This is a genomic window from Allokutzneria oryzae (assembly GCF_042429765.1).
Lineage (GTDB): Bacteria > Actinomycetota > Actinomycetes > Mycobacteriales > Pseudonocardiaceae > Allokutzneria > Allokutzneria oryzae.
In genome coordinates this window covers 295,148-352,818 of record NZ_JBHLZU010000027.1, presented here as the reverse complement: position 1 = coordinate 352,818, position 57,671 = coordinate 295,148, and the positions used below count along the sequence as shown (strand labels likewise).

Genomic DNA, 57,671 nt, shown 5'->3' with positions numbered 1-57,671 from the left:
CGCCTGGGCCGCCGATCCGGCCTGGGCGGCGAAGATCGCCGGGATCATCCGGTAGGTGGAGCCGTTGCCGACCCCGCTGGTGACGAACAACAGCAGGAAGGCGGCGAGGAACACCGCGAAGCTGCCGGTGCGCAGCCCGCCGACGACCAGGAGGGTCGCGGCGCCCATGGCGAGGAACGTCCACTGGGTCACCCGCGCGCCGCCCAGCCGGTCCGCGAGCCAGCCGCCGAGCGGCCGGGCGAGCGAACCGACCGCCGCGCCGAGCCACGCGTAGTGACTGCCGTCGACCTCGGGGAACTGGGTCTGGATCAGCAACGGCAGCGCGCCGGAGAAGCCGATGAACGAACCGAAGGTGCCGATGTAGAGGAACGACACCACCCACGTCTGCGGCCGGGTCGCCGCGAGCGCCTGGGACCGGAAGTCGGCCTTGGCCCCCTCCAGGTTGTCCATGAACAGCAGGGCGCACACGGCGGCGAGCACGATCAGCGGCAGGTAGAACACCCCCGCGTAGACCAGGTGGACGCCCGTGCCCATGGAGATGACCACCGGCACCACCAGCTGCGCGAGCGCGACTCCGAGGTTGCCGCCCGCCGCGTTCAGGCCGAGCGCGAGACCCTTGCGCGACTCCGGGTAGAAGTAGGAGATGTTGGCCATCGAGGACGCGAAGTTGCCGCCGCCGATCCCGGCCAGCGCCGCCGCGAGCAGGAACATCCCGAACGGCGTCCCCGGATCGGACACGCACCAGATCAGCAGGCCGCACGGCACGAGGAGCAACGCCGCGCTGACCGCGGTCCAGTTGCGCCCGCCGAAGCGCGGAACCGCGAAGGTGTAGGGCAGCCGCAGCGCCGCGCCGAGCAGACTGGGCACGGCGACCAGCCAGAACCGCTGGTCGACCGAGAAGTGGAACCCCGCGGCGGGCAGGCTGACCACGATCACGCTCCACACGGTCCAGAGCGAGAAGCCCAGGTGCTCGGCGAGGATGGAGAACCACAGGTTCCGCCGCGCCACCCGCCGGCCGGTGCGCTCCCAGAAGTCGGGGTTCTCCGGTTCCCAGTGCTGGATCCAACGACCACTCATACGACCTCCCTCGGTGTCCGTGCCGACGCTAGAAAACGGGCGTTACCCATGTGGTGCCGCTTGTGACGGCCACGAGAAATCAGCCTCACACAACGAAAACCGCCACGGTGAGCTCGATCGCGATCTGTGGACAGAGCACCCCGATGTGGACAACTCGCCGGCTGCGACACGGATTTCGGCCGTCGTTGTCGGTGGTGCGTGGAAAAGTGGAATCAGGGGGTTCCCCCTCGCGCGCGGGCGAATGAAAGACGGTGGACTGACTGGGCGGTCGTGTGCTGGGTCGTGTAGCTGGGTGGTGGGGCCGCGCCGCCGGTGAAGTGGCGTGGTGAGGGCATCCCGATTCGCGGTGTCCGACACGTCGTCGGGGTTGGATCCCCCAAGGTCTCCAGCGCCTCGGCCTCCGTCGTCCTGCCGTCCGGGGGACTTGCGGGGCGGGTCCCTCTCGGTCGTGTCCCGGTATGCGCGCCGGCTGGCTGGCGTGGACGGGGTTTTCGCGTTATGTAGCCTTATTGCGCAAAAGAGCGCTCCCATTTCGCATCAAGGTGACAAAACGCGAAAAGAAGGGCGTGCGCGGGGGTGAGGGTGTCAGGGGGTGGTGAGGTGGTGTTACCACTTGCAGGACACGACCTAGGCGGGAGCGGCGGGATGATCGGATCGGTGTGTCTCGGGTTTCCCGTTCCGTACTCATAGCGGGGTTCGCTAGACCGCTGTGGCGCGGGGTGGGGGTTCCTGGGCCGCCAGCCAGTCGACCAGGCCGCACACCGCGTCGCGGCAGCCGCCGCATCCCGTGGTGGCCCTGGTCGCGTCGGCGAGGGCTCCCGCGCTGCGCGCGCCCGCCCGCCACGCGGTGACCAGCTGCCCCTTGCTGACCGTGTTGCACCGGCAGATCACCGCGCTCGCCGGGAGATCCGCCGGTCCGGCGGGCACCGCCGACGGCAGGGCCCTGCCGAGCAGCAACGCCAGCCGGTCGGCGGGCGCCGGGATGCCGCGGTCGTAGAGCTGGGTGATCATCGCCGCCGCGTCGGGCGCTCCGAGCAGGATCGCGCCGGTCACCCGGTCCTCGCGCAGCACGAGCTTGGCGTAGCGGCCGCGCGCCGGGTCCTCCAGGCGCAGCACCTCCGCGCCCGGCTCGTCCGGTTCGGTGTGGACCTCACCGAGCGCCGCGAGGTCGATGTCGCGGGCCTTCAACCTGGTCACCACCGGGGTGCCGCGATAACGGGAGCTCGGGTCCGCACCGGTGAGCAGGTCAGCGAGGACCGCGGCCTGATCCCACGCCGACTGCACGAGACCGGAGACGGTTCCGGAATGCTCGGCGCAGTCGCCCAGCGCGAAAACCCTGGGGTCACTGGTGCGCAGCGCGTCGTCCACCAGGACTCCGCGATCGACCGCCAGCCCGCAGTCGCGGGCGAGGCCGACTTCCGGTCGCACTCCCGCCGAGACCACGACGAGATCGGCGGGAACGTGTCCGCCGTCGTCGAGCTTGAGCCCGTCACCGGGCAGGTAGCGCGTCGCCAGCACTCCGAGCCGGACCTCGATTCCCAGTGCCGCCAAGGACTTCGCCAGGGCAGCACCTGCGGACGCGTCGAGCTGCCGTTCCATCAGGTGGCCGACCGGGTGCACGACGGTGACCAGGTTGCCGCGCCCCGCCAAGCCTCGCGCGGCTTCCAGGCCGAGCAGTCCTCCGCCGAGCACGGCCACCGGGGAGCCGGGCGCCGTCGCGGCCATGATCCGCTCGCAGTCGTCCAGGGTGCGGAACGTGTGCACACCGGGCGCGAGCACCTCGTTCTCCCCGCGCAGCCCCTCGGTCGGTGGCACCCACGGAGCGCTTCCCGTCGCGAGAACCAGGGCGTCGTAAGGAACCACGGAACCGTCGTCCAGCACGACCTCACGCGTCGCTCGATCCACTGTGGACACGCCAATGCCCAGGCGCACAGCGACATTCTCGGAGCAGCGCAGCTGGACGGCCTCCGGCGCCAACGAGCCCGCGAGCACAGAGGACAGCAGCACCCTGTTGTACGCGGTGTGCTGCTCAGCTCCCAGAACCGTCAACGAGACGCGCTCCGCCTCGGGGTCACGTCGCCGGATCTCCTCGGCCAGCCGCGCACCGGCCATGCCGTAGCCCACGACGACCACTCGCCTCGGCCTCATGTCACCGCCTCCAGTCTGACAGCGCACACCTTGAACTCGGGCATCCTGCTGACCGGGTCGAGCACCGGGTTGGTGATCAGGTTCGCTCGCTGCTCTCCTGGAAAGTGGAACGGCAGGAACACCGTGTCGATCCGCATTCCCGGAACACAGCGAACGGTGGCCAGCACCGACCCGCGCCGTGAGCTGACGCGAGCCAGATCCCCTTGGGAGAGCCCGGCTCGGCCGGCGGTGTCGGGATGAACCTCGACGAAAGCCCCGGGCACGGCGGAGTTCAGCTCCGGAACCCGCCGCGTCTGCGCCCCGGACTGGTAGTGCTGCAACACCCTTCCCGTTGTCGCGCGGAGCGGGTACTGCTCGTCCGGAGGCTCCGCAGGTCCTCGGTGGTCCACGGGGACCAGGCGAGCACGACCGTCGACATGCGCGAAGCGGTCGAGAAACAGGCGCGGTGTTCCCGGATGCGACTCGTCGGGACAAGGCCAGTGCAGCGCCTCACCGGCACGCAGTCGTTCGTAGGTGATACCCGAGTAGTCCGCAACACCGCCCGCGCTGGCTCGGCGAAGTTCCTCGAACACGGTCTCCTCGGATGCGGGAAAGCGATCCGCTGGTTGGCCAAGCCGAACAGCCAGCTCGTGCAGCACTTCGAGATCAGTGCGCACTCCTGCCGGTGGGTCGATCGCGCGCCGGCGAAGCAGCACTCGTCCTTCCAGGTTGGTCATAGTGCCGCCTTCTTCCGCCCATTGCGTCACCGGAAGCACGACATCGGCCAGCGACGCTGTTTCCGACAGGACGAAGTCGGCGACCACCAGGAAATCCAGCGCCGCCAAGCGATCCGACACATGCGACGCGCGTGGTGCGGACACGACGACGTTGCTGCCGAACACCATCAGGGCACGCGGGCCTGACCCGAGCGAGTCCAGCAGTTCGTAGGCGGACTTTCCCGGACCCGGCAAGGAATTCGGGTCGATTCCCCACACGCCGGCGACATGTTCTCGTGCCGCTGGGTCGTCGATCTTGCGGTAACCCGGGAGCTGGTCGGCCTTCTGCCCGTGTTCCCGGCCGCCTTGACCGTTTCCCTGTCCGGTCAGGCAACCGAAGCCGGAGCCCTTTCGCCCTGGCAACCCCAGCGCGAGCGCGAGGTTGATCCACGCCGACACAGTGTCCGAGCCGCTCGCGTGCTGCTCGGTCCCACGCGCGGTGAGCACATACGCGTTGGCAGCTCGGGCAAGCATGGCGACGGCACGCCGTTGGTCCGCCGCAGCAACACCGGTGACACGCTCGACCTGCTCGGGCCACCAGCGCGCGGCGGCCTGCCACGCCTCCGCGAAACCCGATGTGCGGTCACGGAGGTACTCGGTGTCCAAGTAGCCGTCGGTCACGGCGACGTGGAGAAGGCCGAGTGCCAGAGCGAGATCCGTTCCCGGGGCCGGGGCGAGGTGCACCGCGGCCTGATCCGCCGTGGCCGTGCGGCGGGGATCTACGACCACGAGTCCGCCCGTGTCGATCGCCCTGCGGAGGTGTTGGGTGAACGGCGGCATGGTCTCGGCGACGTTGGCACCCACGAGCAGGACCGCATCGGCTTCCGCGAGATCCGTTACCGGGAAAGGCAATCCCCGATCGACTCCGAACGCGCGCATGCCCGCCGCGGCGGCCGAGGACATGCAGAACCGACCGTTGTAGTCGATGTGCGAAGTACCGAGCGCGACCCTGGCGAACTTGCCGAGCAGGTAGGACTTCTCGTTGGTCAGGCCACCACCGCCGAAAACCGCGACGGCGTCCGGACCGTGTTCCGCACGCAGGTCCGCGAGGCGTTGCGCGACAAGGTCAAGTGCCACAGTCCACGACACCGGTTCCAGTGTGCCGTTCCGTCGTACCAACGGGGAGGTGAGGCGGTCAGGAGTGCTGAGCAACGTCGCGGAGGTCCAGCCCTTCTGACACAGGCCGCCCCGGTTGACGGGGAAGTCCCTCGGCGCGACGACCGGGCCGGGCTGGATCGTCATCCCGCACTGGAGCGCGCAGTACGGGCAGTGCGTCGGAGTCGGCACGGAACACCCCCTTCGTCTCCGGACGCTAGGAGCCAGGGGTTATCCGGAGGTGGCCGCGTGTTTCCAGTAGGCAAACTTGTCCGCACATCGGGGGGTGTGCTCTTGACAGGTAGGTCTCGGAGCGCCTGGTCCGCCCATCGCGGAGAATGGGGCGCATGGATCTCGTGTGGCCCGAGGGCGAGGAGTTCGATGACCGCGCCAAGCTCCTCCGCGAAGAGCTGCCCAATCTCGAAGCGGAACTGAACACGTCGATTCGATTGGTGCGCAAGGACTCCGGCGTCGGGCCGCGGTGGGTCTGCCGCATCGACCCCGACCACGACGGCCCCGCGGTTCTCCGGCGTGACAGCGAGCTGATCGAGTCCGTCGGGCGTACGCACGAGGAGATGTGGGAGACCTTCAGCCTCCGGCACACGTGGCTGCGGACGGGCGCGGACGCCTCCGCCTCCGACGCGGCTGACCTGGATGAAGCGGTCGATCGGATCATCAACGAGGTCGGGTTCACCTATCCCGCGTTCGCGTTGCGGGGCTTGAACTGGGACAAGCTGTGCGACCACTACGCCCCGCTTGTCCTGGCGGCGGATGATCCCCTCGCGGTGTGCCAGGAATGGGTCGCGCAGCTCGGCGATGCGCACACCGCCGTGCATTCCACGCCACGGCACGTGCCGCTCCCCTACGCCGCATCGATGACGACACTGGTCAGGGTTCCCGAGGGCAGCGTCGCGTGGGAGGCCGGAGTTCGCCCCGGATGGCGGCTGCACGCGCCGCGGGCCGAGGAGATGACCCGACGGACGGGAGCTTCACCGCACATGCACCCGTACCTCGTCGGCAGGCGGCTGCTCTCCGGTCAGGCTCATGTCGAAGCCGAATGGCGTGCTTTCGGGCCAGACGGTGCGGATGTCACGTGGGTCGAAGCACCGACCGGACTGCCGTACGGGGACTTGGTGACGTGGCACCGACGGAACGGCGTTGGCCATGTCCGGCTGAAGCAGTGGGTGGCCGGCGCCGGGATCGCCGACGCGCTGGACGAAGCGCTCGCCGAGCTGGCCGACTGCGAGGAGCTGGCGCTCGACCTTCGCGGCAATGTCGGCGGGAACGTGGTTCTGGCGCGTGCGACGCGGGATCGGTTCCTGCACGAGGAAACCCTGCTCGGATCAGTGCGCTACAGCATCGGCAACAAGCTCTCCGAACCGGTGCCGATGATCGGGTGCCCAGCGGACGGAGCGCGGTGGCACGGACGGCTGACGGTGCTCACCGACGCGATGACGTACTCCGCGAGTGAGGACTTCCTGCTCGGCTTGCAAGGACTCGACCATGTTCGCGTGGTCGGCGAGCCCAGCGGCGGTGGTAGTGGAAGGCCCCGCGTCGTCAGGCTGCTGCCGGGGTGGTCCATCACCATCAGCACCGTGCTGACCTATGACCGCAACGGTCACTGCGTGGAGAACGCCGGAGTTCCCGTTGACTCCGCGAGCACGTCCAGGCAGTGGCGGTAGAACCGTTGCGCGTCAACCTTCTTGGCGCACTTGACCAGGCGACCGGAGTCGGCGCGAACAGTACGGCCCTGGCTCACCCCTTCGGTGAGCACCACGCAGCGGACGTCCTCGAACTCGCACAGGTCGGGCTCCGCGAGGTAGGAGGTCGTCAGGCTGTCCCAGCAGCAGTAGGAGAACCCGGTCGTCTCGAAGCAGCCGAAGGTCATGGCGAGCAGTGAGCCCGCGAGGTCGCTCAGCGGCGAGCCGTAGTGGCGGCCGAAGGAGCGCGCGAACTCCGGGGTGATCGGCACCTGGTCGGTGGCGTCCAAGGGGAACAGCGTGATCGGGATCTCCGACTCGAACACGCGGCGGGCGGCGGCGGGGTCCCAGTAGACGTTCCACTCCGCGCTGCCGTCGTGGCCGGGCCGGTCCACGTTGCCCGCGACGTCGATCGCGCCGCCCATGAAGACCAGCTCGGCGATCTTCGACTCGACCTCCGGGTGCTCCCGCAGGCACCAGGCCAGGTTGGTCAACGGCCCGATCATGAGCAGTGTCACGGGTTCCGGCGCGGTGCTCAGCCATTCGGCCAGCTGGAGGTGCGCGGGCAGCGGCGACAACCGCGCCGTGTTCTCCGCGCGCTGGTTGAGCACTGGCAACGCGTCCGCGCGCAACGCGTCCACCCGCCACTCCAGGGGGAACGGGTTCGGGCCCGCCAGGGTGCCCGCCGCGACCGGGACGTGCTGCGCGCCCGCCAGGTCCAGGATCTTGCGGGTGACCGAGACGGCGGGCTCGATCAGGCAGTCCGCCGGGGTGACCGTGACGCCCTTGAGCGAGACCCCCCGATATCTGGTGAGCAGGGTCAACGACAGCAGGTCGTCCAGCGCGCCGTCGTGGTCGAAGTAGATCGCGCGTGCCACGCGGGGATTATCCCCGCTCGGCGTCGGAGAGGAAGGTCAGCTCGTGGTCGAAGTCGAACCACAGGCTCTCCTCACCGGAGGGCACCAGCAGGTAGCTGTCGTTGAGGAAGTCCGCGAGCACCTCGGCGTCCGCGCCGAAGCGGGCCAGCCCGGCCGGGGTGCTGAACTCGATCTCGACGAGGTCCATCGGCCCGGAGATCGGCCAGATCTTGACGTCTCCCTCGCCCGCCTTGCCGAGCAGGCCGTCGGCCAGCAGCTCGCGGGCGACGATCCACTCGACGCTCTTGCCGCGCAGCGGGTTGAACAGCATGCGGATCGCGTACGGGTCGGTCGTGGAGTACTCCAGCTCCACCTCGACGGTGACGGCGGGCGCCAGCAGCAGGTTGAACATCGTCGTGGTGCGGATCTCGTCGTGCTCCATGCCATCTCCCTCACCTGTCGTGTGCTTGCGGGGAGGAGACGCCGCGATCCGCCGCGCTTGACGCGGTTTCGGCCACGTCACACCCAATCGTGACAAAAGGCGACCCCGCTCACAGTGGAGCGGGGCCGCCCGCCGCCTCAGCTGGTCTCGCCCGCGAGCGAGAAGGACCGCAGCCGCCTGGTGGCCGCCACGGTGCCGAACACCACGAACACCGCGGCCATCACCAGCGCCGTCGTGACCGACAGCGAGGCCTGCGCCAACGGGGTGCCGCTGACCGCGTCGGTGACCGCGATGGAGAAGTGGCGCACGCTGAGCACCTTCGTGCCGTCGACGTAGGTGCCGAGCAGGTTCTCCCAGATCAGGATGTAGCTCATCCCGATGATCACCGGCCGCCTCGTCGCCACGCTCAGCGCCAGGAACAGCGCCGAGTAGGCCAGCGCGCCCACCACGGCACCGGTGAGCAGCGACAGCCCGAGCCTGGGCGAGTCGGCGATCACCCCCGCCGCGCCGAGCGGGACCGCCGCGGCGACCGCGGTCACCAACCAGGCCACCAACAGCTTGGAGAGGACGATCTCCCGGCGCGGCAGCGGTTTGGTCAGGATGTGGGTGATCGTGCCGTCCTCGATCTCCAGGCCGAGCGCGCTGGTGCCGACGATGAGCGCGGTCAGCGGCAGCAGCACACCGAGGCCGAGGCCGGTGAGCAGCACCGGGCCCCAGTTCTCCACCGGTACCCCGGTGCTCGTCGCGAACAGGGTCATGCCGATGAGCAGGACCGGGACCGGCAGGAGGAGCAGCGCCCTGCGCCTGCCGAGCAGCGCCCGCAGGGTCATCCGGACAATCGTCAGGTTCATGACGCCACCAGGTAGGAGAAGACTCGTTCCAGGGACTCGTCGGAGGGCAGCAGCTGCGCCAGCCGGATGTCCTGCGCCCTGGCCACCTTGGCCAGCTCGCGGGTGAAGCCGCCGAAGTCGTTGGCCCGCACCTGCAGACCGGTCGTGCCGAGCTCGACGCCGGAGACCGACGGCAGCGACATCAGCGCCGCGGCCAGCCGCCGGTCGTCGGAGGAGGAGATGGAGAACTCGTGCGGCCGGTTGGTCATCAGCCGCCGGATGTGCCGGTAGTCGCCGGAGGCGGCGAGCCGCCCGGAGACGATCACCTGCACCGTGCCGGAGAGCCGCTCGACCTCCTCCAGGATGTGCGAGCTGAACAGGATGGTCCTGCCCTCGCCCGCCATCCGGTGCAGCAGGTCCATCATGTGCATCCGCTGCCGGGGGTCCATGCCGTTGAACGGCTCGTCCAGCAGCAGCACCCTCGGGTCGTGCACCAGCGCCGCCGCGACCCTGGTGCGCTGCCGCATGCCCTTGGAGTACGTGCCGATCCTGCGGTCCATCGCCTCGCCCATCTCGACGAGGTCGATCGCCCTGCGCGCCGCGGCCTTGGCGTCGGGCAGCTTGTGCAGCTTCGCGCTGGCGTGCACGAACTCCCACGCGGTCAGGTGGCCCGGCACGCTCTCGCGCTCGGTGACCAGCCCGAGCGAGCGGTAGAGCTCGGGGTTGCGCCAGCTGGGCGTGCCGTTGACCAGCACGGTGCCCTGCGAGGGCGCGAGGAACCCGGCCATCATGTGCAGCACGGTGGTCTTGCCCGCGCCGTTGGGTCCGAGCAGGCCGGTGACGCCGGGCCCGATGTCCAGGGTCACGTCGTTGACCGCGACCACGTTGCCGTACCACCGGGACACGGCGTTGAGCTCGATCGTGCCCGCGCCACTCATGACGTCACCTTCCGATACCTCAGCAGCAACAGGCCCACCGCCGCGCAGGTGAGCAGCAGGGTCACCACGCCGTACATCGGCCCCCAGACGCCGGGGTCCGCGTTGGTCCCGCCGAGCAGCCAGTGGTCGACGCCGTTGAGCAGGGTGACCGGGTAGATCATCCCGGGCACCTCGGGCGCGCCGCTGAACTCGGCGAGGCCCTGCGAGATCGGCGCGCTGATCAGGAACACCGCCAGCACCAGGGTCGATGCGAAGATCCGCCGCCCGGACAGCGAGGCCAGGGGCAGCGCGAGCGCGGCGAGCACGACGGCGTGGATCGCGACGGCGGCGATGCCCGAGGCGAACTGGCCCGCGTGGTCGAGCACCCCCGTGACGCCGTCCTTGGTGCTGAAGGCGTTGCCGGCGAACATGACCACCATCGACGGCGCCAGTGTCAGGAACACCCCGGAGACCAGCGCGGCCAGCTTGGACAGCGCGTAGTCGGCGCTGCTCAGCGGCCGCGAGAGGTACAGCGGCATCAGGGTGTTGCCCAGGTCGCGGGAGACCATCTCCGGCGCCGCGACGGCCAGGAAGATCACCACGACGTAGGAGAGGCTGCCGATCAGGTCGACGTAGCCCATCACCTGCAGCCCGGTCTGGGTGGAGATGATCATGAAGACCAGTCCGGCGATGGTGGCCGCGCCGCCAAGCGACCACGGCAGCAGCTTCGCCCTGAACCCGCGGCCGAGGCCGAAGGCGGTGCGCAGGCTGTGCACGTACAGCGACCACATGGCGTAGCGCTTGCCGAGCCGGGGCCCTTGGTAGCGCTGGTATCCGATGTCATGGATAACGCCGTTGACACCGCTCGTGCGCTCAGGCGTGGACATCGTCGACCTCCGATCCGGTCGGCGCGGGGTCGCGGAACAGGTCGGCGACCTGGTGGCGGCGCTGCTCCAAGCGGTGCAGCGACAGGTCCAGCTCGACGACGGCGTCGCGGATCACGTCGTAGGTCCGCTCGTCGTCGAAGCGCACCAGCAGCTCCGCTCCCTGCTGCCGCACGTCGAGCCCGGCCGTGCTGAGCGCGGCGGCGAGGCCCTCGGCGTTCTCGTCCACCTCCACCGCGAGCACCCCGCTGGCGCGGGTCATCGAGGACAGCGACGCGGAGCGCAGCAGCCTGCCGCCCTCGATCGCCACAAGTGAGGTGCAGATCCGTTCGATCTCCCCCAGCAGGTGCGAGCAGACGATCACGGAGATGCCGAACTCCGTGCCGATGCGCTGCACCAGGCCGAGCATGGCGCGGCGGCCCTCCGGGTCGAGTCCGTTGGTCGGCTCGTCCAGCAGCAACAGCTCCGGGTCGTGCACCAGCGCCTGCGCGAGCTTCACCCGCTGCTTCATACCGGTGGAGTACCCGCCGATGGCGCGGTAGCGCTCCTCGTAGAGCCCGACGTGGCGCAGCGTCTCGGAAGCGCGTTCCCGCGCGGTCGACGCGGGCAGCCCGGACATGCGGCCCATGTGCGTCACGAACTCCGCCGCGGTCACGTCAGGCGGCAGGCAGTCGTGTTCTGGCATGTACCCGACCTGCGAACGGACCTTCTCGACCTCGGCGAGCGGATCCAGCCCCAGCACCCTGATCCGCCCCGCGGTCGGCGCGATCAGCCCCAGAGCCAGCTTGATCAGCGTGCTCTTCCCCGCCCCGTTGGCACCGACCAGCCCGACGACGCCGGGCTCGATGCTCACCGTCAGGTCGGCGAGGGCGAGTGTCCCGCCGCCGTACCGTTTTTCGAGCGACTCGCTCTCGATGAGTGTCACGGTCCGCACAGTACGGTGGGCAAGCTGAGAGCCACATCCGGAGCAGCCCTGGAAACCCCCTTAAGGGGTTGCCTCACCGAACGACGATCGTGTGACCGTTCCGGGGAACCAGCTCGCCGATCACGGTGCCGCCCGGCACCTCGCCCGCGACGAGGAGACCGCCGGAAGTCTGGGCGTCGGCGAGCAGGAGCGCCTCGGACTCCTCCACAGTGGACAGATCGGAGTGCGGGCGCACCCAGTCCAGGTTGCGTCGGCTGCCCCCGCTGACGAAGCCGTCGCGCAGTGCCTCGCGGGCGCCGTCGAGGTACGGCACCGCGGCGGCATCGACCACCGCGGTCACCCCGCTGGCGCGGGCGAGCTTGTGCAGGTGGCCGAGCAGCCCGAAGCCGGTGATGTCGGTGGCGCAGGTGACACCCGCGGCCACGGCCGCGATCGAGGCTTCCTTGTTCAGCGTGGTCATCACCTCGATCGCCTGCGGGAAGACCTCACCGGTCGCCTTGTGCCGCGCGTTGAGCACGCCGATCCCGAGCGGTTTCGTCAGCGACAGCGGCAGTCCCGCGCGCCCGGCGTCGTTGCGCATCGTCCTCGCGGGATCGACGATGCCGGTGACCGCCATGCCGTACTTGGGTTCCGGGTCGTCCACGCTGTGCCCACCGGCGACGTGACATCCGGCGAGCCCGGCCACGTCCCGCCCGCCGCGCAGCACCTCGGCGGCCAGCTCGAACGGCAGGACCTCCCTGGGCCAGCCCAGCAGGTTCAGCGCGACGACCGGCCTGCCGCCCATGGCGTACACGTCGGAGAGCGCGTTGGCCGCCGCGATCCGGCCCCAGTCGTACGGGTCGTCGACGACCGGCGTGAAGAAGTCGGTCGTGGCGACCAGCCCCAGGTCCGGCCGCACTCCGACGACGGCGGCGTCGTCCCCGGCGTCGAGCCCGACCAGCAGCTCCCCCGCCGGGTCGGCGGGAGGCGGCGCGGCGGTCAGCCCCGCGACGACCCGTTCGAGCTCGCCGGGCGGGATCTTGCAGGCACAGCCGCCGCCGTGGGCGTACTGCGTGAGGCGGTAGGGGCCGGTCTCGGTGGTCACCCCGCCATCGTGTCAGGATGGACGGGTGTCACGAGGAGGTGTATCCGGTCTGGTGACCGGCGCGGTCTTCAAAACCGTTGAGTGGCAGGACCTGTCGCTGGCGGGTTCGATTCCCGTCCACCTCCGCGTCCCGGCCGCGCGATGACCGACCCCCGGCGGCACATCCCGCGAACCGACGCCCTCCTGGCATCGCCGCGCCTGGCCGAGGCCGTGCGCGCACTTGGCGTCGCGACGGTGAAAGCCGCGGTCGTGGCCGCACAGCGACGCGCGCGAGCTGGAGAGATCGAGCCGTCCGAGGTGGGCGAGGTGGCCGTGGCCGCGCTCCCCCGGCTGGCGGCGAGTCTGCGGCGGGTCATCAACGCGACCGGCGTCGTTGTGCACACCAACCTCGGCCGCGCGCCGTTGTCCCCGGCGGCCCGCGCCGCGGTGGATGAAGCGGCAGGCACCACGGACGTGGAGTTCGACCTCGTGACGGGGGCGCGGGCGAAGCGCGGACGCGGCGCGCTCGCGGCCTTGGCCGATGCTGTGCCGGACGCGGGCGGGGTGCACGTGGTCAACAACAACGCGGCGGCTTTGTTGTTGTGCGCCTTGGCACTGGCACCGGGTCGAGAGATCGTGATCAGCCGTGGGGAGCTGGTCGAGATCGGTGACGGCTTCCGCATACCGGAGCTCCTGCGCTCCACCGGCGCACGGCTGCACGAGGTCGGCACGACCAACCGCGTGCACCTGCGCGACTACGCTTGCGCGATCGGGCCGGACACGGGTTTCGTGTTGAAGGTGCACCCGTCGAACTTCGAGGTCACGGGGTTCACGTCCACAGTGGACATTGCGGAGCTGACGACGCTCGGAGTCCCGGTGATCGCCGACATCGGCTCCGGGCTGCTCGCGCCGCATCCGTTGCTGCCCAAGGAACCTGATGCGGCGAGTGCGCTCCGCGCCGGGGCGAGCCTTGTCACCGCGAGCGGTGACAAGCTGCTCGGTGGCCCGCAAGCGGGTCTGCTGCTCGGCGACGCCGAGCTCGTGGAGCGGCTTCGCCGCCATCCGGCGGCGCGTGCGCTTCGCGTGGACAAGTTGACCCTGGCCGCTCTGGAAGCGACTCTTCGCGGTCCGCTTCCCCCTGTGCGCCAAGCACTCGAAGCCTCCGCCGACGATCTGTTCGCCCGCGCGTCGGCCCTGGCCGCGAAGCTGTCCGACGCCGGTGTAGATGCCGAAGCGGTCCGCTGCCTTGCTGCCGTTGGCGGCGGCGGGGCCCCCGGCGTCGAGCTGCCTTCCGCGGCGGTCAGCCTGCCCGAGGAGTACGGGGAACCTTTGCGGTTGCGCGATGTTCCCGTGGTGGGCCGCCTCGAACGCGGTCGGTGCCTGCTCGACCTGCGCGCGGTCGCACCGGCCGACGACTCCGAGCTGCTCGACGCGGTTCTGGGCTGATGCGCGTCGTCGCGACCGCCGGGCACGTCGATCACGGCAAGTCCACTGTGGTGCGCCTGCTGACCGGGATGGAACCGGACAGGTGGGCGGAGGAGCGGCGTCGTGGGCTCACCATCGACCTCGGCTTCGCATGGACCACGTTGCCCGGCGGTGAGGAGATCGCGTTCGTCGATGTTCCGGGCCACCAGAAGTTCGTGCCGAACATGCTCTCCGGTGTCGGCCCGGTCCCGGCGGTGATGTTCGTGGTGGCGGCCGACGCGGGCTGGATGCCCCAGTCAGCCGAGCACCTGGCCGCGCTGGACGCGTTGCGCATCGAGCACGGCCTGCTGGTGATCACCCGTTCCGACCTCGCTGATCCCGAACCCGCGCTCACGGAAGCCAAGCGGCGCCTGGCGGAGAGCTCGCTCGCGTCGATTCCCCACGTCGTGGTGAGTGGCGCGACCGGCGAGGGGTTCGACTCGTTGCGCGCGGCTCTGTCCACCCTGGCGCTCCCACCACCCGACACGTCGGCCGATGTGCGGCTGTGGGTGGACCGCTCGTTCAGCGTGAGCGGCGCGGGCACGGTCGTGACCGGGACACTGACGGCGGGCACCCTGCGTGTTGGCGACGAACTGTTGCTACACGACTCATCGGTTACTGTGCGCGGACTGCAAACCTTGGGGTGTAAGCAAGATCTGGTGCCAGCGGTGGCCAGGGTCGCGGTGAGCCTACGTGGCGTGGAGCGCGACTCGGTGAGTCGAGGCGATGCGCTGCTGACTCCGGGCCGATGGCTGATGAGCTCCACTGTGGACGTCACAGTCCCGCCCGAGCTGCCTTCGCAGATGATGCTGCACATCGGATCGTCAGCGGTTCCCGTCCACGTCCGTCCACTGGGGACGCTCGCCGCCCGGCTGTCGTTGTCCCGTCCGCTGCCTTTGCGGATCGGAGATCGGGTGTTGCTTCGCGATCCAGGACGTGGCTCGGTTCTCGCCGGGGCTTCGGTGGTCGATCTCGATCCCCCGGTTTTGAAGCGTCGGGGAGCCGCGCGGGCGCGGGCCAGCGAGATTGCCTCGTCCACACCTGCCGGGCTGCAACGGAAGTTCGTGCACCGCGACCGTCTCCGCGCGATGGGACTGCCCTACGGCGACGCTGAGTGGCAGGTGGACCCGTCGCACTGGAAAGCCCTTCGTGGACGCTTGGTGTCCGAAGTGGACAACTGGCCGCCGTTGCAGCCGGGAATGCCCGTGGCGGCGGCACTCCAACGCTTGGAGGTGCCTGCGGCGTTGATCGGCCAGCTGGTCACCGAGGCGGGCCTGGTGATCGTCGGCGGGCGGATTCAGCGCCCTGGCGGCGTCGCGCTGCCGAAGCGCGTCGAGACGGCTTTGGCCGAACTGAGCCGAGACCTCCGTGCGACTCCGTTCGTGGCACCAGAGGCGAAGCGGTTGACGCAGCTGGGGCTCGGCACGAGGGAGCTCGCGGCGGCCGTGCGCGCGGGACGGCTGGTGAAGGTGGCCGACGGAGTGTTCCTGCTGCCCGGGACGGTTGAGCTGGCGCGGCGGGTCCTGGCACGGCTGGACCAGCCGTTCACGCTGAGCCAGGCACGGCAGGCACTGCGGACCACGCGTCGCGTCGCCGTGCCGCTGCTCGAAATGCTCGACCGCATGGGTGTGACCGAGCGCCTGGCGGACAGCACCCGCACGTGCCCCTAGTTCGCCTCCTGCGCGTGCCCCTGGTTCGCGTTTTGTAGGCTTAATGCGCGAAAGAGCGCTCCCAATTCGCATTAAGCCTACAAAACGCGAAAAGTCCGACCAGGCCAGCCAGCGCGCAGCGCAGCGCGGCGCTGGGTCAACCCGCCGCCTTGCGTGTTGGGACAACACACCTCGTCGGTGCCCTGTAAGCCCTCCTGGGTCGGCGCCGAACCCCGTTGCGTACCCATGACGGGAAAAGCAGGCGCAAACCGGCAGTCGGGTCGCCACCTCGACTGGGGGGGGCCGAGGTCCTAGCGCGTCAGCATCGGGTACAGCCACGCGATCATCGCGAGCACGAAACCGCCCGCGAGGCACAACGCCCGTGCGAGCAACGGCAACTCGGCCGTTACCGCGAACGACCCCAGCGCCGCGACGGCCGAACGGGTCACCACGAACCACGTCACCGGCTCATCGCCACCGAAGCAGCCGCACGGAGCGGACGACCGCCGGCTCCGCAGGATCCACAGGTAGATGGTGAACAGAGAGTACACAGCGCCCTGGATCGCGGCGGCGACCCCGAAGACAGGCGGAGCCAGCAGCAGGGTCACGAGAACGGTCGTGCCGACCAGGAGTTCGACCGGGCCCAACACCGCCGCCACCGGTCCCCACATGCGGCGCGGCAGGAGGGCCTGGACACGGAGCACCGACCGGAGGGGCGTTCGGCCACGCGTGTGGGCCGCTCCGGCAAATACCAACAGAGCCGCGGCGGCGGCCGCGACAGCACTTGCCAATTCGGGGAACACGTCACGCAACGTAGTGCACGTAACGGCTCACAGTCGGTGATCGATATCTGGCGTGGTTGTGAGGAGGCCGAGTGGCTCAACAGCAGATAGACCTGATCGCACCTAGCGGCGGCCAGGTACGGGTCACCCTGCCCGAAACCGCCCCTGTGTCCAGTGTGGTCACTGGTGTCCGATTCGCAGGCGGGTCCTACGGCACCGGGTTCCAGATCGGACCACGCGGCTACCACGACTTCGCGTGCACCCATGTCGCCCCGGCGAAGCTGCGGGAGCGGTTGGTCGTGCACGGCCGCGAAGTGCTCGTGGCCGAGGCGGACAACCGCGAGTCCTCAGTGGCCACCCTGATCGGCACCTACCACGAGCTGATGACGGTCTTCGCCGGTCCGGCGCCCAAGCGGGACCGGGTGTTCGCGCTCTTCAACTCCCTGCTCATCACCGACCACGTCGGCGGCATGGTCGTGCGGCCGCGCTCCGCCACGCTGCTGGACACCATGTCCGAGCAGGTTGTCGTGGTGGTCAAGGACTACGGGTCGATGTCCATCCCCGGCCCCAACCACGCGAGCGCGCTCGCGCCGAAGCACGCGGGTGCTCCGACGGTGCACGGCGAGGTCTGGAAGGCCGCCTACCCCGGCGTCACCCGATCCGCCAAGACCAGCGATCATGCGTTCATCCTCGGCTGCGCGCGAGGGGTCGCCGAGGTGCACCTGACCGAGTCGGCGGCGACCACCGAGCAGGAACGCCTGGACTGGCTCAACGAGCTCAACGTGTCCTGGGGCGATGCGGACGGAAAGGCGAACGTTGTCTGCTGAGCTGGCCTTCGACCTGATCACCTGGGCCGCGATCGTCGTCCTGTTCCTCGGCCTGGCCGCGACGCTGCGCGAGGTCCGCCTGCTGCGCGCGATCGTGCTGCGCAACCCGGACGGGTTCGCCGCGGCACAGCCGGACCTGACCCTGGGCGGCGCTTTCGCCGACGGCACCAGCCGACCGGTCGTCGCGGCCGTGGACTCGGGCTGTCCGCTGTGCCTGAACGTGGTGTCGGAGCTGGCCGAGCGCGCTCCCGGTGCCACGCTGCTGACCCACGAGTCGCCCGCGGTGTGGAGCGAGGTCGCGGACGGACTGCGGGTCATCAGCGACCGCGAGGCCTGGCGCGCGATCTCCCACCTGTCCCCTCCTGTACTGATGAACGTCGACGGCGCCGGAGTGGTGCGCAGGATGACGTTGCCCGTGCGGATCGACGAACTCGACAGCTGGATCGAACTGAAGGGACCCATCGGTGTCGTTGACGCTCGATCTGATTCCTGACCACGACCAGGCACCCGCCGGCGCCACGCCGACCCGCGCGTTGTCCGAGCTCAAGGTCAGCGGGACCAGACGGACCGTGCTCAAGGCGATGGCGCTGGGCGCGATGACGTTGGGCACCACGGCGTTGAGCTGGTCGGGCGGACCGAAGACGGCGCGCGCGGAGATCGGCAAGAACGGCATGCAGGGGTGGGACCGCAACGACTGCAAGGACGCCTATCCCGTCGGCTACGACGAGAAGGGCGACACCAGCGGCGAGTTCGTCAACACCTACGGCGCGTGCTTCAACGGCAGCTGGCGCGGCAGCAACTTCTGCGACGGTGGTTGGCACAAGTACGGCACGTGGCACGAGAACGGCGTGCAAGCCGACCACGCGCCCACCTCGACGGCGTGCGGCACCACGACCACGAAGAACGCGTGGAAGTGGACTACGCCCGACGGCCGGGTCTACCGGTGCTCGGACGGTTTCACCACGTTCTGGGGCGGCGGGCACAACGGCCAGACCTACCTGACGATCTGCCGGGCCTGACATGCGGTGGCACCCCCTGACGATCGCCGTGGGCATCGTGCTCACGACGGTTGCCGGGGCTGCCTGGCTGCTCCCCTCGATGTGGCTGCTGATGGGCGCGGCGTCGGGCTTCGCCACCAGCGGCTCCACTTGAAGCAAGAACTCGGCCTCCGTGCTGAGCTCGCCGGTCTGGCGAGGTTCTCCCGCAGTGGCGTTCTGCGCCGGTCTCGTCGTCGGCGGCATGCTGACGGCAACAGCACTGGTCGTGGTCGGATCGCTGATCCGAGCGCCACTGCCCGACGCTGCCCGCTGGACGATCGTGGCGGTGGCGCTGACGGCGGTGCTGCTGCGCGACTTCGGCCTGGTGCGGTTCACCCTGCCGGAGAACCGCCGCCTGGTTCCGGAGAGCGTGTTCAGGCTGGGCAGGCACCTCGGGCCGCTCCAGTTCGGCGTCGAGATGGGCACGGCTGTGCGCACCTACCTGCCGAGCGGCCTGCCCTACGTCGGTGGCCTGGTCGTGCTGCTCACCGCCTCGTTCCCGGCGGCGCTGTGCGCGGGCGTCGGCTTCGGCATCGGCCGGGCGCTGATGACCGCGTCGAACCTGCGCTACGGCAACGACGGCGAGTGGGACCACGAGTGGGTCAAGCACGCCCGGTCGCTCGCGATCCTGATGACCGTGGCGTTCGTGATCACCCTGCTCGGCCTGTACCTCTCCTGAACACCGCCCCTAGACGCGGTGGGCGCGGTGCACGGTCTGGGTGACCGAGTTGCCCGCGGTGTCCGCGAGCCAGCCGACTGGCACGGCCACGGTCATCGCGTTGCGGCAACTTAGCGCGCAAGACAACGCTCCCAAATCGCGCTAAGTACCCACAACGCGAAACCGGGCGCGGGGTGGTGGGCCCACCTGCGGGACGGCCTAGACGCGCGGTAAGCGCAGTGCACGGCCTGAGTGACGCCGACCCGCGCCACCGTGTGCACGAGCCAGCCAACTGACGCAGCCACGGTCATCGCGTTGCGGCAACTTAGCGCGCAAGACAACGCTCCCAAATCGCGCTAAGTACCCACAACGCGAAACCGGGCGCGGGGTCATGTGCCCACCTGCGGGACGGCCTAAAAACGGTAGGCGCGGTGCACGGCCTGAGTGACGCCGACCCGTGCCGCCGTGTGCACGAGCCAGCCGACTGGCACGGCCACGGTCATCGCGTTGCGGCAACTTAGCGCGCAAGACAACGCTCCCAAATCGCGCTAAGTACCCACAACGCGAAACCGGGCGCGGGGTCATGGGCCCACCTGCGGGACGGCCTAGAAACGGTAGGCGCGGTGCACGGTCTGGGTGACCGAGTTGCCCGCGGTGTCCCTGGCGGTGATGCGGAGCGCGACGAACCCCGTGCCCTCAGGGTGGTGGACCACCGCCAGTCCGCGGTCGCCCAAGCGGACAACCGGGACCGCGCTCCACTTCGCCCCGTCGTCGAACGACGTCTCCAGGGTGAGCGCCGCGACATCGCCTCTTGGCGCTCCTGGCTGGCGTTGGACCAGGAGGGACAGCGGGTGGATGCGCCCCACTGCGCGGTTCTGGTCGTCGACCTCGCCGCTGGCGCGGACCACCATCAGCGGGAGCGGAGCCGCGGGAGCCGAGGACCCCGGTTCGGTGAAGGTCCACGAGACGTCGGCCTTCGTCCCGATCACCGACCACGAGACAGAACGGTTCGCCTCGGCGCGCAAGGTGTACTTCGCCGGAGTCGGGGGGATCGTGAAGCTCGCCGATCCCGCGCCTTCGCTGGTGACCGGAGCGCCGCCTTCACGGGTCAGCGTCATCCTGCCGGTCATCGCCTCGGGCGGTGAGGTGTACTGGTCCGGTTCACTGCCGGACAGCAGCGGCAGGCCGACCGACAGCTGGTCGCCCGCCCGGTGGACCGCCCAGCCATCCACGGCGCTGCCGAACGCCGGTCCCATGGCCGCCTTGTTCCACCCGACCTGGTAGGCCCCCGGCTTGTAGGACCGGTAGGACCACGTGTTCTCCGAGTCCGCCGCTCCGACGGGGAAGGTCGCCAGGACGTGCCGCCACGTCACGTCGGGGTTCGCGGTGTAGTACTCCGTCCGCTTGCTCGGCAGCGCGTGGTCGTAGGTCTCGTACACACCGATTCCCGGCTCCTGCACGGCGAGTCGCGCGTAGTCGGCCCGGAGGGCCCGCACAGGCGCGCCCTGCGCGTAGTACCGCGACTCCACCCGGGCCAGGTCCCGGTCATGCGAAACGTACGTCGTGTTGCCGGGGATGCGCCCGCGCTCCAGGAACGCCAGCTGGTAGACCGACGAGGTGGACGGATCGTCCAGCCCCGCCCGGAACGTGAAGGCATAGGTGTGGTCGGTGACCCTCGACGCCGTCTCCACCGCGTAGAGCTGGTGCGACGGGTTCGCTGTCCAGCCAAGCGAACTGATCCGGTCGCCCTTGCCGGAGAGCAACGCCACCTGGCCGAACCGGAACTTCGCACCGGGGCGGTCGACGATCGCGCGAATCGGCTTGCCGGGCCTGGCGTCCAGCGTGACCGAGGTGGTGCGGCCGACAACGACTCCCGGCTTGGACAGGGCGGTCACGGCGAGCGGCTGGGCCTTGTTGGCCGGGTCGTCGGACACGTCGAAGGCGTTGATGTCGTAGCGGCCCTTCGGCAGCCGGGCTACGCCGATGCCGTCCGGGCCGAACGGGCGGATGCCGTACGCGGCACCGGTCTCGGTGTTGACCGCCTTCGCTGTGCTGCCGTTCGGGCGGCCGGTGCGGCTGATCAGCTGGACCTTCACGTCGTAGCTCTCACCCTCCAGAGCCACCGCGAGTGCCGTCTGCACAACGACTCCGGGCGCGGTCGCGGTCAGCCTGCCGCCGTGGTTCCCTGCCGGTTTGCCCGCCGGATCAGCCAACACACCGACCGTGGCCGTGCCGTGCGCGGGCACGGTGACCTTCGGGGTGGTCGGGGTGAACGGGCCGCTGGTGACCGCGATGTCGAGGGTGACCGGGGCCGCCCCGTCGTTGCGGTAGGTCACGGTCTTGGGCTCGGACCGCTTGTACGGCCAGGAAAGGAAGCCGAAGCTCACACCGCCGGAAGCCGCGCTCACCTGCTGGGTCACCGCTCGGCCGACGTCCAGGCGGCCCGCTCCCTGTTCGAGCGCGTCCGCCGTGGGCTTGGCCGAGCCGGTCAGCGCGGGCTTGAGCCGGTCGGCCTTCCAGTCCGGGTGCTGCTGCGCGAGGATCGCCGCCGCGCCCGCCACGTGCGGGGCCGCCATCGACGTGCCGGACAGCGTCGCGTGCAGCTCGTCGACGGGAGCGAGGTCGCCGTCGCGGGTACCCGGCGCGCGGGCGGAGACGATCTCGCCTCCAGGAGCGGCGATGTCGGGTTTGACCGCGAGATCGCCCATGCGCGGGCCACGCGGGGAGAACACGCTCGTCGTGTCCTGTTTGGACACACTGCCGACGGCGAGCGCCGCGTCCGCGGCGGCCGGAGCGGTCACCGAGGCCGTGGGGTCCGCGCCGTCGAGGTTGCGGTCGTTGCCCGCCGACGCGACGAACAGGGTGCCGTACTGGGCGGAGAGCCGGTTCAGCGCCTGGGAGACCGGGTCGGTGCCGTTGGTGGCCCCGCCACCGAGGCTGAGGTTGACCACCTTGGCCTTCGGTGCGATCCACTCCATCCCGGCGATGACCGCGGAGTCCGGGCAACCGAAGTCCACGCAGACCTTGCCGCTGACCAGCGTCACGTCCGGGGCGACGCCCCGGTACCGCTGGCCGCCGCCCGCGATGATCCCGGCGACGTGGGTGCCGTGGCCGAGGTCGTCACCGGCGTCCGGCCGGGTGCCGGTGAAGTCCTTGGCCTCCACCACCTTCCCGGCCAGCTCGGGGTGGTCGGCCTTGATGCCGGAGTCGAGCACGCCGACCGTGACACCCTTGCCGGTGAGCCCGGACCGCCACGCCACGGGCGCCGCGACCTGCGGCACGCTGGCGTCGACCGCGGGCTTGGCGACGCCGTCCAGCCACAGCCGGGTGTCCGGGGTGGACCGAGTCATCCAGGTCCAGAAGTCCCTGGCGCGACCGCGGTCCTGTCGCACGGCGGTGCCGTTGACGCTGGGCAGGTCGCGGACCTTGGCGACGCCGGGTGCCGAAGACGCCGAGGTCAGGATCAGCGGCAGCGTCGGCGCGGTGTCGGTGAGCCGCTGACGGGTCAGCTCGGTGATGTTGAACAGCCGGGGGTCCACCCGCCCCTCGGCGACCAGGGCGCTCGCGTCGGAGGGGATCACCGAGACGTCGGCGGGGCCAGGACCGCTCTCCCGCAGGAAGCCGATGTGCTCCCGCCCCGGACCGGGGGTGATGACCACGCCGGTCTCACCTCTGGCCTGGCGCAGCAGCCGGACGCGGTCGCCGGTGACCAGCGTGACGGAGCCGGCGTCCGCCGCAGTCGCCTCCGGCGAGGTGGGTGCGGCGACGGCCGGGCACGTGCCGGCGAGCACCGCGAGGACCACCAGCGACAAGTGTCCTGTCCTTCTCACGACGGGTACGTCGTCGGCCGCACGGTGGACCGTTACAGATCCGCTACTTTCCGTCACGTCATTCGAGACGAGCTGGGAAAACAGTGGCGAGATCCGCACGGTCCACCTCGGGGTCCTCCAGGTGACCGTCGACCATCGCGCCGTCGCCGAGCGGTGCCGCCGACGGTGGGAGGGGTCAGCGGCGGGAGCGGGCGAGACCGGCGGCGACGGCGCTGATCACCGCTCCCGCCCCGAGGACCGAGGGCACCCCGATGCGCGCCGCCTTGCGGCCGGTGCGGAAGTCCTGGACCTCCCAGCCCTTCGCCCGCGCGATGCGGCGCAGGCCGGAGTCCGGGTTCACCGCGACCGGCGTGCCCACCGCCGTCAGCATCGGCACGTCGTTCTCCGAGTCGGAGTAGGCCGTGCAGCGCCGCAGGTCCAGTCCCTCGCGGGCGGCGAGGGCGCGCACGGCGTGCACCTTGGCCGGGCCGTGCATCAGGCCGCCGACCAACCGTCCTGTGTAGACACCGTCGACGCTCTCCGCGACAGTGCCGAGCGCGCCGGTCAGGCCGAGCCGTCTCGCGATGATCGAGGCCAGCTCCACCGGGGTCGCGGTGACCAGCCAGACCCGCTGCCCCGCGTCGAGGTGCCGCTGGGCGAGCGCCCTGGTGCCCGGCCAGATCTTGTCGGCCATCAGCTCGTCGTAGATCTCCTCGCTGACCCGCGACAGCTCCTCGACCGTGCGACCGGCCACAAAGGACAGCAGCTGGTCCCGGCTGGAGTCGATGCTGGCCTGGTCCTCGCGCCCACCGACCCGGAACTTCAGCTGCTTCCACGCGAAACCGAACAGCTCCGTCGCCGAGACGTACTTGCGCGCCACCAGGCCGCGGGCGAAGTGGAAGATCGACGCGCCCATCATCATGGTGTTGTCCACGTCGAAGAACGCGGCGGCCGTGAGGTCCTGACCCGGCCCCGCCGCGGCCACCGCGGCCTCGGCCGATGCGGCTCCGGCCATCGCGGCCAGCCGTTCCAGCTCCGGTCCCCGAACAGGTTCCCGCACCGACATGCGCACCGCCTTCTCCATGCCACAGCGTATCCGGACTCCTCGCGGCCCGGTCTCCTAGCCCTTGAGCGAGCTCAGCGACCGCCACGTGTCCCACGGGTAGGCCCAGAAGTCGGCTCCCTTGGCCGGCAGCTCGATCAGCGAGCCGGTGACCAGAACCGGGTCACCCACCAACGCGATGTGGAAGTAGTCCTCGGCGTCGGCCATCGACAGGTTCGCGCAGCCGTGCGAGACGTTCCTGCGGCCCTGGTGGCCCTCGGTGCCCGGGTTGGCGTGGATGAACTCGCCGTGGTTGGACAGCCGCAGCGACCAGAACGCCTCGAAGTCGAACCGCCTCATGTAGTACATCTCGTGCTTGGACATGATGAAGTACCGGCCGCTCCTGGTGACGAGGTCCGGGTCGGAGTCCAGGCCGTAGCTGGCCGGGTAGTTGCGGATCCGCTTGCCGTCCCGCTCGACGATCAACCGGTACGAGTCGGTCTCCGCACGGACGAGCTGGTGGCGGCCGATGGTGATGTTCCTGGTGAAGTCGTTCCTGCCGTAGGCGTCGTTGCCGAAGTGCACGCCGCGCAGACTGCTGCGGATGGTGACCTTCGTACCGGGCTTCCAGTACTCCTTGGGTCGCCACACCAGGTTCTCGGCGTCGATCCAGGCCCACGCGCCCTCGGTCTTCGGCTCGGACTCGACCGAGACGGACCTCTCGATGCCCGGGCGGTACTTCTGCTTGATGCCCCCGGCCGGGAAGACCAGCCACACCGGCTGCGCGACGCCGTAGGTGCCGCCCTCGTCGACGCGGGGGCTGACGGTGACCTGCACCCGGGGCTTGGCGGTGCGGAAGGTGCCCGAGACCGTCAGCGGCGAACCGGTGGCGTCGGTCGCGGTGCCGGAGTAGCTGTAGTCCTTGTCGAAGTCCGGCTTCTCCGTCGCGGTCCAGCTGCGCATGTCTTCAGAGAGCTTGCCCTTGAGCCGTCGCCCGCCGGACTCGGTGAGCCTGATGTCGCCGAGGACGCCGTCGGTGACACTGACCCGCAACCGGGCGGCGGGAGCCACATCGGTCGCGTTGTCGGCAGGCTCGACCACGACCTTGCCCGCTGGTTGGGCCTGCCCGGCCGGTGGTGTCGCATAGCCTCTGCCGCACACGCCGAGTGCCAGTGCCGCAACGGCTAACCCGACCACCAAGAACCGGCTTCCCGCCATAGGGTTCTCCCTGTGCTGTTGAGGTTTCCATTGACATGACGCGACACGGCACACGAGGTTCTAGTGACCCAGCGCACACATTCCTGGTTCACTGGGTACGAGACTTCCCGTGCGCGGTACTACCGTTCTCCCATGAACGAGCACGGTGTCGCGGTCTGGTCGAGCGAGAAATGGCGAAGACAAGCCGTTTCCTGGCTGGACGACCGGCTCTCCTCGGCAGGGATCACGCGGATAGGCGAGGTCGAACAGCCACGGGTGCGCTCGTGGGCAACGGTTCTCCGCGCGGAGACCGACCAAGGTGTGGTGTGGCTCAAGGCATGCGGCCCCGGCACGGCGTTCGAGGCCGCGCTGTACCCGTTGCTGCACGAGCTCACTCCGGACCGGGTGCTCACCCCGATCGCCGTCGACGTCGAACGCGGCTGGATGCTGCTGCCCGACGGCGGGCCGACCATGAACGGCACCTCACGTGACCTCGCGGAGGTGCTTGCGGGGTACGGGAAACTCCAACGAGACCTCACCCCGCACGTCGACGCGCTGCTGGCCGTCGGCGTGACCGACATGCGCGCGGAGATCATGCCGACCAGGTTCGCCGAGGCCATGGACGCGGTCAGCGACTACGTCGACCAGCGCGGCAGTGAGGACGAACGGGCGACCTTCACCCGGCTGGCCGAGTTCGGTGAGACTTATCGTGGTTGGTGCGAACGGCTCGCGGCCGATCCGGTTCCGCCGAGCCTGGACCACAACGACCTGCACCAGAACAACGTCTTCGCGTCGGGGGCGAAGTTCTACGACTGGGGCGACAGCGTTGTGGCGCACCCGTTCGCGAGCCTGCTGATGCCGTTGACCGCAGGAGCCGACAGACGGGTGCGCGACGCCTACTTGGCCGAGTTCGCCGACCTGGCCTCGCACGCGGAGCTGGTGGAGTCCGTGAAGCTGGCGTGCCGGGTCGCCAAGGTCGCCCGCGCCCTGGTGTGGATCAGGTCGCTGGGCAACGACGTGGACAGCGAGTACGCCAACGCCCCGTTGGCGCACCTCGCCTCCCTGCTGGCGGACTCCTATCTGTTGACGTAGTCGTGCACCGGGGTCGCCGGTGCGAGGGTGAGGTCGGTCAGGATGTGGCTGGCCGCAACGACTTCGCGCACCGGCAGGTCCGCGATGGGCGCGAGCACGTGCTCGAAGAGCTGGAGCCGCGCGGGCCCGGTCCACGCCTGCTTCACCGTGACATCGGTGATCCGGGTGCGCACGAGCTCGGCGATCCTCGGCCGGGCGTCGTAGCCAGGAACGATCTTGACCATGTAGGTCGGCACGGTGATCTGCCGAAGCGCGTCCTCTTCGGACAGTTCCCGGTGCTTGTACCCCATGGTCGCCGTCGCCACCCGCAGCGACCCGACGTCCAGCGTCCCGACCAGCGCCCCGCTGTCCACCAGGAGCCGTGCCGTGCCAAGGCTCTTCGGGTAGGCGGAAAGCTCGCGCCCGCACGCGATCGCCGGGAAGTTGTCGAGGTACATCGCGTGCAGGTACTCGCCGCTCTCCGCGCCCAGGCGCACCGGCACGGCGATCCCGGCCTCGGTGTACGGCCCGAACCCACCGACGTCACCCATGTGCATGACCTCGAAGCGGACGAGCGGTTCGACGATCTCCAACGGCTCCGGCACGATCGCGCGAAGCGCGTCGGCATCGGTGCGGTAGAAGACGTTCAGGTACTCCCGGTCGGTGAACCGGTACACCCCCAGGGGATACGAGGGCGCCGCCAGGGGCGTGGTCACCTTCGTCAGGACCTCCTCAGCCCGCATCGCCCCTCCTCAGCGTCAATCCGAACCGGGAACCGTGGAAGGCGTTGACCCCGTCCACCGCGCACACGATGTCCGCGATCAGGGTGGGCTCGTCGCCGCCCCTGACCTCGGCGACGAACAGCTCGTACACCAGGCGCTCGTTGGCCGGGGTGATCTGCTTGCCACAGCGCCAGTCGTAGGTCTCGCGCTGGACCGGCTCGAAGCGCCAGCCGTCCCTGTCGACGGTGAACCCCAGTGCGGCCAGGTAGAACGCCATGGCCTGGAACCCGCCGTCGACGATCAGGTTGCCCGGCATGCACGGGTCGTCGCGGAAGTGCCCGTCGAAGAACCACGCGTCGTCGGCGACCGGCGTCTCCACCCGGAGGTAGCCACGCCCCCACGGCCCGCCCGCCGGATCGAACTCGGTGACCTCGTGCAGCAACCACGTCCGCTCACCGCCGAGCCGGGGCGAGCTTGTGTGCGACCGCATCTCCGGCTGCCCGAAGCAGTCCGCCGCCCTGCCGTTGGCGAAGGCCAGCATCTCCTGCGGGCCGAACTTCCTTGGCGCGCAGGCGTTCACCGGGATGTCCAGAGGAGCGCCGGCGGCGGGAACGTGGTCCGAGGGGTTCCACGGGACGCCGGGCGAGCTCGCGAGCGCCTCGTCGGTGAACAGGCCGCTGCGGGAGCGCACGGTCACGCGGAGCTCTTCGCCGACCCAGTAGTCGTACCGGCAGGCGAAGATGATCAACCCGTCGTACTCGCTGTGCCCGTCGACGTTGACCTCGCAGCTGATGACCTCGCCCGCTCGCGCGGGACTGCCGAGATAGGTCAGCTCCGCGTCCAGCAGCCGGTAGTTGCGGTCGCCGGGGTGCCCGAGGTCCGCGCCCAGCCAGCTCATCAGCACCAGCGTGCCCTGGCCGGTCTCCACCATCAGGCCGGGCGGCAGGTAGCCGGTGTGGTCGAGGTACCAGCTGTCCGGGTGCACGTCGGTCTCGGTCCTGATCACGCCGGTGCCCATCGAGGCCGGTTCCGCGTCCATCTCCAGCACCCGGTCGAACAACAGCATCGGCGGCTGCGGCAGGCGGATGTGCCTGCGGTGGTTGTCCTGCACGGCGAACCGCGGCCCGAAAACCCGGGAAACCGGCCCAGCACCGAGGAGCAACAGGTCGGAGCGGTCGAAGACGAGCTTCTTCCCAGCTTCGACGACGGGCTGTCCCATGAGCGCGATCGTTGTCCGTGTCTGGAGGTCGAGGAACCGCCGGTGCGTCTCGGTGTGCTGAGCGAGCACCGCGGCGTGCGCAGCGGCCAGTCGCTCCCGTTGCGCCATGACGAGGTTCACCAAGCCAGGCGTGAGGGCCGGAGCCGAGACAGGCGCCGGGACTGGCGCGGACGTCGGGGCCGAAACCGGGGCCGATCGCAGCTCCGGTAGCCGAACCTCGTTCCACAGCACCGGGAACCGCACTGTCTTGCCGGGAACAGCGCGCGGGCGTCGCAGCCGGTCGAAGAACTCCGCCGCGCGAACCGGAACACCAGCCGCGACAAGCTCCGCCAGCGCGAAACCGAACTGGCGCAGTCCCCGTCCGTCCGGTGCGTCCAGTGCGACGGCCAGGTGCTCACGGTCTCCCAGAGTCCGGCGGATCCAGCTCGTGCACAGGCCCTGCGGGCCGAGTTCCACGAACACTCTCACACCATCGGCCCACGCGCGCTCGACCACGTCAGCGAAGCGCACCGTGCTGACGCCCTGCGCACTGACCGCCTCGGCGGCACGAGCGGAGGTCGCCGTGTAGGACTCCGTGGTCGCACCGCTGTAGAACCGGACACCGGGGATCTCGCGAGCCGGTTGAGTGGCGAAGTCTCGCCACTCCGCGCGCACCGACTCCAGCTCCGGCACGTGCGCCGCGAAGTGATAGCCGATCTTGATCGCGGGCAGTCCGGTGCGCGCCAACAGCTTCGCGCACGCCTGCTCCGGACCGCCGACCACGCACACGTCGGGCGCGTTCTCGGCCATCACGTGCACGCCGGGGTGGTCGGCCAGCACCGCGCGCACCTCGGCAGCGGGGCCGTTGACCAGGTGGCTGGCCCACCGGTCCTCCTCGATGCCCGCACGCCGCCACTGCTCGCGCAGCACCCGGCAGTCGCCGGTGAGATCGTTGAGGAGCTCGTTCTCCCGGAAGTCGTTGTTCCACTTGGTGATGTCCGGCCACACACCCATGACCGTGAGCCCCACCGGCTCCCCCGCGGAGTACCCGATCACCGCGCTGGGCCGGAGACCGAGGGAGTCGGTGATCTCCTTGTGGAGCATGCTGAACTTGCCGAGATCGACGATGTCCTCGATCACGGAGGCGGGCTGTCCGTCCGAAAGGGACAAGGGGCTGCCGAAGCGTTCCGACGCACTGGCGACCGCGTCCGGGAACGCGAGCCACAGCTCACGCCCCATCGACGGATAGACCGCCGCACCGTTGGTGAAGACGAACGCGACCTCTCCGGTGAGCGGCTCGTCGCGGTAGGCAACACCGGCGGGCTTCACGCCGGTGTCGGTGAGCCAACGGCGGGCGCGCTCGATCGCCTTTCCCCGCTCTCCCTCGACCACCACGGCGAGCCGCGCGGGACCGTCGTCCGAGCGACGACCAGCCTCCAGCGCCGCAAGGACCTCAGCGCGATCACGACCCGAGTAGACCTCCAGGCTGGGTCCGTCCTCCGCCGTCCAAGGCTCCGGAGTGCCGAACGACCGCAGCCGCACTCGCCGCCGGTCCGCTTCGAGCGGGTCCACCACGACCTCAGCGGTCCGTACCACGGCCGGGGTCGCCGGAGCACCAGCACGAGGCAGCGCGCCATGCCGCAGCGCGGTGGCCGCAACAGCAATACCGACAAGCCCGACAGCAGCATGCGCCTCACCAAAGAAGTCCACAGTGGACAATCCGGAGTCGCCAACGACGAGGTCGGCAGGCTCAGTATCCGACTCGTCCAGCAAGGCGATCACACGGTCACCGTCGCGTTCCGCGTCACTGAGCCGCTTGAGCACCAACACGACGGCGGCATCACCGGGCGTGGTCTCACGACCGAGTTCGCGCAATGCCGCCTGGTGCACCGGGTCGCCGGACAGATCGACCGCACCGACGATCGCCGCGTCCGCTTCACCGACCCGCAGCGCCCGAGCAGCGATGTCGAGCGCGACGATACCCGATGCCTCCTCCGCCGAGACCGTGTAACCCGGGCCTGCGAGATCGAGCTGGGCGTTGATCCGGTTGGCGACGAGATTCGGCATCGCACCAACGGAAACCGCAGCGGTGTACGGGCCGGCGAAAGCCTCGCGGAAGGCGTCGATTTCGGTAGTGTCCGCGCCGGCGTCCTCCATCCACTGTGGAACGCGGAGCCTGGCGCCGTACCTGGTGCCGGTGAGGTCGGTTCCCATGCCGACGAGCACAAGCGTGCGCTCACGCGGCAGCGTCACGTCACGCACGGCCTCGCGCGCGGTCTCCAGCACCACGAGCTGCTGAGGGTAGGCGCGCTCCAGGTCCCGTGGTGGGAAGCGCAGTCCGGCCAAGGTCAGGTCGATCTCGGCGCGCGAGGTCCGTCGACGGTGCCCGGTGAGCACGTCCCGGCGGAAGTCCTCGGCGTCGGCCCCGTCGGCGACCTTCGCTCCGATCGCGACGATCGCCACCGGCTCGTCGCGACGAGGCGGCACGGGCGGGGCGACGGCTCCGACGTTCTCGACCCATCCGTCCACCACGAGATGCGCGTTGTTCCCGCCGAAGCCGAAAGCGCTGACCCCGGCGCGCAGCGGCCCGGTCCACTCCTCAGCCTCTGTCACGAGGCGGATCGGGGTGCCGTCCAGCGCGGTGATCGGCCGCTCCGCGCCAACGGTGGGCGGGCGCACTCCCGCCCGCATGCCGCCGACCACCTTGAGCAGACCGGCGATCCCAGCGGGCGCGAGAACGTGACCGAGGTTGGACTTCGCCGACCCGATCGGCAGGTCCGGGTTCTCCGCGAAGACGGTGGCCAGCGACCGCACCTCGATCGAGTCACCGACCGGGGTGCCCGTGGCGTGGCACTCCACAAGGGACACCGTCTCCGGCGCGAGCCCGGCGACCTCGTAAGCCTGCCGCATCGCGCGCTCCTGCCCGTCCTGCGCGGGCACCAGCAGACCTCCGGTGCGACCGTCATTGGACAGCCCAACGCCGCGCACCACACCGAAGATCGGCACGTCCTGCCGCACCGCGTCGGCGAGCCGCATCAGCGCGACCATCCCAGCACCCTCGCCGAGCACCAGGCCGTCGGAGTCACGGTGGAACGGACGGCTCTGCCCGGTCCGGCTGGTGGCCGACAGCGCCGCGAAGTTCACTTGCAGGATCAGCTGATCGGCCCGGTTGACCGCTCCCGCGAGCATCAGGTCCGCGGAGCCGTCGAGCAGTCGGTCGCACGCGAGCTTGATCGCGTACAGCGAGGACGCGCACGCCGCGTCGAGCGCGAACGACCCCGCGTCCAGGCCGAGCGCCTTCGCGGCGATATGCGCGGGAAGTCCTGCCGAGAAACGGTTCCGAGCATCCGGCCGAGTCCGTTCGCCGCGCAGCGCGGGCACGCTGTCCAGCAGCACGTGCTCGGCGAAACCCGCCATGCCGTCCGGCGGCATGCACAGGTTGCCGAGCACGAGCCCGGACCGGGGCGGCGCGGTGCCCCGGCCGGACTCGCGCAGTGCCTCGCGGCCGGCGTGCAACACCCACTGGAACAACGGGTCCAGTGTGAGCACGGAATCGGCGCCGATCGCGAAGCCGGAGGGGTCGAACACGGACTCGAAGCCGTGCACGTACCCGCCGACGTCGGAGTAGCTGCGGTCAACGGTCTCGGTATCAGTCGCCATCGCCCACTGTGGACCGAGACCCCACCTGCCCCGCGGCACGGTGGACAGGCTCTGCCTGCCCGCGACGAGGTTGTCCCAGTACTGGTCCGGGGTGAGCGCGCCGGGCAGCACACAGCCCCGGCCGACGATCGCGATGTCCACGCTGCTGTTCCCTCTCCGGCTCACTGGATCCGCAGGCGGGCGCGGAAGCTCGGCTCGTCGCCGACCTCGATGTCCACCGCCGTTGCGCTGATCCGCTTACCCCGCACCGTGATCCGGCTGCCCACCCCGCTCAGCTCCGGCAGCCGCAGCTCGTCGAGGTCCTCAACGTTGTCGAGCACCGGGTGGTCCAGCTCCGGGAACCACGTGCGGGCGGCACGGCTCATCCACTCCAGCGCCGTCTCGACGGGAACCCCGGTCTCGGCGTGCTCGACCAGCTCGGGGTGGGTCGAGGAGTGCAGCCGCACCTCCACCGCGGGCGGGTCCTGGTTCCTGCCGGTCATCACGGCCACGCCCTCCCCAGCGGTGACGATCACCCGGACATCGGCGCCGGCGCCGGTGACCTCGTCGGCGAACGCCGCGCCACCGTCCCGCAACGAGATCAAGGCGATCTCCCTGCGGCGGAAGAACTCCTTCAGCGAGGAGTCCACCATTCCGCCCTCCCAGGGGCCCCACGCGATGGAGCGCACCAGGCAGTCCGGCCTGCGCACGCTCTCCGCGACGGCCACGTGGTTCAGCGTCTCGTTGGCCATGGCGTAGTCGCTCTGCCGGTCGCTGCCGAAGGTGCCCGCGACCGAGGAGAACAGGCACAGCACGGTGAGCGGGTCCTGCGCGGTCGCGTCCAGCAACGCCCGCAGACCGGCGAGCTTCGTGCTGGTGACGAGCTCGTACTGCTCGTCGGTCTTCTCCACCAGCGGGTGGTCCTCGATCACTCCGGCCGCGTGCACGAGCCCGGTGATCGGCCCCCACTTCGCCCGGACCTCGTCGAGCGCGGCGGCGACCTCGGCGTGGTCACGGACGTCGACGGCGTGATAGCTGACCTCGGAACCGGCTTCCCGCAGGGCGTTCAGGTTCGCGTGCACCTCGCGGTTGGCCAGCACGCGGCGGACCGTGGCCCGCACGGCGGCCGGGGCGATGCGCTCCCGCTTCGCGACGGCCTGGACCAACGCGGCCTCGTCACCGATACCGGCGAGGTAGTCCGGCTCGTCGGCCAGCGGGCTCCGGCCGAGGATCGCCAGCCTCGGCCGGTGCGAACGCGCCAGCGCGAGCAGCCCCGGCGCGGTCACCCCACGGGCGCCGCCACCGACCACGATCACCGACTCCGGACCGACCGCGGTGCCCGGGGTGCCGTCCAGCTCCTCGGTGACCGTGCGCAGCGTCAGCCGGGTCCCGTCCGCGCGCAGCCCCACGTCCAAAGTGGACCCACCGGTGAGCAGCTCCTGGACGATCGCCTCGGCGATGTCGGCGGCGCGGCGACCACCGCGCTCGCAGTCGATCGCCCGGACGCAGGCGTCGTCCCACTCCTTGGCGACCACGCGGGACAGGGCGGAGATCCCGCCGAGCCACGCGCGGTCCGGGCTGCGCCCGTCGAGCCCGAAGTCGCCGCCGGTGTCCTGGACGGTGACGAACACGCCACCCCTGGCCGTGAAGCTCTTGGCGGTGCGCCAGGCGGTCTGGTAGGCGTCGCGGTGCTGGGCGAGCGCGTCGTCGACCGAGCCGATCTCGGCGAGCCCCCCGAGGAACACCACGCCGTTGGCGTCGGCGGGAACCTGGGTGACCACCTCGGCATCGATACCCGAGGCGGTGAGCTTGGCGGCGACGCACTCCGCGATGCCACCACCGTCGTCGGTGACGAACAGCGGAACGTCACCGAGCCCGACCATCGCCAAGCCGGGCGCGGGGGTCTCGACAGCCCGCAGCACGCGGCGGATCACCCTCGCGTCGGCGTCCGGCTCCGCCACCGGCGTGGGCGCACCGCCCAGCTCGCTGGTGATCTGCCGCAACGTCCGCAACGCCCCCAGCCGCGCGGAGTCCAACTCCGCCAGCCCCGGAACCTCCTTGCGCAGCCCGGAGAACACCTCAACGCGCTTGATGGAGTCGATACCGAGGTCGGCCTCAAGCTCCATGTCCAGATCCAGCATCTCCACCGGATAACCCGTACGATCCGCCACCACGCTCAACAACACCCCGGTGATGTCGCGAACCGGTGCCGCAGGAACAGAACCGCCCAACCCCGTGGAAATCTCACGCAACGTCCGCAGTGCCCCCAGCCGCGCGGAATCCAACTCCGCCAGCCCCGGAACCTCCCTACGCAGCCCGGAGAACACCTCAACGCGCTTGATCGAGTCGATACCGAGGTCGGCCTCAAGCTCCATATCCAGATCCAGCATCTCCACCGGATAACCCGTACGATCCGCCACCACGCTCAACAACACCCCGGTGATGTCGCGAACCGGTGCCGCAGGAACAGAACCACCCAACCCCGTGGAAATCTCACGCAACGTCCGCAACGCCCCCAGCCGCGCGGAATCCAACTCCGCCAGCCCCGGAACCTCCTTACGCAACGCGGACAACACCTCAACCCGCTTGATCGAGTCGATACCGAGGTCGGCCTCAAGCTCCATATCCAGATCCAGCATCTCCACCGGATAACCCGTACGATCCGCCACCACGCTCAACAACACCGTGCTGATGTCACCGGTCGGTTCCGCCACGGGCACCGGGCTGGCGGTGATGGCGGGAAGAGCCGGAGCCGCGGGCATCATCGGCGCAACAGCTGGGGCCGGAGCGAGAACCGGCGCTGGAGTCGGGGCCGGAGCCGGAGTCGGAGCGATGGTGGGCACGGCGACGGCAGGAGCAGCGGGAGCAGTCGGCAGCTCCGGCAGGCCACCGCTCGTCCCGAGCAGAGCGGCCAGCGTGGCTTCGGAGGACCGGAGGAAGGCGATGTGGCTCTCCGACAGCAGGCGCTGGTAGGTGTTGTGCGCCTCGACGGTCTGCCGCTGGCTCTCCTCCACCGCACGAAGCCATCCGGGCTCCTCAGTCCCTTGCACCACAACAGGTTCAGCAACAACCGGGTTGGGCGCGGGAAATGCCGCGGCTCCCCCGGCGGGCGGGTACTGGCGGCCCTGGTTCGCGCCGTTGATTCGCACCGTCATCTTGGTCTTACGCTCCTCTTTCGCTTCCGTGAGCGGTGCGTGCCGCTCCCACAACGCCTCGTAGTCCAGCTCGGTCCCGCTGACCGCGAGCCGGGCCAGTGCCTCGTTCAGGCTGCTGATCCCGTTGCGCCCCTTGCGGTCCGTCGCCACCGCCAGGTGCTCGCGGTCACCGAGGACACGCCCGACCAGGCCGGTCAGCGTCGATCCAGCGCCCACCTCGACGAAGCGCCGGACCCCCGCCGCGTACATCGCCTCGATCTGCTCGACGAACCGGACGGGCGCGGCGAGGTGGCCTGCGACGCGCGAGCGGATCTCCTCCGGCGCGGCCGGGTACACGGCGGCGTCGGCGTTGCCGAACACCTCCAGGGCCGGCGAGACGACCTCGACACCACGGAGGAAGTCCAGCAGCGGTGCCGAGGCGTCGGCCACCAGCGGACTGTGGAACGCCGTCGCGGTGTTGAGCCGCTTCACACCGAAACCCTCGGCGGCGATCTTCTGCTCGACGACGTCGGCGGAGCCCGCGCCCACCGAGACCACGACCTGGTCCGGCGCGTTGTGGTTGGCCACCCACACATCGGCGATCCCGATGCCGGACAGCAGCTTCTCCACATCCTCCCGCGCGGCGGTCACGGCGATCATCACGCCGGGCACCTCGGCCGCGTCCCGCATCAGCTCACCGCGTCGCCGGGCCATCAGCAGCAGCGACCGCTCGTCGAAGGCACCAGCCGCGCTCAGCGCGACGAGCTCACCGAAACTGTGCCCCGCAACGCAATCCGGGCGAAGGCCGAGGTCACCGAGAACGCCGAGCAGTGCGAGGCTGTGCGCGGCGAGCGCGGGTTGGGCCCACTCGGTCGCGGTGATCCGGGCGGACTGCGCGGCGCGCTCGGCGTCAGTGAACACCGGACGCGGGAACACCACTCGGTGCAGCGGCTCGTCGCCGAAGTCCTCAGCACCGACGCGATCCCACACCCGCTGAGCGCTCGGCACGTGCATCGCGAGGTCAGCGCTCATGCCCACGTACTGGGAACCCTGCCCGGGGAACAAGAACGCGGTCCGACCCACCACCGAGCCAAGTCCATAGTGGACTCCGGTCGGTGTTGCGAACGGCGCGGAAGGCGAGCGCTCGATCATGGCGGCGGCCTTGGCGAGCTTGTCCGCCAGGTCATCCGCGTCATCGGCGATCGCAGCGAGCCGAACCGGGTCGGTCGCCCGGAAGTCCCGCTGGCTGCGGCGCGCGATGTCGGCGAGCGAACCGCTCCTCTTGGCGCGCACCAGCTCCAGCAGCTCTTCGGAGGAGTCAGCGCTGAACAGCACGAGCTCGTTGGCCTGCGTGCGGTGCCGCCAGGCAGTGGCCTCGCCGGTGTACTCCTCCAGGGTCAGGTGGAAGTTGCTGCCACCGAAGCCGAAGCTCGACAGGGCCGCCCGCCGGGGGTGTTCCGGGTTGCCGACCCACGGCCGGGCCTGGGTGTTGAGGTAGAACGGGGTGCGCTCCAGCTCCAGCTCGGGGTTGGGCCGCTCGACCTTGATCGTCGGCGGCAGCACCTTGTGGTGCAGCGCGAGCGCGGCCTTCACCAGCCCGGCCGCTCCCGCCGCGCACTTCGTGTGACCGACCTGGGACTTCACCGAACCGAGCGCGCACCACTGCCGCTCGATCCGCCCGGCCTCGTCGAAGACCTCGCGCAGCGAGGTGAACTCCGCGCGGTCGCCCGCGATGGTGCCGGTGCCGTGCGCCTCCACCAGCTCGACGGTGGCCGGGTCGTAGCCGGCGGCCTCGTACGCGCGGCGCAGCGCCCTGGCCTGCCCCTCCGGCAGCGGCGCGTAGATCGCCGTGCTCCTGCCGTCCGAGGCCGCGCCGATCCCCTTGATCACCGCGTAGATCCGGTCGCCGTCGCGTTCGGCGTCGTCGAGCCGCTTGAGCGCGAGCATCGCCAGGCCCTCGCCGAGCATGGTCCCGTCGGCGTCGGCGGAGAACGGGCGGCAGTCACCGGTCGGCGACAGCGCCGGGGTCTTGCTGAAGGAGACGAACGTGCCGATGTCGTTGGTGGTGTCCACACCGCCGGTCAGCACGAGGTCGGCTCGGCCGACGGCCAGCTCGGCCACGGCGGCCGACACCGCCGCGAGCGAACTGCCGCAGGCGGCGTCGGTGGTGTAGTTCGCGCCGTGCAGGTCGAAGCGGTTGGCGATGCGCCCGGCGACGACGTTGCCGAGCATGCCGGGGAACGTCGCCTCCTGCCACTCCGGCCCGTGCCCGGCGATGCCGTCGCACACCGCCTGCGCGGTCTCCTCGTCAACACCGTTCTCCCGCAAGGCTTTCAGCCACACCGGGCGGTTGAGCCAGCCCGTCATCTCCGACATCAGCTTCATCGCGGACGCGCCGAGGATCACGCTCACCCGGTCGCGGTCGGTGTCGGCGAGCCCCCCACCGAGATCGGCGAGGACCTGCTCGGCGACGACGAGGGACAGCAGCTGCGTGGAGTCCGTCGCGGGCAGCACGTTCGGCGGGATGCCGAAGGCGACCGGGTCGAAGTCCACATCGGACAGGAACGCGCCGCGCCGCGCGTAGGTCTTGCCTGGCGCCGTGGGGTCGGGGTCGTAGTGGTCCTCCACCAGCCAGTGCGTGCCCGGCACGTCGCTGATGAGGTCACGGCCGTCGACGACGGTGCGCCAGAACCCCGCTACGTCAAGCGATCCTGGCATGATCGCGCCGAGGCCGACGACGGCCACCGGCGGTTGCGCGCTCTCGCGTGCCACAGACTTCTCCTGCGAGTGGTGGGTGGTTGGGTGCTCAGACCAGGCGGCGCGGCGTGAAGGTGAACGCCTCCGGGGGCACCGGCAGGCCGTAGACGCGCAGCTGGTGGGCGCGCGTGAGCACGGCGGCCCCCTCCAGCAGGTTCAGCGCGATCTGCACGACCGTGCGGTTGGCCTGCTCGGCGAGGAAGGTCCCAGCCGTCCAGCGGTTGAACGCGCCGATCGCCGGGCCGCACCAGATCTGGAAGTCGGCCCGCCTGCCGGTGTCGCCATCGACCGCCCAACGGCTGCTGCGGCCGAGGTAGGAGCGGAAGAGCAGTGCCATCCGGTGCTTCGGGTCGGTGCGGGCACGGACGAGTTCGGCCGGGTCGCGCTCCCGCCAGAACCGCTCGGTCTCCGCCCACGCGTCCGCGACCGGCATGCGCAGGATGTCCCGCTCGATCCGGGTGCGCACCCGCTCGGGCAGGTCCTCAAGCGAGTCGTTGTCGCGGTAGGCCTCGTAGAGCTGCGTCGCCCGTGCGGCGAACATGGTTCCGCGCCGCAGCACCTGCACCTTCACGCCCTGCTCGAACATGTCGGCGGCGGGCGCCATCGTCACGTCGGCGAGGTCCGCCGCGGCGAGCAGCGCCTTGGCCGCCGGGGACAGCCCGGACTCGACCGCGACCTGGTTGACCGACCCGGTCACCACGTACGCCGCCCCGGCCGCGAACGCGGCGGCCAGCGCTCCAGGAGTGCCGAGCCCACCCGCCGCCCCGACGCGCACCGGGCGCCGGTACCCGAACCGCGCGACGAGCTTGTCCCGCAACGCCAGGATCACCGGCAGCAGCGACACCAGCGGGCGGTTGTCGGTGTGGCCACCGCTGTCCGCCTCCACGGTGATGTCCTCGGCGACCGGGACCAGCGAGGCGAGCTCGGCCTCCTCGGCGGTGAGCTGGCCGCGCTCCACCAAGCCACGCAACAGCTCCGGCGGGGCCGGGGACAGGAACCGCTCGGCGGTCTCCGGGCGGGAGATCTTCGCGAACATCCGGGTGCGGCGGATGATCCCGCCCTCCGCGTCCCTGGTCAGCCCGGCCGCCGCGCACCGCACCACGGCGGGCGTCAGGTCGGTGAAGGCCGACGCGCACACGCACGGCACCCCGGACCGGATCAGCAGGTCGGCGACCCTGCCCTCGGTCACCGGCTCGTTCGGCGAGTGGATCAGGTTCACGCCCCAGTTCGGCAGGCCCGCCAGGGACCTGGCCAGCTCGGTGACGGCGTCCTGGACCCGGGGCAGGCCCAGCCCGCCCGCGCCGAAGAACCCGAGCATGCCGCCGCGCGCCATCGCGGTGACCATCTCGACGGTGGCGATGCCGCCTGCCATCTCCCCCGCCACGTACGGGAACCGCGTGCCGTGGGTCTCGTTGAACGTCCGGTCGCCGAGCCACTCCGGGTACAGCGGCGGCAGGACTCCGATCACCCCGTGCTCGGGGCCGTGCTCGCCGACGGCCAGCCCGTAGCCCGCGCCGGAGGCGACGACGTGGGCGGGCTCCCTGATCCGGTCGACGAGCTCCGCGATCCGCGCGGGCTGGAATGCGGGTTGGGGCAGCGTTTTCATGAGCCTTCCCGATAGTCGTTGTAGAAGCCGCGTCCGCTCTTCACGCCGAGGTGTCCACGGCCGACGTACTCGCGCAGCAGCCCGCGCGGCCCCTCCGGCAGCCCGTCGCGCTCGGCGGCGTACTGGTTCTCGATGTCCAGGACGACGTCCAGCCCCACCTGGTCCATCACCCGGAACGGCCCCGAGGAGACCCCGACGACGAGCCGGTAGATCAGGTCCACTTCCTCCGGCGTGGCGACGCCCTCGGCGACCACCGCGAGCGCCTCCCGCTTCACCGCGGCCCAGATCCGGTTGTAGATGAAGCCGGTGCTCTCGGCGCGCACCTCCAACGGCGTGAACCCGAATTCCGGAAGCGCTCCGAGAACCTTGTCCATGACAGCGCGCGACGTGCGCCCCGAGGACATCACCTCGACCGCGTTGATCAGTGGCGGGAGGTAGAAATGGGTGTTCAGCACACGCTCAGGAAAAGCCAGCCCGTCAATGAGACGACTCGTGGGAAACGACGACGAGTTGCTGGCGAGGACGACCTCGGAACCGGTCAGCCGGTCAAGTTCGGCGAATACCCACTTCTTGAGTTCGAGGCGTTCCGGAACAGCTTCGACAACGAGCCAGGCCCCGTCCACGGCCGCCTTGACGGAGTCGGCGGCAACCACTCTTCCCGGAGCGTGCGCGGCATGACCGGAAACGAACTCCACTGCTTCGGCGATCTGCCCGGGAACCGGGTCGGTGATGCGGACCTCGGCGCCGCCCGAGGCGAACATGAGCGCGAGGCGGCGACCGAGTGTTCCGGCTCCGACCACCGCGATCGGGTGATGGGTTGCGGCGGGTGGTTCAGCACTGCTGGGCACGGACCGAAGCATGGAAGGGCCGCGACGGCTCCGGCAAGGACGCACCGCCCGAACGTTGTCCACGGTCATCGCACAATGCGTAACCGCAGCTCAGCGCCTACTTCGTGATGATCAGGTGCAGCTGGACGTAGAGGCTCTCCGGGAAGAACAGCGTGCCGTTGGCGTCGGCCATCTTCCACCGCACGACGCACTGCCCGAGGGTGTCGGGGATGTGGAACGGGGCGGCGACGAGCACGGTCTGCCCGGGGCGGGTCATGGCGATCGGCACCCGCTCCGGCGAGGAGCAGCCGCCGGGCAGCACCGGGTCGATGCGCTCCAGATAACGGTCGGTCCAGGTCGCGGTACCGATGTTGACCAGTTCCCAGATCTTGACGATATCCGTTCCCGGCCGGACGTACGCCCCATTCGGATAGTTCACGATGCGCCGCACCCCGACATTGTCACCGGGAACCAGGCGGGCCAGGTGCGGGGGAACTCCGGTGGCGACCGGCGGCACCTCGGCGGCACTTGTCAGGGAAAAGCCGAGAAAGAGGACGACGGCGAGCAGGAATACTTTTCTCCAGCGCACCCGAACCGGGACGGCAGCCCGAGAGGCAGGCGGCTCAGGAACATTCGCGACGAAGTCGCTTCCCTCAATTCGGGCGCGCGCCTGCTCCCATTTCAGCCGCCATTCCGCGCGCACGAGGTCGACATCCTCGCCGAGCGCGTTCACCGCGAGCGCGCGAACGTACTCCCACGTCGTCTCCCAGCTCGGAAACTGCTGGCCACGCGCCGCGGCGGCGAGCGAGGACTTCGCGGCCGCGGCACCGTGGACGTTTCGGATACGGTCGAAGGAAGGGTCGCCCGCCCGAAGCTTCAATCGCCACAGCGCGTCGGCGAACTCCGCGACCGGACCGGACGCCGGGTCCGGCCGCACGGCTTTGCGCCCCTGTTTCGCCCGGTCAGCGCCCGCGCTCCCATAATCGTTAATGGGATTTCTCCACAATGTCCGAATATGACCGATGTCCCCATACAACTCAGAGAAACACCAGGATACAAACTCCGGAGCGCGAGCGTTTGTCGCCCGATCAGGCATATACCCCAAGAAGGGCGCGCCCGATGGCCACCTGCTCCGGATTCAGCGACGTCTCGCCGCCGCCGATGTCCCACAGGGAGTTCTGCAGCACACGGCCGAGCGTCCAGCCCGCCGCCCGCCGCCGGTCCAGCCCGAGCGCGTCGGTCATCAGGTCGAAGCGCCTGCGGACAACGCCCGGCACGTCGCCGGAGGCCACGACCTCCTCCCACCGGTCGTCCAGCGACGGCATCAGGTCGAACCCGGGATCGCCGACCAGCGGCTGCGGGTCGATGACCAGCCAGGGCTCCCGCCCCGAATCCGGCAGCGACGCGAGGACGTTGCCCTGGTGCAGGTCCCAGTGCAGCAGGTGGTGCCCTGGCTCGCCGACGAGGTCGCGGACGGCCCCGGCGCAGGTGTCGAGCAGCGCGCGCTCACCGGGGTCGGCCAGCCGCGGCAGTGCCCGCTCCACGTCGGCGAGCATGGCGGCGGCGATGTCGGACAACCGCCGAAGCCCCTCGGGCGGGGGCACGGCGATGACGCGCGCGAGCAGGCCGGTCAGGATGTCCAGCGCCTCCCACGGATCGGCGACAGTGGACAGTGGCCGGGCCGCGTCCAGCCGCTCCAGCAGGAGCACCCTGCGCTCCTGGTCCAGCTCCAGCAGCCGCACCGCGCCGTCGCCGTCCCACGCCCGCAGCACGGCGGACTCACCCTCGTTGTCCTCGGTGACCGGACCGAGCTTGAGCGCCGCGCGGGTGCCGTCCTCCCGGAGCACCGGCAGCACCAGCGAGCCCATGCCGTGCCCGGGGTCGCCGTCCACCCGCAGCCGCCACCGGTCCAGGTACTCCTCGACGATGCGCGGCAGCTCCACCAGCCATGCCCGGCCCTCCGGGCCGCCGTGCTCGGTCTGAGCCTTGATCAACCCGTCCGGAACCAGTGCGCTCACGAGCTGAGTGTGTCAAGGATCTGCTGCCCGTACTTGGCCAGCTTGTTCTCGCCGACCCCGTTGACTGTGCCGAGCTCGGCCAGGGTCTTCGGCGCCTCGGTGGCGATCTGCCGCAGAGTGGCGTCGTGGAAGATCACGTACGCGGGCACGCCCTGCTCCTTCGCGGCGGCGGCCCGCCACGAGCGCAGCTGCTCGAACACCGGAGCGGCCTCGGCTGGCATGTCGACCACGGCGGCCTTGCTCCGCGAGGACTTCGCGGGCCGCGCCGCGCGCTTGGGCTCCCGCCGCAGCATGACCTCGCGCTTGCGGCCGAGCACCTCGCCGCTCGCCTCGGTGAGCACGTAGGTGCTGTACTCGCCCTCGACGCCGAGCAGCCCCTTCGCCAACAGCTGGCGCATCACCCCGTGCCACTCCGAGCCGTCCAGCTCGGTGCCGATGCCGAACACGGAGAGCTGGTCGTGCCGGTACTGCTCGATCTTGGTGGTCCGCTTGCCGAGCAGGATGTCCACGATCTGCCCGGCACCGAACTTCTGGCCCCGCTCGCGATCGAGGCGGTAGACGGTGGAGAGCACCTTCTGCGCCGGGACTGTGCCGTCCCACGACTCCGGCGGGTTCAAGCAGGTGTCGCAGTTGTCGCACGCGGTGCCGGACTGGCCGAAGTAGTTGAGCAGCTGCACGCGGCGGCACTCCACCGTCTCGCACAGCGCGAGCATCGCGTCGAGGTGGATGGACAGCTTCCTGCGGTGCGCGCGGTCGCCCTCCGAGGTCTCGATCATCTGCCGCTGCTGCACCACGTCGGCGAGGCCGTAGGCCATCCACGCGGTCGATGCCAGCCCGTCCCGCCCGGCGCGGCCGGTCTCCTGGTAGTAGCCCTCGATGGACTTGGGCAGGTCGAGGTGCGCGACGAACCGCACGTCGGGCTTGTCGATGCCCATGCCGAACGCGATCGTGGCGACCACGACGAGCCCGTCCTCGCGCAGGAACCGGGCCTGGTGCTCGGCGCGGGTCCGCGCGTCCAGCCCCGCGTGGTAGGGCACGGCCGGAATCCCGTTCTGGTTCAGGAACTCCGCGGTCTTGTCCACCTTCGCCCTGGAGAGCCGGTAGACGATCCCGGCGTCGCCGGAGTGCTCGGTGCGGATGAAGTTCAGCAGCTGCTGCTCACCCCGGTCCTTCAGCACGATCCGGTACTGGATGTTCGGCCGGTCGAAGCTGGAGACGAAGTGCCTGGCCTCGGTGAGGTTGAGCCGGGTGGCGATCTCGCCGTGGGTGGCCTTGGTCGCGGTCGCGGTCAACGCGATGCGCGGCACGTCCGGCCACCGCTCGTGCAGCTCGGAGAGCGCGAGGTAGTCCGGCCGGAAGTCGTGGCCCCACTGGGAGACGCAGTGCGCCTCGTCGATGGCGAACAACGAGATGGTTCCCCGGTCCAGCAACCGGATCGTCGACTCCACGCGCAGCCGCTCCGGCGCGAGGTAGAGCAGGTCGAGCTCACCGGAGAGGAACGCCGACTCGACCGCGCGACGCTGCTGGGCGTCCTGGGTGGAGTTGAGGAAACCCGCCTTCACCCCGAGCGCCGTGAGTGCGTCGACCTGGTCCTGCATCAGGGCGATCAGCGGGGAGATGACGACGCCGACGCCCTTCCTGACCAACGCGGGAACCTGGTAGCACAGCGACTTCCCGCCGCCGGTCGGCATCAGCACGAGCGCGTCGCCGCCGCCGATCACGTGCTCCACGATGGCCTGCTGGTCACCGCGGAAGGAGTCGTAACCGAAGACCCGGTTGAGCACGTCCAGTCCGGCACGGATATCGGGGGAGGCCATTCCCCGATACTACGAGGGACACCGACATCCCCCGCCGCGGCCGCTCGGTCGGGCAGGGCGCGGGGAACCGGAGGAGCGGCGGGCGCGCGGAGTTCACCCGAACCGGGTCCGTCATCACGACCAGGTCGAGACCTGAACTTCACCAACGCGCGGGATCCTGTGTGCCCCAAGCAAAGGAGCGCACGTGATCCCCCACCAGACCCAGGGCACCGGAGAACACCGCGTCATCGCGCTGCACGGTTGGTTCGGTGACCGGACGGCCTTCGCGCCGCTGTGGCCGCACCTGGACGAGTCGGCCTTCACCTACGCGTTCCCGGACTACCGCGGCTACGGCGAGGCCAAGGCGACGCCGGGGGAGTTCACCATGGCCGAGATCGCGGGCGACGTGCTCTCCCTCGCCGACCACCTCGGCTGGGAGCACTTCTCCCTGGTCGGCCACTCGATGGGCGGCATGGCGGCGCAGCGGGTCCTCGCCGACGCCCCGGAGCGGGTGCGCGCCCTGGTCGGCGTCTCCCCCGTGCCCGCGACCGGCGTCCCGTTCGACGAGCAGACCTGGGACCTGTTCTCCGGCGCCGTCGACGACCCCGCGAACCGCCGCGCGATCATCGACATGACCACCGGTGGCACCCTGCCCGGCCGCTGGCTGGACGCGATGGTCGCCCGGTCGCTGGCCTGCTCCACGGTGGAGGCGTTCCGCGACTACCTCGCGGCGTGGGTGAAGACCGACTTCCACTCCGAGATCGAGGGCAACACGGTCCCGGCCCTCGCCGTTGTCGGCGGCCAGGACCCGGCCCTGTCGGCGGAGGTGATGCGGGCGACCTGGATGACCCACTACCCCAACGCCCGCCTGGAGGTCCTCGCCGACGCGGGCCACTACGCGATGGACGAGGCGCCGCTCACCCTCACCGCCCGCGTCGAGTCCTTCCTCACCGCCTCCGGCTGAGACGCGGGCGCGCGTCAGGGCTTGCGGGCGACTCCGGCGTAGGGCAGCGCGTTGATCTCCGGGCTGTCGGTGACGTCGCCCGCGCCCTCCGGGCGCCACAGCGCGCAGCCGACCAGCCCCGGCTCCACCAGCTCGAAGCCGTCGAAGAAGCGGAGCACCTCGTCGTGGTCGCGGACGTAGGGCAGGTTCTGGCTGGACTTGTACGCCTCGACCGCCTCGTCCAGCCGCGAGGCCCCCGAGTCCCCGGCCACGTGCGAGATCGCGAGGAAGCTCCCCGGCGCCAGCCGGTCGCGGTAGCGGGCGAGGATGCCGACCGGGTCCCACGAGTCCGGCACGAAGTGCAGCAGCAGCAACATGAGCAGGCCGACGGGCTGGTCGAAGTCGATCAGCTCCCGGACCTCCGGGGCGTCCAGGATGCCAGGCACGTCACGGAGGTCCGCCTGCAGCACCGCGGTGCGGTCGTTGTTCTCCAGCAGCAGCCGCGAGTGCGCCACCGCCACCGGGTCCCGGTCGACGTAGACCACCCGGCACTCCGGGTCCGCGGCCTGCACGATCTCGTGCAGGTTGCCGACCGTGGGGATGCCGGAGCCGACGTCGAGGAACTGGCGCACGCCCGAGGAGACCATGTGCAGCGCCGCGCGCCGCAGGAACGACCGGTTGAGCCGGGTCGCGTCCCGGATGCCCGGCATGATCGTGAGGATCTTCTCGGCCAGCTCCCGGTCGGCGGCGAAGTTGTGCCCGCCGCCCAGCCAGTAGTCGTAGACCCGGGCGGGGCTCGGCACCGCCGTGTCGACCTCGGAGGGAACCCAGTTCAGGCTTCCGGTCACCTTGCACCCCGATCATCCTCGGTCGGACATCATCTTCGTCTTCGGTCACGACCGGGACACCCGACCGCCGGACCCATCCGATCGTGTGTATGTGCCCCGGAGATCATCGCGGGCCGACCCGATTATTACCTACTGTCACCGGTTGACCTGACCTCGGTGATGAAGGTGGGTGGCATGGCGACCGAAGCGGACGCCCGGGCCCCGATCGCCCCCGGTCGCCTACCGCTCGTCGGCCACACGGTGTCGATGCTGCGCGGCCCGGTGCGCTTCCTGACGTCCCTGCGAGACCACGGCGACGTGGTGCGGATCTTCCTCGGCCCGCTGCCGGTGTACGTGGTCACCACCCCGGAGCTGGCGTGGCGGCTGCTCTCCACGGACGCGGGGCACTTCGACAAGGGCGTCGTCTTCGACAAGATGCGGCCGTTGTTCGGCGACGGTCTGGCGACGTCCAACGGCGCGTTCAACCAGCGGCAGCGGCGGATGGTGCTGCCCGCGTTCAGCCGCACCAGGATCGCCGGGTACTCCGAGACCACCACGACCGCGCTGGCCCGCGAGCTCGCCGACGAGTGGCGGCCCGGCCAGGTCGTCGCGGTGGACCAGCGCATGCAGGACCTGGCGCTGAGCATCGCCGGGCGGACGCTGTTCTCCACCGCGCTCGGCGACGACGTGCTCGCCGAGATCCGCCGCTCGATCCCGATCATGTTGGAGAACGTCCTGGTGCGGGCGTTCTCCCCGCGGGTGGTGGAGAAGCTGCCCATCCCGGGCAACCGCCGGTTCGACGCCGCGGCGGCCAGGCTGCGCAAGGTGATCCCGGAGGCGATCGAGGCGGCGCGCGCCACCGGCGCCGACCACGGCGACCTGCTGTCCACGCTGCTGCTGGCGCGGGACGAGGACACCGGGGAGGCGATGACCGACGAGCAGGTGCGCGACGAGGTGGTCACGATCCTCACCACCGGGGCCGAGACCACCGCTGTCGCGCTCGCCTGGTTCTTCCACGAGATCGCCAGGGACCCGGAGATCGAGCGGCGGTTCCACGCCGAGATCGACGAGGTCCTCGGCGGCCGCCCGGTCACCTTCGCCGACCTGCCGAGGCTGGAGTACACCCAGCGGATCATCAACGAGGTGCTGCGGCGCACCCCGCCGCTGATCCTGATGCGCCGCGCCCGCGAGGACGTCGAGCTCGGCGGCGTGCGGATCCCGAAGGGCACCGAGGTCGCGGTCAGCCAGCACACGCTGCACCAGAACCCGGATCTCTTCCCCGATCCCGCGCGCTTCGACCCGGACCGCTGGCTGCCGGAGCGCTCCGCCGCGCTGCCGAAGGGCGCCTACATCCCGTTCGGCGCCGGAGCCCGGTTCTGCCCCGGCCACTTCTTCGCGCAGACCGAGATCGCGATCGTCGCGGCGACGGTCGGCGCGCGGTGGCGGCTGGTGCCGGTTCCGGGAAAACGCGTCTACGCCAAGGTGAAAGCCACGATGCAGCCCAACCAGCTGCCGATGACCGTCATGCCGCGCGTCACCTGAAAGTGACGACTCCGTCACGAGCGGTACTGTCTGCCCCCTCTCGCGCTCGCCGAGCCTTGGAAGGTTGTCCCCGTGCGACTGCTGCCCAAACTGACGTCCTCGTTACTCGCGTGCGGCCTGCTGATGGCCGGGGCCGCGGCCCCGTCGGCCTTCGCCGCCGAGGTCAGCTGCTCCGAGGTGACACTGCCGGTCACCGCTCCCGGCCTGCTTCCGTTGCTGAGCCCGGGAATGCCTGCGGTGGTGCGCGGGCAGTTCTGCTCGCCGAAGGGCGCGACGCCGACGACCGTGCAGCTGCTGGTGCACGGCGGCACCTACAACCGCGCCTACTGGGATCTGCCGTACCAGCCGGAGAAGTACTCCTACCAGCGCGACATGGCCAAGCACGGGTACGCGACCTTCGCGGTGGACCGGCTCGGCACCGGCAAGAGCAGCAAGCCGCTGAGCATCCCGATGATGATCGACGCGGAAGCCCTCGCCATGCACGAGGTCGTCGGGCACCTGCGCGCGGGCAAGGTCGCGGGGACCGCGTTCACGAAGGTCATCATGATCGGCCACTCGGTGGGCTCGGGCATCGTGGCCTACGCGGCGGCCAAGTACAAGGACGTCGACGGCGTCGGGCTCACCGGCATCACGCACCTGCCCGCGCTGCCCGTGCTCGGTGTCGGCGCGGGTCTCGGCCTGCACCCGACGCTGCTGGATCCGTTGCTGGGCAGCAGAGGCAGCGACCCGCTGTACTTCGCGACCCGTCCCGGCGCCCGTGGCCCGCTGTTCTACGCGGCCGACGACGCCGACCCGAAGGTGATCGCGGCGGACGAGGCCACCAAGGACCAGGTGTCGGTGCCCGGCATGGGAACCGTCGCGGTGTTCGGCATCATCCTGCCCGCCACGCTGGGCATCAACGTCCCGGTCTTCCAGGCGGTCGGCGAGAAGGACATCCTGTTCTGCGGCCTGCTGGCGCTGCGCGACTGCTCCAGCGCGAAGGCGCTGCACCCGCAGGAAGCCCCTTACTACAGCAAGGAAGCCAAGCTGGAGACGTACGTCCTGCCGAAGGCCGGGCACTCCCTCGGGCTGCACAAGAACGCGGACGAGTACCGCGACGCGACCAGGACGTGGCTGAACAAGCACTTCGGCGCCTGACGAGCAACACCAGCGAAGGCCCGCCGTCCCACCAACGGGATCGGCGGGCCTTCGCCGTCAGCCATCACCGGAGTCCGCGCTCCGACCGTCCCCAACAGCGAACCGATGCCGACCCGCGCGGCCCATGCTCCCATCGGCACCAGCAGCTCCACTGTCCACAAGCGACGGAAGGCCCCAACGACACGCGTCCACTTAGGACGGACGCTTCCAGACTCCTTGCACGCGAACGGGTGCACGTCGGCAGGATCATCCCCGTCAAGAAGCCCCACAGCCCAAGGGAGAGGACCACCTCGGCGAGCCGGGCGGCGCATTCCCTCCCGACCCGCCACTGGCGCCCGTGGGCCTCAACGGCCACCCGCAAGGCCCCCACTCCCGGAGGCCGACAGGCCCCAGCTCGCGTCTACACAAGGCCCCCACCCCACCACCTCGCCCCCCACCACCCCATCACCTCGCCACCCCACCACCTCGCCCCCCACCACCCCACCACCCCCCTGGCGCCCTCACCTGACGCGTCACCTGGCGCCTCACCTGGCGCCCTCACCCACCTGCCCCCCTTTTCGCGTTTTGTAGGCTTAATGCGAATTGGGAGCGCTCTCTTGCGCATCAAGGTGACAAAACGCGACAACCCGACCACGCCAGCTGGCCCACGCGTGCACGAGGGCACGGACTAGACGCGGCGCTTGCAGGTGTCGCGGATCGTCCAGAAGTTCCGCACGTACTCGTCGTGAACCTCGCGGCCGGAGATGCGCATCATCACCTCATCGGCCTGACGCAGCGCCGACCACGCGTAGTTGTGGCTTCCGGTGTAGACGCGCGGCGTGATGTCGTTGTCGTACTTGCCGTCGATGAGCATGAACTTCGAATGCACCTGGAGGTCGCGCTTCCCTGCCGTGTTGTCGAAGTCGCAGAAGGTGAGCTGCGCCTTGCTCCCCTTGAAGGCGGCGAGGACGTCCTTGCTCGCCCCGGCGTAGACGACATCGACCCAGCAGCCCTTGTGGCTGAGCTCGGCGAGCTTCTTCGCGATCGCGGGCCGGTTGAACGACAGCATCACCACGCGGACGTCCGTCTGGTGCCACGACCCGTCGGGCTCCTGGTACCGGCAGCTGGGGTCGACCGAGAGCAACGTGTTGTAGACGGTGTCGCTGCCCGCGTCCTCGAAGGGCTTGCCCGAGCGCTCCTTGCGGGGGAAGAAGAACGCGCGGAACTGGGATCCGGATCCGGTGTCCACGTAGTAGTCGTTGTTGCCCGCGGCGGTGTGGCGGTAGGAGCGCAGATCGGCGAAGTACTTGTGGAACGCCCCGTAGACCTTCGCGTCGCTGAAGGTGAACATGTCGTTGTACGCCTCGACGGCGTCCCAGTCGCCGATGTTCGACGAGCCCATGAAGACCACGTTCGGCACCGTGTCGCCGTTGTTCATCCGGATCTTCGAAAAGGCCGCGAACTTGGTGTGGTTGTAGGCGTAGAGCGTGCCGTCGCTCCAGGTCTTGCTCCGCGTGCCGATGCAGCCGCGCTTCGCGGCGGGGAACTTGTCGTTGCAGGCCACCACGAAGCTGGGCTTGGTGTCGTCCGCCCCTAGCGCGGCCTTGAGCTTGGTGTGCGCGCGGTTGCCAACCTGCCCTGGGTCGAGGACCACTCCGCGGGCGTGCGTATTAAGCAACCGCGCTGTGGGGTCGGGGTCGTCGGAGGTGTCGGCGGTGCTGACGACGTCGAAGCCGCGGGCACCCGGTCGATGAGCCGCGCGAACTGGATGAAGTTCGCGTTCTGCGCGGCGGGCGGGCCCCACGGGTCGTTGAAGACCGGACGATTGACCACCGGGTCCGGTTCGGCGGCCAGGGCCGCGCCGGGGGTGAGCGTCAGCGCCGAGGCCACCGCCGCGGCCACCACCCACAAGGACATCCACATCCGCCTGGTCCGCACGGCCACCCCCATGACTCCGTCCTCAGTGGACCGCTGCCCCTTGAGAATCCGCCCGGTCGCGATAGACGATCACATACGAACGAGGGGTTCTTCGGCTCCGGTCGAATCACTTTCGCCTATGACGGCAAACATGACAGGAAGACACCTTTCCCAAAGGTCGGATGTCGGGCATGACCCAGAGCACGGCATCCGCAAGGATGGGTGAGACCGGTAACACAGGCCGGCGGTGGGTGAGGGATACCGTTGGCTGTGGAAAGGAACTGCGAGTGATGACGAGCCAGTCTCCGCCGTCCGACGTGCGGGCTCGCCCGCGTGCGGCGAAGAGCACGAGAGCGCGCCGCCGCTCCGGGGCGTGGTTTCGGCCCCGGCGGCAGCCGGGACGGCTTGGCGGCTTCGGCCTGGCCCGGCTGATCGCGCTGCAGGTCGTGCTGCTGGCCCTGGCGTACGCGGTGTTCCAGGGGGTGTGGGCGCTGGTCGCGGCGTGCGTGCTCGGCCTCGTCGCCCTCGCCCTGATCTTCGGCAGGTCGCACGGCCGCTGGTGGACCGAGAGCATCGCGCTGTGGATGCGGTTCCGGCGCAGGCGCGGCGCGGCGGGCGAGGTCCGGGACGACCCGAGGATGGCCGCGCTCACCGAGCTGGCCCCGACCCTGGTCGTTGACGACGTGGACGGCCCCAACGACCGCAAGCTGGGCCTCGGCAGCGACGGGGCGGGCTGGTTCACGGTGATCGAGGTGTCCGCGGAGGACGGCAGCGCGCCGACGCCGCCGGTGCCGCTCGCCGCGCTCGTCAAGATCGCCGCCGACGCGGAGCAGGCGGGCGTTGTCACCCAGGTCGTCGCGCACAACGGCCCGATCGTCGGACCGGGCAGGCGCGAGCACACCACCTGGGTCGCGGTGCGGCTGGACGCGCACGCCGCCGCCGAGTCCATGATCGACAACCAGGACGGCCGGGTGGACGTGCCCGGCGTGCTCTCCGAGATCACCAGGCGGGTGGAGCGGGTGCTGCGGCGCCGCGGCCACGACGCCCGCATCCTCGACGCCGACGAGGTGACCGAGGCGATGGCCCGCTCCTGCGACCTGGCCCGGCCCGGCGGCCCCGAGCGGATCCGCGAGGAGTGGGACGCCTGGTACTCGCCGTGGCTGGCGCACGCGGTCTTCTGGGTGCGCTCCTGGCCCGACCCGGTCCGCGGGGTCGAGCTGCTGGCCGCGCTCGCCGAGCTGCCCGCCCCGCTGGTCAGCGTGGCGCTGCTGCTGGAGCCCACCCACGAGGGCGCGGACCTGCGCTGCCTGATCCGGGTGGCGGCGCCGCCGGAGCGGTTCCGCCAGGCGTGCTCCGCGGTGGTCGATGTGGCTGCGCGTTCCGGGGCCCGGCTGACACAATTGGACGGACAGCACGCACCGGCCGTCTACGCGTCGGCCCCGAGCGGGGGAGGTGCACGGTGAACGAGCCAGAACAGCCCGACTCGCGGCCCCGGAACTCCCAGCAGGGACAGGGACCCCAGCGGCCTCCGGGCCCACCGCAGCCGCCCGGCAGGCAAGGGCAGCAGGGACCGCAGGGACCGCACCAGCAACCGCCGCCGCCCCAGAACGGGCCACGGCACGCGCAGCCGCCGACCCCGCACCGCGGCATGCCGCAGCAGCAGCGTCCTCCGCAGACGCCGGGCCAGGGCATGGCCCAGCAGCGGCCGTTCCCCCCTGGCCAGGGCGGTATCCGCCCGGTGCTCGGCGGGCAGTACGCGCACACGCCGCCCGGCGGCCAGCCGCGCCAGCAGCCACCGCCACCCCAGCACCAGCAGCGGCCGGGTCCGGGGCCGCACCAGCAGCCCGGCCCGCCCCAGCAGCGGCCCGCCGGACCGGGGCCCGGCCCGGCCCCGCACCAGCCCCAACAGCAACCCCAGCAGCCGGGGCCGGTCCCCGGCGCCGTCGCCATGCCCCCGCCGGGGCAGATGGGCCAGGTGCTCGGGGGGCCGATCGCCTACCCCGGCGCCGCGGGCGTCGGCGAGGCCGGGGCGGTGGCGACCGCCGCGGCCACCGGCACCCTGCTCGCGCAGCCCCTGGCGGCCGGTTCGAGCCCGCCGCTGGCTCCGCCCACTCCCCCCAGCCCCACCCCGGAGCGGAGCGGCTCCACGGAGCAGGAGGCGTGGCAGACCCGCAAGCACGGCGGGCTCGCCCCGCTCCGGATCGGCCACCACCACGCCCCCGCCGAGGCACTCGACCTGCTCCAGTTCACCGGGTCCTCGTTCGGGCTGCGGCTGGGCCGGGACCAGGCGGGTCAGCCGGTGGCGATCACCCTGTTCCGGCCGGAGGCCACCGAAGCCCTGCTTGTGGGTGGCATGTGGGCAGCGCGGCTGCTCGCTTTCCGCGCGCTTCGGTTCGGCGCGCGGGTGGTGATGTTCACTCACCAGGCGAACGGCTGGCACGACCTCGGCACTCTGGCTGTCGGGCGCTCCGACCGGCTCATGGTGCTGCCTCCGGGGTCGGAGAACGAGCTGACCGCATCGGCCGACAAGCCCCTGCTGTGCGTCTACGACGACCAGCCGCCGCCCGAGGAGGCCCCGGTCCCGTGGCGCACCAGGCTGACCGTGCTGCGCCAGCTCACCCCGGAGCGGGCGCAGCTGGCCAAGCGGGCGGACCTGGTGCTGCTGCAGCGGCTCGCGCCGTTCGAGGCCTCCCTCGTGGCATCGGAGATGAGCTTCACCCCGGACACCACGCAGGAGATCTCCCGGCTGCGCGACGACATGGTCGCGATGTTCATGGACACCACCCGCCAGTACGCCGCGCTCACGGTCACCGGCGAGGAACAGCGCCTGGGGCGCCCGGGCCGCTACTGACGACACCCGCGCACGAAGGAGGCCCACCCCCGCACCGGGGGTGGGCCTCCTTCGTGGGTCAGGGCCGCTGTGGGTCAGAGCCGCGGGCTCACCAGCCGCCGAGCCGGTTCCTGGCCCGCTCGGACTCCTGCTCGGCCAGGTCCTGCCAGTCCTCCTGGTCGGGCATCGCGGGCTGGCTGCCGATGTGCCGCTGGTCGGTCTTCGTGGGGTCGTCGCCCTTGGTCGTGTAGTAGTCCCGGGTGTGGGTGTTGTCGCCCGAGTTGGTCGTGGTGACCATGTGCTCGGTCTTGGTCGAGGTGACCTTGCCCTCGGCGTCCCGAGTTTCGAAGGTCGTCTGCTCGTGCTCGACATCGCCGTTCGCGGTGCGCTGGTTCGAGGTGGTCGTCGAGCGGACGGTGCTCCCGGCGACCTTGTTGTCCTGGTAGAAGGTCGTCGTCGCGCCCGCCTGGGTCGTCACCACCTCGTAGAGCTTGTCGCCCTTGTCGTTCTTGACCACTTCCTCGATCTTGCCGTCCGCGTGCTTGGTCACCACCCGGGTGCCACCGTCCGCGGTCCGGTACTCGGTGATCGTCCGCCCGTCGGGCAGGCAGATGGCGCTGGTCTGCACGTCGGTCTTCGTGCTGCCTCCGCCGCCCCCGGCCTCCTGGAAGAGGCCGTTCATGGTCAGCAGCTTGCCCTTCTCGTCGTACAGGTACGGCGGGACGTTGCCCGGCGGCGTGGCACCGGGCTCCTGGTACGCCCACATGATCGCGTTCAGGCTGATCGCGTGGTTGTTGGCCCCGGTCTCGTACATGTCCGCGAGCACGTGGGTGGCCGCGGAGTGCGCGAGCAGCTCCCGGTACTGGTCGCCCAGGTACTGCATCATCTCGCGGGCGTTGCGGGAGTCCAGGTCCATGGCGCGCTTGCCCTCGGCGAAGGTGCCCGAGGAGATCGACACGTCGTCACCGCCGCCGAACAGGCCCATCACCGGACCGTTGTTGTCGTCCTTGAGGTTCTCCCCGATGGTGGCCAGGTTCGTGGCGAACCCCTTGAGCGTGTTGGGGTCGGCCTTGAGCTCCTTGCCTTCTGTCGCCCAGGCGGCGGTGTCGTTCATCGGGCTCCTCCAACAGTCCGGACGGGGGCGTCCGGGGCGGCTTCACTGCGGTCGTGCTGGGTGGTCACTGCTTGGCGGTGACGTTCGGCTTCGGCTCGGCGCGGTACTCCTGCTCCGTGCGGCCCTCGACGACGGGACCGCCGGGGGTCTGCTGCGCGGCCCAGGCCTCCTCCGTGCTCTCCTCGACCTGCCTGCGGATGTCGCGGGCGACCTTGTCCGCGGAGCGAGCCGGAGCGGCGTGCGGGTCCAGTGCCGCGGCGGCCGTGGCGCCGAGCAGGGCCGTCGGCACCGACGCCTCCTTCTCGCGCTTGGTGTCCCTGGTGTCCTTGGCCGCGGTGCGGCCCTCGAACACCGGCGCGGAACCGGAGGGCAGGTTGTGGCCGAACTCCGAGCTGCGCTCGCGCTCCGCGCGCTGCTTCCGCTCCTGCAGGGCGCGCTGCCTGGCAGCCAGGTCCTCGGTGTAGGTCTTGGCCGGGCCCTTGTGGTGCGGGTTGGCCAGCACCGGAGGCACGATGGAGTCGTCGACCAGCGGGTTGACCTTCGACGCGCCCGGCGGGAGCGCGCCCGGCCGGTTTCGCCGCGACGCCGCGGGCTTGCGGTCGCCGAGCACCGAGGGCGTCGCCGAGGACGGCGGCGCCTGGAAGGCGTCCTCCACACCGGGCCTGAGCGGCGGCAGGCCCTGCTTCTGGGCTCCGGGCCGGTTGCGCTCGGTGCTGCCGGGGGACGGCGGCGGGTTCATCGAGCCGGACATCTGCGGCCCGTTCAGCGAAGGGGTGTCCTTGCGCCTCTGGGGCGCCTTCTGCTGGTTGGACTGCGGGGCTGGTGGCGGGTTGAACTGGCTGCCCATCGCGTTCGAGCCCAGCGTCGACCCGTTGAGTCCCGGCGGGCCGCCGCGGAAGGCGCCGGGGGCGGTCGTGGCACCACCGGGGACGTTGCCGTTGGTGAAGGCGGGGCCGTTGCCGAGCACGCCGAGGTTGTTCGCGTTGAACGCGGGCGCGGGCGACGGCGCGTTGAGCACCCCCGGCGACGGCGCCGTCAGGCGCGGCGTGGGGGGCGCGCCGGGGGTGCGCAGGCCGTTGGGCGATGGCGGGACCAGGCTGGTCGGGACCACCGGCGGGGTTGCGGCGGGCACCGGCGGGGTGTTCACCGTCGGCGGGGTGTTGACCCGCGGCGCCGGGGGCGGGTTCTTGGTGAACTGGTTGAGCTTGTCGCTGTTCGGCGGCTTGGTGCCGGGCGGAGGGGGCGGCGCCCCGCGGAAGGCTCCGGGACCGTTCAGCCCACCGGGCACGCTGGGCGGAGCGGGCATGGACGGCGTCGGCAGGCCCATGGCACCGGGGTGGTAGACCGAGTTCTGCGGGTTCAGCTTGTGGGACCGACCGCTGCCGAGCTTGCTCAGATAAGGCCCATAGGCGGTCGCGGTCTCGCTCAGCAGGTTCCTGGCCTTCTGGCTGTACTCCTCCTTGATCTCGTCCATGTGCTGTTCCTCGGTCTTGCCCTCACCGGTCAGACCGAGCGTGAACGAGTTCAGGTAGTCCTTGCCCATGTTCGCGGCGTAGTCGCCGAAGTCGTACTTGCCGTCTTCCCTGGCCTGCTGGTACTCGCTCCACAGCGTCCTCATCTTGCTCTGGGCCTCGCGCATCGCCGTGGCGAGGCCGGTGAGGGCCGAGGAGTTGTCGGCGGCGGCCCGCCGCCAGGTCTCCAGGTAGGCGAGGCTCTTGCCGACCTTGAGCAGGAACTGCTCCTTGGCGTACGGCGACTCCCAGTCTCCGTCGAGCTGGTCGGTCTGGCCGCGCATCTGCGTCTGGACCGTGTTGAGCATGGCGGCGACGTTGTTCCACTGCAGCGCCCGGTCGTCGGTGGTACCCGGCTGCTCGCCCTCGATCATCAGCTTGATCTGGTCGATCATCAGGCCCTTGGCGGCGTCGGAGTCCGGCGCCGGGGTCTCGGGCGCGGGCTGGGTGCTGGGCCGGGTGCCGTCAGGCGACGGGTTCGCCGCCTCGTCGGCCTCGGTGTAGTAGATGTCCTCCGGCATGGTGTGCATCGACCAGCCCTGACCGTTGCCCTGCTGGTCGAGGGAGTTCAGGTCGTAGCCGTAGTAGTCCCCGTTCTTGTCACCGGGCTTGCCCATGCCCACACCACCCTGCGCTCGTCATCGCCCCCGATGGGGATACCACCGTTATTACGACGGTGCCAGTGTGCCGGTGGTTCCAGCCGGACGGGGACCAATGCTGACCCACGACTTCAAAATACTTGCTTGAGCATGCTCCTGGATCAGCCTTCCTGATCCACCGCGGGCAGGTGGCCGAGCTGGATCAGCTGGTTGCCGTTCCGGTTGGCGAGCCAGCCGCGGCCGGGCGGGAGCGGCTGGGGCCGGATGTTGCCGAGCAACGCGCCCTCGTCGGGGCGGCCGGACATCATGATGCCCGGCGAGGCCAGGTCCCTGATCCGCGCGATGACCGGGTCGTACATCGCCCGCGAGGCTCCACCGGAGCGGCGGGTCACCACGATGTGCAGCCCGATGTCACGGCCCTGGGTGAGGAACTCCAGCAGCGGGGCCAGCGGGTTCTGGTGCGAGCTCGGCGCCACCAGGTCGAAGTCGTCGACCAGGATGAACAGCTCAGGGCCGCTCCACCAGTTCCGCTTGCGCAGCTGCTCGGGGGTGACGTCGGCCTTCGGCAGCCGCTTGGTCATCACGTCGATGGTGAGCTTCACCAGCTCCTGGACCGCGCCCTGGTTGGAGGTGTTGGCGATCAGGTACTCCTCCGGCACCAGCCCGAGCAGGCTCCTGCGGAAGTCGACCAGGGCGATCTGGGCCTGCGACGGGTTGTAGCGCCCCATGATGCCCGTGGCCAGCGCCCGCAGGAACGAGCTCTTGCCGCACTCCACGTCGCCGAAGAGCACCAGGTGCGGTTCGGCCTCGAAGTCCAGGTAGACCGGCTGGAGGTCGCTCTCGGCGATGCCGATCGGGATCCCCCGCTTGCCGACGGTCTCGGCGAGCGGCAGCGAGGAGTAGGGCAGGTCGGAGGGCAGCAGGCGGACGGCGGGCGCCCGCTCGCCGCGCCACGCGGCGTTGACCGTCTCCACCAGGTTCGCCATGCCCGACGCCAGGTCCTCTGCGGTCTCCTTGCCGTCGATGCGCGGCACCGCGCCCAGGAAGTGCATGCCGTCCGGAGCCAGGCCGCGGCCCGGGGTCTGCTCCGGCACGGCGGCGGCCTGCCTGCGGCCGACGACCGAGTCGATCGAGTCACCCAGGCGCAGCTCGATCTTGGTGCCGAACATGTCGCGCAGGTTCATCCGCAGGTCCATCCAGCGGTTGCACGCGATGACCAGGTGCACCCCGAAGGCGAGACCGCGGTTGACCAGCTCCGCCAGCGCGGGCTCCTGGTTCTCGAACTCGGTGCGGATGGTCGTCCAGCCGTCGATCACCAGGAACAGGTCGCCGAAGCGGTCCTCGGG

General features: G+C 70.3%; 42 protein-coding genes and 1 tRNA gene (2 of these 43 running past the window's edge). 15 read left to right on the top strand and 28 right to left on the bottom strand.

What is annotated here, in order from left to right; all coding sequences use genetic code 11:
• The 3 genes from ACFFQA_RS32005 to ACFFQA_RS31995 all read right to left on the bottom strand — a co-directional run.
• A protein-coding gene (locus ACFFQA_RS32005; RefSeq protein WP_377860423.1) for an MFS transporter crosses the window boundary here: on the bottom strand, positions 1-1,077 show its 5' portion. Its footprint begins 237 nt before the window's first position; only the first 1,077 of its 1,314 coding nucleotides appear in the window; it begins with the start codon at positions 1,075-1,077; its stop codon lies off the left edge, out of view.
• A 699-nt stretch (positions 1,078-1,776) separates the two neighbouring features.
• The gene (locus ACFFQA_RS32000; RefSeq protein ID WP_377860421.1) at positions 1,777-3,225 is read right to left on the bottom strand and encodes an FAD-dependent oxidoreductase; all 1,449 of its coding nucleotides are present in this window, start codon (positions 3,223-3,225) and stop codon (positions 1,777-1,779) included.
• Entirely contained in the window at positions 3,222-5,267 is a 2,046-nt protein-coding gene (locus ACFFQA_RS31995) for a molybdopterin oxidoreductase family protein (RefSeq protein WP_377860419.1), read from the bottom strand. The genes ACFFQA_RS32000 and ACFFQA_RS31995 overlap by 4 nt, the downstream gene beginning before the upstream one ends.
• A 155-nt stretch (positions 5,268-5,422) precedes the next feature.
• Here ACFFQA_RS31995 and ACFFQA_RS31990 point away from each other — a divergent pair, with 155 nt between their 5' ends.
• On the top strand, positions 5,423-6,757 hold the full coding sequence (locus tag ACFFQA_RS31990; protein ID WP_377860417.1) for a S41 family peptidase: 1,335 nt from the start codon (positions 5,423-5,425) through the stop codon (positions 6,755-6,757).
• On the opposite strand, the gene ACFFQA_RS31985 is transcribed toward ACFFQA_RS31990, so the two are convergent.
• The 7 genes from ACFFQA_RS31985 to selD form a co-directional block, all read right to left on the bottom strand.
• Positions 6,694-7,653 (bottom strand): nucleoside hydrolase, encoded by a 960-nt coding sequence (locus tag ACFFQA_RS31985; RefSeq protein ID WP_377860415.1) that lies wholly within the window; start codon positions 7,651-7,653, stop codon positions 6,694-6,696. The two genes, ACFFQA_RS31990 and ACFFQA_RS31985, sit on opposite strands and share 64 nt — an antisense overlap.
• Before the next feature lie 7 nt (positions 7,654-7,660).
• Positions 7,661-8,074, bottom strand: coding sequence for an SsgA family sporulation/cell division regulator (locus ACFFQA_RS31980; RefSeq protein WP_377860413.1), 414 nt, complete (start codon positions 8,072-8,074; stop codon positions 7,661-7,663).
• A 137-nt stretch (positions 8,075-8,211) separates the two neighbouring features.
• Positions 8,212-8,925, bottom strand: a complete 714-nt coding sequence (locus tag ACFFQA_RS31975; RefSeq protein ID WP_377860411.1) for an ABC transporter permease — start codon at positions 8,923-8,925, stop codon at positions 8,212-8,214.
• Positions 8,922-9,842 carry an ABC transporter ATP-binding protein gene (locus ACFFQA_RS31970; RefSeq protein ID WP_377860409.1) on the bottom strand — a complete coding sequence of 307 codons (921 nt, stop codon included), beginning with the start codon at positions 9,840-9,842 and terminating at the stop codon, positions 8,922-8,924. Before ACFFQA_RS31970 ends, ACFFQA_RS31975 begins: the two co-directional genes overlap by 4 nt.
• Positions 9,839-10,708: a hypothetical protein gene (locus ACFFQA_RS31965; protein WP_377860408.1), complete on the bottom strand. Its 870-nt coding sequence runs from the start codon at positions 10,706-10,708 to the stop codon at positions 9,839-9,841. The genes ACFFQA_RS31970 and ACFFQA_RS31965 overlap by 4 nt, the downstream gene beginning before the upstream one ends.
• Positions 10,695-11,630: an ABC transporter ATP-binding protein gene (locus ACFFQA_RS31960; RefSeq protein ID WP_377860406.1), complete on the bottom strand. Its 936-nt coding sequence runs from the start codon at positions 11,628-11,630 to the stop codon at positions 10,695-10,697. Before ACFFQA_RS31960 ends, ACFFQA_RS31965 begins: the two co-directional genes overlap by 14 nt.
• 73 nt (positions 11,631-11,703) lie before the next feature.
• Positions 11,704-12,714 carry a selenide, water dikinase SelD gene (gene selD, locus ACFFQA_RS31955; RefSeq protein WP_377860404.1) on the bottom strand — a complete coding sequence of 337 codons (1,011 nt, stop codon included), beginning with the start codon at positions 12,712-12,714 and terminating at the stop codon, positions 11,704-11,706.
• Between the two features lie 34 nt (positions 12,715-12,748).
• Here selD and ACFFQA_RS31950 point away from each other — a divergent pair.
• The 3 genes from ACFFQA_RS31950 to selB all read left to right on the top strand — a co-directional run bounded on the left by ACFFQA_RS31950 (position 12,749) and on the right by selB (position 15,827).
• Positions 12,749-12,841: transfer RNA gene (locus ACFFQA_RS31950), tRNA-Sec, on the top strand.
• A 14-nt stretch (positions 12,842-12,855) separates the two neighbouring features.
• Entirely contained in the window at positions 12,856-14,139 is a 1,284-nt protein-coding gene (gene selA / locus ACFFQA_RS31945) for an L-seryl-tRNA(Sec) selenium transferase (protein WP_377860402.1), read from the top strand.
• Positions 14,139-15,827 (top strand): selenocysteine-specific translation elongation factor, encoded by a 1,689-nt coding sequence (gene selB, locus ACFFQA_RS31940; protein ID WP_377860400.1) that lies wholly within the window; start codon positions 14,139-14,141, stop codon positions 15,825-15,827. The genes selA and selB overlap by 1 nt, the downstream gene beginning before the upstream one ends.
• A 290-nt stretch (positions 15,828-16,117) precedes the next feature.
• On the opposite strand, the gene ACFFQA_RS31935 is transcribed toward selB, so the two are convergent.
• Entirely contained in the window at positions 16,118-16,609 is a 492-nt protein-coding gene (locus tag ACFFQA_RS31935; RefSeq protein WP_377860399.1) for a MauE/DoxX family redox-associated membrane protein, read from the bottom strand.
• Positions 16,610-16,680: 71 nt separating this feature from the next.
• On the opposite strand from ACFFQA_RS31935, the gene ACFFQA_RS31930 reads away from it, so the two are divergent.
• Genes ACFFQA_RS31930 through ACFFQA_RS31910 form a run of 5 tightly spaced genes read left to right on the top strand, consistent with a single transcriptional unit; the run spans position 16,681 to position 19,131 of the window.
• Positions 16,681-17,415, top strand: a complete 735-nt coding sequence (locus ACFFQA_RS31930; protein WP_377860397.1) for a hypothetical protein — start codon at positions 16,681-16,683, stop codon at positions 17,413-17,415.
• Positions 17,405-17,908: a hypothetical protein gene (locus tag ACFFQA_RS31925; RefSeq protein ID WP_377860395.1), complete on the top strand. Its 504-nt coding sequence runs from the start codon at positions 17,405-17,407 to the stop codon at positions 17,906-17,908. Before ACFFQA_RS31930 ends, ACFFQA_RS31925 begins: the two co-directional genes overlap by 11 nt.
• A complete protein-coding gene (locus tag ACFFQA_RS31920; protein WP_377860393.1) occupies positions 17,880-18,434 on the top strand; it encodes a hypothetical protein in 555 nt (184 codons plus the stop codon). The genes ACFFQA_RS31925 and ACFFQA_RS31920 overlap by 29 nt, the downstream gene beginning before the upstream one ends.
• A 1-nt stretch (position 18,435) precedes the next feature.
• Positions 18,436-18,567: a hypothetical protein gene (locus tag ACFFQA_RS31915; RefSeq protein ID WP_377860391.1), complete on the top strand. Its 132-nt coding sequence runs from the start codon at positions 18,436-18,438 to the stop codon at positions 18,565-18,567.
• 54 nt (positions 18,568-18,621) lie between these two features.
• Positions 18,622-19,131 (top strand): hypothetical protein, encoded by a 510-nt coding sequence (locus ACFFQA_RS31910; protein WP_377860389.1) that lies wholly within the window; start codon positions 18,622-18,624, stop codon positions 19,129-19,131.
• Positions 19,132-19,140: 9 nt separating this feature from the next.
• Here ACFFQA_RS31910 and ACFFQA_RS31905 read toward each other — a convergent pair whose 3' ends face one another.
• From ACFFQA_RS31905 to ACFFQA_RS31890, 4 genes are all read right to left on the bottom strand, one after another.
• A complete protein-coding gene (locus tag ACFFQA_RS31905) occupies positions 19,141-19,266 on the bottom strand; it encodes a hypothetical protein (protein WP_377860387.1) in 126 nt (41 codons plus the stop codon).
• 449 nt (positions 19,267-19,715) lie between these two features.
• A complete protein-coding gene (locus tag ACFFQA_RS31900) occupies positions 19,716-22,913 on the bottom strand; it encodes a S8 family serine peptidase (protein WP_377860854.1) in 3,198 nt (1,065 codons plus the stop codon).
• Positions 22,914-23,115: 202 nt separating this feature from the next.
• Positions 23,116-24,003: an HAD family hydrolase gene (locus ACFFQA_RS31895; protein WP_377860385.1), complete on the bottom strand. Its 888-nt coding sequence runs from the start codon at positions 24,001-24,003 to the stop codon at positions 23,116-23,118.
• 36 nt (positions 24,004-24,039) lie between these two features.
• Complete coding sequence (locus tag ACFFQA_RS31890) at positions 24,040-25,179, bottom strand: L,D-transpeptidase (RefSeq protein WP_377860383.1); 1,140 nt, start codon at positions 25,177-25,179, stop codon at positions 24,040-24,042.
• 132 nt (positions 25,180-25,311) lie between these two features.
• Here ACFFQA_RS31890 and ACFFQA_RS31885 point away from each other — a divergent pair, with 132 nt between their 5' ends.
• Positions 25,312-26,250, top strand: coding sequence for a phosphotransferase (locus ACFFQA_RS31885; RefSeq protein ID WP_377860381.1), 939 nt, complete (start codon positions 25,312-25,314; stop codon positions 26,248-26,250).
• On the opposite strand, the gene ACFFQA_RS31880 is transcribed toward ACFFQA_RS31885, so the two are convergent.
• The 8 genes from ACFFQA_RS31880 to recQ all read right to left on the bottom strand — a co-directional run bounded on the left by ACFFQA_RS31880 (position 26,235) and on the right by recQ (position 43,947).
• Complete coding sequence (locus tag ACFFQA_RS31880; RefSeq protein ID WP_377860379.1) at positions 26,235-26,972, bottom strand: acetoacetate decarboxylase; 738 nt, start codon at positions 26,970-26,972, stop codon at positions 26,235-26,237. The genes ACFFQA_RS31885 and ACFFQA_RS31880 overlap by 16 nt on opposite strands.
• Positions 26,962-31,950: a beta-ketoacyl synthase N-terminal-like domain-containing protein gene (locus ACFFQA_RS31875; RefSeq protein WP_377860377.1), complete on the bottom strand. Its 4,989-nt coding sequence runs from the start codon at positions 31,948-31,950 to the stop codon at positions 26,962-26,964. The genes ACFFQA_RS31880 and ACFFQA_RS31875 overlap by 11 nt, the downstream gene beginning before the upstream one ends.
• 20 nt (positions 31,951-31,970) lie before the next feature.
• Complete coding sequence (locus ACFFQA_RS31870; RefSeq protein WP_377860375.1) at positions 31,971-37,694, bottom strand: SDR family oxidoreductase; 5,724 nt, start codon at positions 37,692-37,694, stop codon at positions 31,971-31,973.
• Positions 37,695-37,728: 34 nt separating this feature from the next.
• Positions 37,729-39,285, bottom strand: coding sequence for a PfaD family polyunsaturated fatty acid/polyketide biosynthesis protein (locus ACFFQA_RS31865; protein ID WP_377860373.1), 1,557 nt, complete (start codon positions 39,283-39,285; stop codon positions 37,729-37,731).
• On the bottom strand, positions 39,282-40,133 hold the full coding sequence (locus ACFFQA_RS31860) for a 3-hydroxyacyl-CoA dehydrogenase family protein (RefSeq protein WP_377860371.1): 852 nt from the start codon (positions 40,131-40,133) through the stop codon (positions 39,282-39,284). The genes ACFFQA_RS31865 and ACFFQA_RS31860 overlap by 4 nt, the downstream gene beginning before the upstream one ends.
• 97 nt (positions 40,134-40,230) lie before the next feature.
• Positions 40,231-41,049, bottom strand: a complete 819-nt coding sequence (locus tag ACFFQA_RS31855; protein ID WP_377860369.1) for an NBR1-Ig-like domain-containing protein — start codon at positions 41,047-41,049, stop codon at positions 40,231-40,233.
• Between the two features lie 151 nt (positions 41,050-41,200).
• A complete protein-coding gene (locus ACFFQA_RS31850; RefSeq protein WP_377860367.1) occupies positions 41,201-42,130 on the bottom strand; it encodes an aminoglycoside phosphotransferase family protein in 930 nt (309 codons plus the stop codon).
• Positions 42,127-43,947: a DNA helicase RecQ gene (recQ, locus tag ACFFQA_RS31845; protein WP_377860365.1), complete on the bottom strand. Its 1,821-nt coding sequence runs from the start codon at positions 43,945-43,947 to the stop codon at positions 42,127-42,129. Before recQ ends, ACFFQA_RS31850 begins: the two co-directional genes overlap by 4 nt.
• Before the next feature lie 184 nt (positions 43,948-44,131).
• Between recQ and ACFFQA_RS31840 the strand changes: the two genes are divergently transcribed.
• The gene (locus tag ACFFQA_RS31840) at positions 44,132-44,890 is read left to right on the top strand and encodes an alpha/beta fold hydrolase (RefSeq protein ID WP_377860363.1); all 759 of its coding nucleotides are present in this window, start codon (positions 44,132-44,134) and stop codon (positions 44,888-44,890) included.
• A gap of 14 nt (positions 44,891-44,904) precedes the next feature.
• Here ACFFQA_RS31840 and ACFFQA_RS31835 read toward each other — a convergent pair whose 3' ends face one another.
• Positions 44,905-45,717: an SAM-dependent methyltransferase gene (locus ACFFQA_RS31835; RefSeq protein WP_377860361.1), complete on the bottom strand. Its 813-nt coding sequence runs from the start codon at positions 45,715-45,717 to the stop codon at positions 44,905-44,907.
• A gap of 174 nt (positions 45,718-45,891) precedes the next feature.
• Between ACFFQA_RS31835 and ACFFQA_RS31830 the strand changes: the two genes are divergently transcribed.
• Entirely contained in the window at positions 45,892-47,238 is a 1,347-nt protein-coding gene (locus ACFFQA_RS31830; RefSeq protein WP_377860358.1) for a cytochrome P450, read from the top strand.
• A 72-nt stretch (positions 47,239-47,310) separates the two neighbouring features.
• Positions 47,311-48,375, top strand: coding sequence for an alpha/beta fold hydrolase (locus tag ACFFQA_RS31825; RefSeq protein ID WP_377860356.1), 1,065 nt, complete (start codon positions 47,311-47,313; stop codon positions 48,373-48,375).
• A gap of 667 nt (positions 48,376-49,042) precedes the next feature.
• Here the strand turns inward: ACFFQA_RS31825 and ACFFQA_RS31820 are convergent.
• A complete protein-coding gene (locus ACFFQA_RS31820) occupies positions 49,043-50,008 on the bottom strand; it encodes a phospholipase D-like domain-containing protein (RefSeq protein ID WP_377860354.1) in 966 nt (321 codons plus the stop codon).
• A 553-nt stretch (positions 50,009-50,561) separates the two neighbouring features.
• On the opposite strand from ACFFQA_RS31820, the gene ACFFQA_RS31815 reads away from it, so the two are divergent.
• Both ACFFQA_RS31815 and ACFFQA_RS31810 read left to right on the top strand, forming a co-directional pair.
• Positions 50,562-51,734 carry a type VII secretion protein EccE gene (locus ACFFQA_RS31815; RefSeq protein ID WP_377860353.1) on the top strand — a complete coding sequence of 391 codons (1,173 nt, stop codon included), beginning with the start codon at positions 50,562-50,564 and terminating at the stop codon, positions 51,732-51,734.
• On the top strand, positions 51,731-53,122 hold the full coding sequence (locus ACFFQA_RS31810; protein ID WP_377860351.1) for a hypothetical protein: 1,392 nt from the start codon (positions 51,731-51,733) through the stop codon (positions 53,120-53,122). The genes ACFFQA_RS31815 and ACFFQA_RS31810 overlap by 4 nt, the downstream gene beginning before the upstream one ends.
• 88 nt (positions 53,123-53,210) lie before the next feature.
• On the opposite strand, the gene ACFFQA_RS31805 is transcribed toward ACFFQA_RS31810, so the two are convergent.
• From ACFFQA_RS31805 to eccCa, 3 genes are all read right to left on the bottom strand, one after another.
• Positions 53,211-54,215 carry a hypothetical protein gene (locus ACFFQA_RS31805; RefSeq protein ID WP_377860349.1) on the bottom strand — a complete coding sequence of 335 codons (1,005 nt, stop codon included), beginning with the start codon at positions 54,213-54,215 and terminating at the stop codon, positions 53,211-53,213.
• A 64-nt stretch (positions 54,216-54,279) separates the two neighbouring features.
• The gene (locus ACFFQA_RS31800) at positions 54,280-56,343 is read right to left on the bottom strand and encodes a WXG100 family type VII secretion target (protein ID WP_377860347.1); all 2,064 of its coding nucleotides are present in this window, start codon (positions 56,341-56,343) and stop codon (positions 54,280-54,282) included.
• A 143-nt stretch (positions 56,344-56,486) separates the two neighbouring features.
• Positions 56,487-57,671, bottom strand: partial view of a type VII secretion protein EccCa gene (gene eccCa / locus ACFFQA_RS31795; protein WP_377860345.1) — the end only. Its footprint extends 2,799 nt past the window's final position; only the last 1,185 of its 3,984 coding nucleotides appear in the window; its start codon lies beyond the right edge, outside the window; it ends in the stop codon at positions 56,487-56,489.

Coding starts and splice junctions, on each gene's coding strand:
- ACFFQA_RS32000 (WP_377860421.1), bottom strand. CDS start 3,225: ATGAGGCCGAGGCGAGTGGTCGTCGTGGGCTACGGCATGGCCGGTGCG.
- ACFFQA_RS31990 (WP_377860417.1), top strand. CDS start 5,423: ATGGATCTCGTGTGGCCCGAGGGCGAGGAGTTCGATGACCGCGCCAAG.
- ACFFQA_RS31980 (WP_377860413.1), bottom strand. CDS start 8,074: ATGGAGCACGACGAGATCCGCACCACGACGATGTTCAACCTGCTGCTG.
- ACFFQA_RS31975 (WP_377860411.1), bottom strand. CDS start 8,925: ATGAACCTGACGATTGTCCGGATGACCCTGCGGGCGCTGCTCGGCAGG.
- ACFFQA_RS31970 (WP_377860409.1), bottom strand. CDS start 9,842: ATGAGTGGCGCGGGCACGATCGAGCTCAACGCCGTGTCCCGGTGGTAC.
- ACFFQA_RS31965 (WP_377860408.1), bottom strand. CDS start 10,708: ATGTCCACGCCTGAGCGCACGAGCGGTGTCAACGGCGTTATCCATGAC.
- selA (WP_377860402.1), top strand. CDS start 12,856: ATGACCGACCCCCGGCGGCACATCCCGCGAACCGACGCCCTCCTGGCA.
- selB (WP_377860400.1), top strand. CDS start 14,139: ATGCGCGTCGTCGCGACCGCCGGGCACGTCGATCACGGCAAGTCCACT.
- ACFFQA_RS31915 (WP_377860391.1), top strand. CDS start 18,436: ATGCGGTGGCACCCCCTGACGATCGCCGTGGGCATCGTGCTCACGACG.
- ACFFQA_RS31895 (WP_377860385.1), bottom strand. CDS start 24,003: ATGGAGAAGGCGGTGCGCATGTCGGTGCGGGAACCTGTTCGGGGACCG.
- ACFFQA_RS31890 (WP_377860383.1), bottom strand. CDS start 25,179: ATGGCGGGAAGCCGGTTCTTGGTGGTCGGGTTAGCCGTTGCGGCACTG.
- ACFFQA_RS31885 (WP_377860381.1), top strand. CDS start 25,312: ATGAACGAGCACGGTGTCGCGGTCTGGTCGAGCGAGAAATGGCGAAGA.
- ACFFQA_RS31880 (WP_377860379.1), bottom strand. CDS start 26,972: ATGCGGGCTGAGGAGGTCCTGACGAAGGTGACCACGCCCCTGGCGGCG.
- ACFFQA_RS31865 (WP_377860373.1), bottom strand. CDS start 39,285: ATGAAAACGCTGCCCCAACCCGCATTCCAGCCCGCGCGGATCGCGGAG.
- recQ (WP_377860365.1), bottom strand. CDS start 43,947: ATGGCCTCCCCCGATATCCGTGCCGGACTGGACGTGCTCAACCGGGTC.
- ACFFQA_RS31830 (WP_377860358.1), top strand. CDS start 45,892: ATGGCGACCGAAGCGGACGCCCGGGCCCCGATCGCCCCCGGTCGCCTA.
- ACFFQA_RS31815 (WP_377860353.1), top strand. CDS start 50,562: ATGACGAGCCAGTCTCCGCCGTCCGACGTGCGGGCTCGCCCGCGTGCG.
- ACFFQA_RS31805 (WP_377860349.1), bottom strand. CDS start 54,215: ATGAACGACACCGCCGCCTGGGCGACAGAAGGCAAGGAGCTCAAGGCC.
- ACFFQA_RS31800 (WP_377860347.1), bottom strand. CDS start 56,343: ATGGGCAAGCCCGGTGACAAGAACGGGGACTACTACGGCTACGACCTG.